Genomic DNA, 56376 nt, shown 5'->3' on the forward strand with positions numbered 1-56376 from the left:
GCTTTCGTGCCATGCGGCAACGCCACATACTGCTGCACCAACGCGGTCTTCTCTTCCGCAGTCCATCTGCGCATACCCACCTCCTGAGTGACTCACACCCAGGCTGACAGTCAGGGCACTTCTGCGATTTTCGTCCCCATCTGCGATTTTCGGTCACCTCGACGAATGTGACCGAGAATCGCAGATGTCAACGAAAATCGCAGATGGGTGCAGGGAGCGGGGGCTCAGAAGAACCAGCCCTCCGGCAGCGGCTCGCCGTCGGGGCGCGCGCCGTGGGCGTGGCCGTCGAGCGACGGGATGCCTGACGCCTCCATCGCCGCGACGTCAACGTAGTGCTCCCGCCCGAACGCGAGCGGGAAGACCTCGTCAGGCATCTCGAGGATGCCGCGCGCGTCCGACTGCGAGGCGTGCGCTGCGAGCGCCGCGCGCTTGCTCTCGAGCCAGGGCGTGACGTCGACGTAGAACGAGATCTCGCGCTCGGGCAGGCCGAGCGGGTTGCCGTCGTCCATGGGCTGATCGGGGTTGAACCCCTCCCCCTCGGGGTAGACGCCCGCCTCGACGGCCTTGCGATACATGACGCGCATGCGATCGCGGTTCATCGTCGATTCGAAAAGCCTCGGCGTCGCGCGCGTCAGCTCGAGCGCCCGGTGCATCACCGGGTGCACCTTGACGTGGTCGGGGTGGCCGTACCCGCCATGCCAGTCGTAACCGACGACGACGTCGGGGGCCTCTTCGTCGAGGATGTCGGCGAGCCGCTGGCCCGCTTCGGTGAGGTCGGCGCCGTGGAACGCCTTCTCGCCAGCGTTCTGCTCCCACCCCATCATGCCGGAGTCGGCGTAGTCGAGCCACGCGACGCGCGCCGTGCCGAGCACCTGCGCCGACCCGGCGGCCTCGGCGCGTCGTCGATCGACGACGCTCTCGCCGGGCGCGAGGTCGTCGGGGGCATCCCCGTGATCACCGTTGGTCGCATACACGACGACGACACGATGTCCCTCGGAAACGGCTCGCGCCATCGCCCCCGAGGTCTGGCTCGCTTCGTCATCAGGGTGAGCGTGGAAGAAGAGAATCGTCGACACGCCCCATAGTTTCCGCCATCGGGCGGCATCAACCGCAATCGTGACCGGCGCGCGAGGACGATCTGTGGCCGCGGCGACCCGCGATCCCGGCCTGCGTGCACTCCACGAGTCGGCGCTGCGACGATCGAGGGCGTGCCTACCGGGCGGCCGTCTGCGTCACGTGACCAGCCACCGCACCCGCCGGGAACACGCCGGAGCCCCCCGGCTCGTGCGCCGGGGGGCTCTCGCGTCGAGGACGAGGCTCGTCAGAGGGAGCGTGCGCGGCGACGCAGCTGCATCGCGCGGATGATCTCGACGATGCCGGTGACGAGCAGGAACACACCCGCGATCCAGACGAGGGTCGCCATGGACGAGATGGGCGAGGCGACGAGCACGATGCCCGCGAGAATGCCGATGACGCTGGAGACGATGACCCACCCGCGGCCCTGGCCCTTCGTCGAAAGGCCGCGGGCGAGCATCGTCATCGAGTTCATGATCCAGCCGATGCCGATCCACAGCCCGAGCAGAGTGACGGAGTGCGTCTCGCTGCGGAAGCAGAGCAGACCGAGCACGACCGACAACGCGGACACGAGCAAGGATGCAGCGCGCACGAACCCCGGCATCGGCACCGCCAACCCGACGAACAGCCCCATGAGGCCGCTCAGCAGCAGAAAGATGCCGAACAGCACACCGATGACGACGGTGGTCGGCCCCGGCCAGATCAGGGCGATCAGACCGACGATGATGCTCACAGCGCCGACGCCAGCGATCGCCTTCCACGCGTGCGAGGCGAGACGATGCAGCGGTGTCTCGACGATGGTGCCTTCGAGGCTCATAGTAACTCCTTCGCGACGGGTGGGTCACGAGAAAGCGCTCGGTGTGTGCCTCCCGCCCCACATCCCGATTGTCCCACAAGCTCATGGGCGAACCCTGGAAGCAGGACATGCCCTACAGACTCACCCGGCCCAGGCCATAGCTCGCGGCCGAGCTGTCACTGCAGGACTTTCTCGATCACCTCACGCAAGTAGGGCGCCGTCGCGCTGTTGTCGTCTGCCGCGACGTCGGCCGGCGACCCCGCGACGACGACGCGGCCGCCGTCCTTGCCCGCGCCCGGCCCCATATCGATGACGTGGTCGGCCTGCGCGACCATGCGCATGTCGAGCTCGGCCATGACGACGGTGTTGCCCGCGTCGGTGAGGCCCTGCAGGTGGCGCATGAGGCGGTCGCTGTCAGCCGGGTGCAGGCCGGCCGTCGGCTCGTCGAGGACGTAGAGCGTGTCTCCGCGCGAGGCGCGCTGCAGTTCGGAGGCTAGCTTGACGCGCTGCGCCTCACCACCGGACAGCTCGGTGGCGGGCTGCCCCAGCCGCAGGTAGCCGAGGCCGACGTCGCGCAGCACCGCGAGGCTGTGATGGATCGAGTCTTCACCGTCGAAGAACGCGTGCGCCTCGTCGACGCTCATCGCGAGCACGTCGGCGACGGAGCGTTCGTGCCACGTCACCTCGAGCGTGCTCGCCTCGTACCGCGTGCCGTGGCAGTCGGGGCACGGCGTGTAGATGCTCGGCAGGAACAGCAGCTCGACCATGACGCTGCCCTCCCCCTCGCACGTCGGGCAACGACCGCCGGGCACGTTGAACGAGAATCGACCCGCCGTGTAGCCGCGGCGCTTCGCCTCGTCGGTCGCCGCGTAGAGCTTGCGGACGTGGTCGAACAGGCCCGTGTAGGTGGCCACGTTCGAGCGCGGCGTGCGTCCGATCGGTTTCTGGTCGATGACGACGACGCGGCGCACGCCCGGGGGCGCCTCGGTGACGCGTCCGCGAATGTCATCGACGTCGTCGCCGAGCAGCAGATCGGTCTCGGGGTCACCCGTCAGCTCGGGTTCGGGAGCGCCGCCGCTGCCGAGGTGCTCGCGCAGCAGCGCAGGCACCGCCTGGCTGACGAGGCTCGACTTGCCCGAGCCGGAGATACCCGTGACAGCGCTCAGGCATCCGACGGGGAAGCTGACGTCGAGGCCCTGCAGGTTGTTGCGCGTCACGTCCGCGAACGCCAGCCAGCCTTGCGGCTCGCGGGGCGAGCGCCGCGAAGAGGCGCCGGGGGCGTCGTCGTCGCGGGGAAACAGGTAGCGGCGGGTCTCGGACTCGGCGACGTCAGCGAGCCCGGACGGCGTGCCGCTGTAGAGCACTCGGCCGCCCTGCTCACCGGCTCCGGGGCCGATGTCGACGAGCCAGTCGGCTTCGTGGATGACGGTGAGCGAGTGCTCGACGACGAACACGCTGTTGCCGCGCTCCTTCAGCCCGTGCAGGATGCCGATGAGCGCGTCGAGGTCGCGCGGGTGCAGCCCGGCAGACGGCTCGTCCAGCACGTAGACGACACCGAACAGCTTCGACGACAGCTGCGTTGCGAGGCGCAGGCGCTGACGTTCGCCGCCGGAGAGCGTCGGCGTCGTGCGATCGAGCGAGAGGTAGCCCAGGCCGAGGTCGATCATCGGTTGCAGGCGCGTGACGAGGTCGGCTGCGAGACGTTGCGCTGCCGCGCGCTTCTCGACCGAAAGATTTGGCGTGCGCCGCACGTCGGGCGCGGCATCGTGCGATGCTCCGCCACCTGCCACGCGAGCCTGCGTCGACGCTTCCCGAGCTTCGGCGTCGTGCACGTGATCGTCCTGGTGCGCGGCCTCGGCCGGGCTCCAGTCGTCAGCGGTGACGGCGCGCGCGATCTCGGCGAGGCGCTCGAGCGGCAGGTGCGAGAAGGCGGCGATGTCGAGCCCCTCGAACGTCACGGACAGCGCTTCGGGCTTGATCTTGGCGCCGTGGCAGGTGCCGCACAGCTCGCTCGTCAGGTAGCGCGAGGCGCGCTTCTTCGTCGTGGCGCTCTTGGCGTTGGCGAAGGTGTCGAGCACGTAGCGTCGCGCTCCGATGAAGGTGCCCTGATAGCTCGGCTCCATGCCCTGCTTCTGCGCACGCCTCGTCTGCTTCGGCGTCAGGCCCGCGTACACGCCGATGCTGGGGCGCTCCTCGGTGAACAGGATCCAGTCGCGATCCTTCTTCGCCAGGTCCTTCCAGGGCGTGTCGACGTCGTAGCCGAGCGCGACGAGGATGTCGCGCTGGTTCTGCCCCGCCCACGCGACGGGCCAGGACGCGACGGCGCGCTCGCGGATCGTCAGCGACGGATCCGGCACCATGCTCTTCTCGGTGACCTCGTAGACACGGCCGATGCCGTGGCACGTCGGGCAGGCCCCTTGGACGGTGTTCGACGAGAAATCCTCGGCGTAGAGCATCGCCTGCCCCGGCGGATACCACCCGGCGCGCGAGTAGAGCATGCGCACAAGGCTCGACAATGTCGTCACCGTCGCGACATCGGAGCGCGCGCCGCCCCCACCGCGCTGTTGCTGCAGTGCGACGGCCGGCGGCAGGCCTTCGACGACGTCGACGTCCGGCACGCCCGCCTGATCGATGAGGCGCCGCGCGTACGGCGCGACGGATTCGAGGTAGCGCCGCTGCGACTCGGCGAACAACGTGCCGAACGCCAGCGACGACTTGCCCGAACCGGACACACCGGTGAACACGACGATCGAATCGCGCGGCAGGTCGAGCGCCACGTCCTTGAGGTTGTTCTGCCGCGCGCCGCGGACGACGACGCCGTCACGCCACGCGCTCGGCTCCGCCTGATCGAGTGTTGATGCCTGCTCCTCATTCACGCCTGCGACGTTACCCGCCGGCGGCGACAACCCCGGAGTTCCGCGGAATCTCGAGACGCCGACACCCGGTTGTCGGAGGTCGGTGCCAGACTGCGAGCTTGACCGACATCACACCCTGCATCTGGCTCGACGACACGGCGGAACCGGCCGCCGAGCTCTAGCTCTCCTTGTTCCCGAACTCGCGGCGCGTCGACACCGTCCGCCATCCCGACGACCCGAAAACCCTGGGCCCAACGCCTCTCGCGCCGGGCGGGTGATGCTCGAGCAGGTCGAGCTCGACGTCCATCCGTTCACCCTGCTCAACGGCGGCCCGGTCTTTCCACAGACGGAGGCCTCAGCTTCCAGGTTTCCTGCGCCGGACAGGACGAGGTTGATCACTACTGGAACGGCCTGGCGGCAAACGGTGGCTCCGAGAGCCCGTGCGGCTGGTGCAAGGATCCGTTCGGCGTCAGTTGGCAGATCATTCCGCGCCGTTTCACCGAGTTGATGCAGACGCCCGACCCCGACGTCGTCGCACGCGTCTCACAGGCGATGTTCTCGATGACGAAAATGGTCCTCGCCGACCTCGAAACGGCGGCCGCCGGCTGAGCGGGGCAGGCACGACGAAGGCCCCCACCGCGGTGAGGGCCTTCGCTCAAGAGGCTTGGATCCCCCGACCGCCTGGTGCTCTGGGGTCATCAGGTTGCCGGGGGCTTCACCCATTGTTACCCAGGACTTAACCTCGCAACAGTCTTGGGGGCGAAATTTCTGCGAAATGTGAGCGGTGAGACACCGGCCAGGGCCGTGGGGAGGGGGAGGTGGCCCTAGCCGGTGTCGTGGGCGAGCGGTAGTCCATCCGCTCGCGATTCGCGCCGACGACGAGGAGATGGACGTCGATCGGTCACGAGGTTCCTGCGATCCGGCGTGGTGGCGCCCCGGTGCGCGCCGAACACCACGAACGTCGCGCGGCGTGTGGGGCGCTCATCTCGGCGTCACGATCTGCGTGACTCACCGGTGCAGGAGGTCTGTGGGGTCGGCGGGGTCGGGCCCCGTCAGGAGGCGACGATCTTGCCGCTGCGGATGACGTAGGCGGCGCGGCGGTCGAGTTCGAGACTCGTCGCGGCGTTCGTCGTCGACGTCACGGTGCTCGCGTGCCGGACGCCCGTCGCGACGCCCGCGGCGGAGGCGTCGGCGACGCTCAGTGTGCCGATGCCCATGACGGCGACGGCGGAGCTGACGGCGATGCCGCGTCCGAGCGACTTGAGGGAGCCGAAGATCGAGGTGGACTGTTGGCTGGTGTGCTTCGTGGTGTTCATGACGTTCACTCAACGCCCGGTGTCTATGGGCTTTCTGTGACGCTCTTGTGGCGTACCTACGGGCGTCGCAGACCGCCCCGCGACTCAGCCATGGCCTACGACGCGCGCACGATTCGACCACGATCATCAGGCAGGAGATAGGCGTCCCCGCGACTCGGAGGGCGAATCAGGCAGAACGGAGAGCGCAGGCCCATGGCGGCAGAGCAGAGGCGCAGCGTCACCGGGCGCACGCGGGCCAACCGCCCGGCCTCGTGAACCGTCCAACGCTCAGCCCTGCTCCGGGGAAGCAGTGCGATCGGCCCCGCCGCCTCAGCGCTCGACCCCACGAAGGCCTCCCGAGACAGCCGGCAGCTCTCTACCGTCATGAACCACGTAGGCTCGCCCTCGTGAAGAGCGAATTTGCCACCATCGCCGCCGGCGTCGTCATGCTCGTGTTCGGGCTCGCTCTCGTCGCGGCGCTGGGCAAGGGCATCGCCGGGGCGATTCGTCGTCGCAGCTGGCCCGTCGTCGACGGTCATGTGCGTCTCGGCACCGGCAAGGACGGGCGCGAGAACTCGCTCGCACGCATCCGCTACACCGCGCCCGACGGCACCCGTCAGCTCCTCGAGACCCCGACGGGTGGCATGAGCACGAACGGCCGCGACGGCCAGACGCTGCCGCTGCTCGTCGACCCGCACGACCCGGCGCACGCCGTGCCGAAGGCGTCGGGCGGCACCCTCGCGACGATGGGGTGCTTCGCCGCGATCAGCCTCTTCTTCGCCGTGTTCGGCGCGTTCGCCATCATCACCGTCCTCACCTGATGACGGGCACGCAGGCGCCCCCTGCCACCTCGCCAACGGACGACCAGCTACGCGCGACGCGCCTGTTCCTGCTCGCCGCAGGCCTGTTCGTGTTCCTCACCGCCGAGATGTACCCCGTCGGCGCGATGCCCGACATGACGCGCGACCTCGGCGAGAGCGACGCCGCCGTCGGACGCCTCGTGACCTGGTACGCGGTCGGTGTCGGCGTCGCCGCCATCCCGCTCGTCATGCTGACGCGACGTATGCCGCGCCGCCGCGTCATCGTCGCGTGCCTGCTCGCCCTGTTCGTCTCGATGGCGATGGCGGCGCTCGCGCCGAGCCTGCTCGTCGTGACGATCGCGCGCTTCATCGGCGCCGCCGCGCATGACGCGATCTTCGCGGTCGTGCCCGTGGCCGCGGCGAGTCTCGCGCGCCGGGGCGCCGAGGCGAAATCAGTCGCGAGCGCCTTTCTCGGCGCGAGTGTCGGCGTCGTCGCGGGGCCGCCGTTCGTCGCCGCCGTCAGCGACCATCTGGGGTGGCGCGTCGCGAGCGGCATCATCGCGGCCCTCGCGCAACAACATCGCCCGGAATCGAGTCGTCCCTGACGCGTTTTCGGGCAAAGAGCTTTGCCATGCACGGCCACGCAGGAGGTCAGGACCAATGGCCCCCTCGGGCGCCCACCGTTCGGAGGCCGAACCCCCTAGGCTTGAGGGTGGCAAGTTTCGCGCGACCGCGCGAAACGACGGGGCGCGCTGCGCCCACACTTCGGGAGATGCGATGCGAGACAACACCGGCCTCGGCCTCGGCTACCGATTCGCCTGGCGCCTCGAGTACATCGGCGTCTCGTGCTTCGGCCCGGCCCAGCACATGCCTGCGACCGACCCGAAGCGACGCCTGCGCCGCGAGCGCGCCGCCCGCGTCATCGCCGCGCACGAGGCGCGCGGCACCGAGGCGCCCGAGTGGGTGCGCCAGATCGTCGAGACCGGCGGGGACGCCCCCGTCAAGCAGCGTCGCGCCGGCAACGCACCGGCGGCCTGAGCTCACCCCGACGAGGTTGTCGGTGCCGGATGCAAGACTGCCGGCATGTTCTCCTTCGAGAGTCTCGAGCTCCCTGTGATCGCCGCGCCGATGGCGGGCGGCCCTTCGACGAGTCGGCTCGTCATCGACTCATCGCGCGCCGGCGGGTGGGGCATGCTCGCCGGCGGCAACAAGAACGTCGACGCGTTGGCCGACGAGGTCCGTGACATTCAGGACGCGGGCGTCGCTGCCGGCGTCAACCTCTTCATCGCGGGGCCGCAGAGCACGGATGCCGCGGCCCTCGCGTCGCTGCGCGCGAAGATGCAGCCCGTGGCCGAGCGTTTCGACGTCGAGCTCGGTGAGCCGACGTGGGACGACGACGACTATGCCGCGAAGGTCGCGTGGCTCGTCGCGCATCCTGTCGACGTCGTGACGTTCACGTTCGGGCTGCCGTCCGACGCCGACGTCACCGCGTTGCATGCGGCGGGTTCCTCGCTGGGGGCCACCGTCACGTGCCTCGACGATGCGCGCACCGCCGTCGCACGGGGGATGGATTTCCTCGTCGTCCAGGGCCCTGACGCTGGCGGTCATCGCAGCACGTTCGACCTGCACGCCGACCCCGACGAGGCACCCCTGCCCGATCTGCTCGAACAGATCCGCGCGGCCGTCGACGTGCCGCTGCTCGCGGCCGGCGGCATCGCGACGCCCGACGACACCGTCGCGGCGCTCGGCATGGGCGCCGTTGCGGTGCAGGCGGGTACGGCGTTCCTGCGCTCGTCGTCGGCAGGTTCGTCGGCGACGCATCGTGCGGCGCTCGCCTCGGACGACTTCACCGATACGGGTCTGACGCGCGCCTTCTCGGGGCGGTTCGCGCGCGGTCTCGTCAACGAGTTCATGTCGATGTTCGACGGCGTCGAGAACGTCGCGCCGTCGGCCTACCCGGAGGTCAACCGGATGCTCGCACCGCTGCGTCGCGCCGCCGCCGAGGCGGGCGACCCGCAGTGGACGCACCTGTGGGCCGGGGCCGGGTGGCGTCGCACGGCGTCCGCGATGCCGGGGCGCATGATCGACGGTGACGCGGGCCGCATCACACGCTGGCTCGCGGGCCGCGAGGGCTGACGCGCCGTCAGATCTCGCGGACGACGCGCGCGGGGTTGCCGACGGCGACGACGTTCGCGGGCAGGTCCTTCGTCACGATCGAGCCGGCACCGACGACGGTGTTCGCGCCGATCGTCACCTCGGCGACGTCGAGGCACACGAAGCCGAAGTTCGCGAACGTGCGCGCCCCGATCGTCGTGCGGTAGCCGTAGTCGACCTGCAGCGGCGGTCGGATCTCGCTGTCGTCCCCGAAGGCTCCGAACAGTTCGCGCAGCAGGGCGCGTCGCTCGTCGTGCGCCGTCGGGTCCATCGTGTTGATGCGATGCGTGAGGAGCTACGCGCGATCCGATTCGGCGGCGAGCTGCGGATCGTCGGCGAGGTACAGGTCGCCGGCCAGCATGCGTTCGCGCATGGAGCGCTCGTCGGGGTGCGAGTTCGTCACGGCCTCGACGCTAGCGGACGGCGGCGCGGAGTAGACCTCGGCTCGGTTGGGGCTCGCGTTCCTCTCGGTAGATCTTCAGGACGGCCGCGGTCGCGGGCCAGGCATTGATCAGGTGCAGATCACCACCGTCATCCCGATAGGCGATGACGGTCAAGACCCGGCCCGCCGACGGGGAGTACCCGATGAACCGGGTAGAACTACTCACGCCACGGGCCCGTCTGAGTGCTGTACTGACGACGGCCGCAGCCGGCGGCCCTCGATGACAGGGGTGACAGGCATCATGACGTTCTTCCGCGCAGGGTTCTTCCGCACAATCGGCGTCAGCGTCGTTCTCGCCGCGGGGCTCACAGCCGTTTCGGCGTGCAATCCGATCGACGAGAAGGTTTGCTCGAGCGGCTCCTACCCCGTCAAGGACAAGGGAGACGGGCCCGGGCAGACGTGCGTCAAAAGCGGCGATCCGATCCCGTCCGGATACACGACCTACGCACCCGGGCAGACGCCGACGACGCCGTGAACTGCGCGGCTCGGCGATCCGTGCCGTGCTGAGACAGCATCCGGGCCGCCCGTGATCGCCACACTCCGTCATCGCGCCTGCGAGCCCCCGTCGCTTGCAGACATGGAACGACCGCACCCGATCAGAGAAGGTGGCAACCTTTGGGTGCGGTCGTTCGGCGTGTGCGGTACGGATCAGCTCGTGGCGGCCACCCCCTCCCCCGTCAGGTCGCGGCGGCCGAGGCCGTCCGACGCCTTCGCCGTGGCGTAGAACGACGCTGCAAGGGTGGCGACGAGCAGCAGACCGGCGCTGAAGAGACGGCCGTCCATGACGGGCCCCTCGATCTCGTGGCCGGCAGCCTGCGCCCGCGCCGAACCGTTGAGGAACGGCACGATCGCGAGGACGCCGATGCCGAGGACGACCTCCGTCAGCACGACGCGCGGAAACGTCACGAGGACGTACGTGAACACGTTGCTGCCGCGCCCCGCCCGCTGCGCGCGGGCGATCTTCGGCATGAGGACGAGCTGGTTGTACGCCCCGGCGGCGACGAGACCGACGACGAGGACGATCTTCGCGAGCAGGAAGCGCCCGAACGGCGTCGTCACGAACTGCTCCCACGCCCCGACCTCGCGGTACGTCAGCCACGCCCCGGAGACGAGCACCATGCCGACGGCAACGAGCGCGAGCACGCCGAACCGCGCCCAGATTCGTGCCCACACGTCACCGGCGCTGACGTCGAGATGGCGTCGCGTGCGAGCCAGCAGCGCGAGCGCGATGAGCCCGCCGACCCAGAGCGAGCCCCCGATGATGTGCGCCTGAATGAGCATCTTGGCGACGACGTCGCCGAACTCGACGGCCTTCGTCGGGATCGACGGCACCAGCGAGGCGGCGACCGTCAGCCCTGCGGCGGCGACGGCGGCGGCGTGCGACCAGCGCGGCATCCGGCCGAACAGCATCGGCAGCAGGACGAGCGCCGCAAGCACGATGCAGACGTTGGCGACGGTCACGAGCGCACCGGTCGAGATCCACTCGCCGGCCTTGGCGGGCTTCGTCAGGTAATCGGCGACGGCCGACGGGCGCAGCGCGTCGGCGTACGCCATCCCCTTGCCGGCCCGCGCGACACGGGCTGCGAGCTGGAACCAGGCGACGACGAGCAGGACGATCGTGCCGACGGCTGCGAGACGCAGCGCACGACGCGTCAGGAGCGCCGCGTCATCGGGGTTCACCGTCGTGTCGCGTCGGACGGCGGGCCGGACGACACTCAGGTACGTCCAGAGGCCGCCGATGGCGCAGGCCAGGCCCATGAAATAGGCGAACTTCGTGAGGATCCGCCACACCGGCGGGATGACATCGGGGAGGGCCGTAGCCGTGACAACCATGCTCATAGTGAGGTGAGCCTAACCTTACTCAGAATGCTGGTGTCGATCTGGCCCACATGAAATGACGAAAATCCGTCCGGCGGTCCGTCATCGCTCCTGCCGCGACATCCCCGAAGCGCACCAGGACGCACGAATGGGGCGCCCGCCAGCGATCACCGCAACCGATGCGCCGCGGACGTCACCTCATCCGTCAGCCGCGCGAGCGCGCGAGTCTCGAGGCGCCAGCACTGCCAGAACAGGGGCACGTCGAGGTCGCCGACGCCCGGCACGCGCATGAGGTGATCGTCCCCGCCCGCGAGCCCCTCCGGCACCATGCCCCACCCGAGGCCGGCCCGCACCGCGGCCGCGAAACCCTCGGCGGACGGGACGACATGCTCGACGCGCGGCTCGAGGCCGACATCGGCGAGGATGCGCCGCTGCAGGTCGTCGCGGTCGTTGAAGCGCAGCGTCGGCAGCTCGGCAAGGCGCCCCGAACAGCGCTCCCACAGGTCGCGACGCACGAGCGGTACGTAGCGCATGACGCCCAGCTCGCTGACCGAACATCCTTGCACCGCAGCAGAACTCGCCGTCACCGCACCCAGGACGGCACCCTCGCGCAGCAGCCGCGCCGAGTGATCCTGATCCTCGACGAAGACCCGCAGCCGCGCGTCACCCCACTCGGCCACCGTGGTGAGCACCTCGACGAACCATGTCGCGAGCGAGTCAGCGTTGACGGCGACCGGCAGGTCGACGACGTCACCCGGCAGCGTCCGGCCCGGCGCCGCCGAACCGAGCGCGCGCTGCAACTCGGCGTCGACGAGAGCCCGCTGCCGCGCTCCGCGCAGCAGGACCTCCCCGACGGCGGTGGCGCGCACGGGCGAGGTGCGCGCGAGGACGACCTGCCCGACTGCCTGTTCGAGCGCCTTGATGCGCTGCGAGATCGCCGACGGCGATACCCGCAGCGCGGCCGACGCCCCGTCGAACGTCCCCTCGTCGACGCAGGCCAGGAGCGCCTCGAGCCACTCGCCACGCAGTTTCATGGGGCCATCCTAGTGAAGCAGCACTGAAGTACCTTCAGTTTCATGAACTGTCCTTCATCCACGCACACCCCTAACGTCACTGCCATGACGCACCTGCTCACCGGTTTCCTCACCGGCCTCGGCCTCATCGTCGCCATCGGATCGCAGAACGCCTTCGTCCTGCGTCAGGGGTTGCTGCGTCACCACGTCGGGCTAGTCGTCGCCATCTGCGCACTCGGCGACATCGTCCTCGAACTCGCCGGCGTGCTCGGCATGGGTGCCGTCGTCTCCGCGCATCCGGACGCGCTGCGCGTCATCAAGTGGCTGGGTGCGGCCTATCTCGTCTGGTTCGGGCTCAACTCGTTCAAGAACGCGCGCCACGCGGGCAGCCTCAGCCCTGCCGACGCGCCCCCGATGAGCCGGCGTGCGGCCGCCGCCACCGTCGCGGGCCTGACGTTCCTCAACCCGCATGTCTATCTCGACACGGTCGTCATGCTCGGTACCGTCGCGAACTCCCATGGCGCGCAAGGGCGCTGGTGGTTCTACGTCGGGTCGATCAGCGCGAGCGTGCTGTGGTTCGTCGCGCTCGGGCTCGGAGCGCGTCTGCTGACGCCCCTCGTCCGCAACGCCCGCACCTGGCAGGTCATCGACACGGTCGTCGGCGTCATGATGTTCGTCTTCGCGGCACTGCTCGTGACGTCGTCCTGACCGCCCCACCGCGCCGCACGAGCGTCCGAAGGCGCCGAAGAATAGCCCTTCGTATCAAGATCCCGGCGCGATGCGAGCACCGGACTAGGTAGAAGCCCGTTCATCTGTCACGCTTGTGCCGTGACTTTCTCTGTGTGGTTCGACGGCGACGAAACCCTGTGGGACAGGCGGGGCTACATGCTCACCGGCCTCCTCGACGAACCCTGCCACGTCGACGACGACACGCGCGCGCCCGAGCTGTTCCCCGACGTCCTGCCCGCCATGGTCGACCTGGCCGAGCGCGGCAGCGTCAACCTCATCGACTACGCACCCATGCCCGCCGGCCATGAGCACGTCCTGCCCCCGTTCGCCGCCCACGTCGACGCGCCCGGAGCACCGTCGGACCTGCCGCCCGAGCTGCACGACACCGAAGCCGACCTCAACTGGCTCGCCACGTTCGAGCGCATCGACGCCGTCATCGCCGAGAGCGGCTCCGCCCCCGACGACGTCGTGCTCATCAGCAACACCGTCGGACCCTTCGCGAAGGCGGCCGAGCGCGGCTGGCTGACGGTGTGGCTCAACCGCGACCGCGTCGCCAACCTCTCGGAGACGATGCCCAGCGCCGAGATCCACTCGCTGCTCGACCTGCCCGAGGCCCTCGACGCCATCGACGAGGCACGCGCCATCATCGCGGGGCTCATGCCGAGCAGCGAGGCGACCCTCGCGACGGCGCTCGACGGCGTCACCCCCGCCTGAGGCGACGGGGCACAAGAACACCACGCGCCAGGGTGTTTCGCTCACAAAAACACCCGTTGACTACAGTTGATGGCCGCATCGATCGGTGCGGCCATTGCCGTCCCCGCGCACTGGTGACCGCCTACCGAAGGACGACCCAGCATGGTCGACTCCCCCGCCAGCCACGGCGCGTCATCCGCGACGCCTGAGCCCGGCGCTGCGAACTCGCCCGACGTCGACGCACCGCGCGTCGCCCTCTCCGGTGGCCGCACCCGGCCGTCGCTCGACGACCGCGGTTTCCTCGGCCACCCCTCCGGCCTGGGCACGCTGTTCAACGCCGAACTATGGGAACGCTTCAGCTACTACGGCATGCGCGCGATCCTCGCGTACTACCTCTACACGGCCGTCAGCGAGGGCGGGCTCGGCATCGACCAGCCGACAGCCCTGTCGATCGTCGCGACGTACGGTGCGTCGGTCTACCTGCTCAGCGTCGTCGGCGCGTGGCTCGCCGACCGCGTCATCGGCGCCTTCCGCGCGACGCTGTACGGCGCCGTCATCATCATGCTCGGCCACGTCTTCCTCGCGCTGCCGGTGGCAGCGATGTCGTGGGTCGGCATCGCCACCGTCGCGCTCGGAACGGGCCTGCAGAAGGCGTCCATCTCGGCGGTCGTCGGGCAGCTGTACGACCGCGAGGACGGCCGTCGCGACGCCGGTTTCTCGATCTTCTACATGTCGGTGAACATCGGCTCGTTTTGCGCGCCGTTCGTCGTGACGTTCCTCAAGGACAGGTGGGGTTTCCACGCCGGATTCTCCGCCGCGGCTGTCGGCATGGCCTTCGGGTTGATCGGCCTGTTCGTGTTCCGCAAGCACCTGCACGGCGCAGGAACGAACCCGACGAGCCCGCTCACCGCGGCCGAACGCGGTACCGTCATGCGACGCGTGGGGCTCGGCGTCGTCGGCGTCGCGACCGTCGCCGCGATCTGCTTCGCCCTGTCGGGGACGACGGCGAACGGCGTCATCAACACCGTCACGGTGATGTCCGTCATCGCCGCGGTCGGCATGTTCGCGATGATGTTCAAGAGCCCCAAGGTGAGCGCCGCCGAACGCCGCCATCTGCAGGCGTACGTGCCGTTGTGGATCGGCGCCGCGCTGTTCTGGATGATCTTCGAGCAGGCCGCGAGCAAGATGGCCGCGTTCGCCGCCGAGCGCACCGACCTCGGCTCGATCTTCGGCATCAAGGTGAACGCCGAGTTCTTCCAGAGCGTCAACCCGCTGTTCGTCGTCGCCCTCGCGCCCGTCTTCGCCGCGATCTGGCTGCGCCGCGCCGGCAAGTTCCCGAGCACCGGCGCGAAGTTCGCGTTCGGCGTGCTCATGGCCGGCCTGTCGTTCGTGCTGCTCGCGTTCTACTCGAACCTGTGGCTGCACGGCCCGACGGCGCCGATGTGGGCGCTCGCGAGCGTCTTCGTCGTCCAGACGATCGGGGAACTGTGCCTGTCGCCCGTCGGCATCTCCGCGACGACGAAGCTCGCACCCGCCGCGTTCACGACCCAGGCGATGGCGCTGTGGTACCTCACGTCCGCCGTCGGCCAGTCGGCCGCCGCGCAGGCCATCCGCCTCATGGAGGGCCTCAGCGACACGACGTTCTTCCTGACGCTCGGCCTCATCACCGCTGGCTTCTCGCTCGTCCTCATGGCCCTCGTGCCGTGGATCGGACGCCACATGCGCGACGTCGAAGCCGTCAAGACGGCGTGAACAATGCGTCGTGACGACGCGCTGAGCTGACGCCTCATTGAGGTGACGCCGCGAGACGCGCAGGAGGGGCAGGTGGATGTCCACCTGCCCCTCCTGCGCGTTACGTCCACATCTGCGAATCTGGCTCTTCAGAGTTGAGTGTGGGCGCGCCGGTTGGGTCGGGTAGCTGGGGAAAGGTGGGAACGCCACGAAACGTCGTCCCGCACCAGCCGGGTCAGCTGCGCCAGGGCGTACACGAACACCAGATCGAAGAACAGCTCTAGGTTGCCCACCTACCCGCTACCGCTATCCCGCGCGTCGGCCCCGCTGCCCGGCTCAGAGTCCTCGCACACCGGCGAAATCATCCCCCTACGAGCCCGGCTATTCCCACCCCCGAACCGACGGTGCTGCTGTGGTGGACCACGTGAGGGCGGGCACAGGTTCAGGAGGAGGTGACAGGCAGGTCCTTGGGAAACTTGCGCTGTTCGGCAGTTCGGCCGTTCGGGTGGCGGCTACCTCTCGGACGTTCCCACATCGACGAGCTGGCTCGGCCTGATCTCCTGCCCCGGCGCACCACTCCGGGGAGTGCTGCTCTTAGCGCTGATCGGAGCGCTGACCGGACTGATCGGGCTGCGCGCCTGGGCAGGATCACAGCATTTCTAGTGGTCGCGGTCCGCTCGGCGGCGGAAACGCTCGATCCAGAGCATCCAGGTCTTCGCGGGTCAGCTCCACGTCCAGAGCTGTGGCGTTGTCGCGCACATGCTGCGGGCTGCTCGCCTTGGGGATCGTACAGAGCGAGTCGCGACGCAGCACCCAGGCGATGGCCGCCGCCGCGGCGCTGACGCCGTAACGGGCCGCGACGTCGTTCAGCGTCGCGTCCTGAAGGATGCGGCCCTGCTCGATCGGCGAGTACGCCATGACCGGCAGCTGGTGGTCGGTGCACCACGGCAGCAGGTCGTACTCCGGTCCTCGCCGCGACAGGTTGTACAGCACCTGATCCGTGGCCAGCCCGCTGCTGCCCGGCACGTCCCGCAGGTCGGTGAGGGCCCGGTGGTCGAAGTTGCTGACGCCCCAGTATCGGATTTTCCCGTCCTCGACCAGCTGTTGGAAGGCCGCGACCGTGTCCTGCAGCGGGTACCCGCCCTGCCAGTGCAGCAGGTAGAGGTCGATCCGATCGGTGCCCAGGCGTTTCAAGCTGCGTTCGCAGGCCGCGATCGTGCCGGAACGGGAGGCGTGGGACGGCATGACCTTGCTGACCAAGAACGCCTCGTCGCGGCGACCCGCCAATGCTTCACCAAGCACCTCCTCCGCGCCACCGTCGGCGTACATCTCGGCGGTGTCGACCAGCGTCATGCCCAGCTCGAGGCCGGCGTGCAGCGCGGCGACCTCGTCGCGGCGGCGGCCGGGGTCCTCACCCCAGCCCCAGGTGCCTTGGCCCAGCACAGGGATGAACTCCCCGCTCGGCAGCGTTATTCGCCGCATCCGCGATCACTTCCCTTCTGGTTGTGCTGAGGTGGGACGTGGGCTGAGATCCTCGAAGGGCCAGCGCATCTCCGGCCAGTGCTTGCGGTACCGAGGTGCCGGGTGTCGAGCCGGTCATTAGCCCCGCCTGCGCCATGTGGCGTACCGGGCTGCTCACGAGCGGTTTCCGGCGCCGGTGGGCTGGTCGGCCTGACTGAACAGTACCGGAATGGCGGAACAGAAGGCCCGGAAGTCATCGGGTGAGCGGCTGGTGGCCAGGTTCCCGTCTCGGGCCACCCCCATGGTCCACCACGTTCGCCCGGTCGAGGCCGCGGTGGCGGTAGTCGTTGCGTTGCACCACTCGTCCGGGGCTGGGCTGGCGGTATTCGGCGCCGACCACCGCGTCAGCGTCCGCGAAGAGGAGGGCGTTGAGCATGGTCTGCAACAGGCTGCGCATCATGTCCGGTGAGGCCTCGGTGAGCAGCTCGCGAAGAATCGCAGATGGGTACGGTGCTCTGACAGCTGCCGACCGTCACGTCACCACCAGGCGTGGAAGTGGTGGACGGGGCCGTGGCCGTCGCCGCGCCCGACGTCGAGGTCGCCACTCGCGGCGAGCGCCTCCGTCACGTAATCCTTGGCCTCCCGCGTCGCCTGCGCCCACGAATCGCGTTGCGGCCGGAGTGCCGTCATCGCCGCCGACAGGGTGCATCCGGTGCCGTGCGTGTTGCGCGTGTCGATGCGCGGCGCGCTCAACCGGGCGGGCTCGTCGCTCTCGGCGGGGACGAGGAGGGCGTCGTCGCTCTTCGCGCCGCCGCCATGGCCGCCCTTGAGCAGCACACCAGACCCGAGGGTGACGAGGGCGCGCGCGACGTCATCGCTCGCCTCGCGTGGCGCTCCGTCGAGATCGAGCAGGACCGCGGCCTCCGCGAGGTTCGGCGTGATGACGTCGACCTCCGGCACGAGACGCTCGCGCAGAGCGGTCACGGCGTCCTCGTCGATGAGCCGGTCACCGCTCGAGGCGACCATGACAGGGTCGAGAACGCGCGGCACCCCGCGCAGCGCCGGGTGGTCGGCGAGCACGTCGGCGACGGTCTCGATGACGGCCGCCGAGCCCAGCATGCCGATCTTAAGCGCGTCGATGCGGACGTCGTCCACCAGGTTCTCGAGCTGCGTGCGTACCTGCTGCGGCGTCATCTGCGTCACCGCCGCGACGCCCCGCGTGTTCTGCGCGACGACGGCCGTCACAACAGCGCACCCATGCGTGCGCAGGGCGCCGAAAGCCTTGAGATCAGCCATGATTCCCGCACCGCCGCTGGGGTCGGTGCCGGCGATCGTCAGGACGTTGGGGATGCTCATCTCAGACTCCCTGTGCTCGAACCGCCGGCGGCGTCGAGTTCACGGCGCAGCGCCTGGGTCGCGGCGAGCGGATCGGGCTGCCCGCAGATCGCCGACACGACGGCGACGCCCTGCGCGCCGGCGGCCACGAGCGCGCGCAGGTCCGGCAGCTTCACCCCGCCGATGACGACGTTGGCGAACCCGCCGGCCCGTGCCGCGTCCGTGATGGCGCCGACGCCGTCAAGCCCGAGCGGTTGCGCTGCGTCCGGCTTCGTCGGCGTCGCACGGAACGGCCCGATGCCCAGCAGGTCGACGGTGCCGCGCGGCAACCTCGTTGCAGCAGCGACCTGTTCGAGGTTCGACACCGACCAGCCGAGGTGGAAGCCCTCACCGACGACACGGTCGGCGAGGCGCCGCGCCACGACAGGATCAAGGTCACTCTGGCCGAGGTGCACGCCGTCAGCCCCGACGGCGAGCGCCACGTCGAGACGGTCGTCGACGACGACGCGGACGCGCCGTGCTGTCGCAACGGCGTCGATGACCCGCGTTGTGAGAGAGCACAATTCGCGGGTTGAAGCGTCGTGGTCGCGGATCTGGATCATGTCGACACCACCGCGCGCAGCAGCCTCGGCCGTCTCGACGACACCGTCGGGCCCGCCACACAGCGCCGTATCGGTGACGAGGTACAGCTCGACGCCGCGCCCGTCAGACATCACGACGCCACTCGCAGATCGAGCGTCGCTGCGACGCTATCGCCCTCGAGGCGCGCCAGGGCGTCGAGGAGTTCGACCGCGAACGAACCCGGGCCGCTCGCCCAGTGCGCGGCGTCCTCGGCGGCGAGCGTCATCGTCGCGGTCGCGGCGGCGGCAGCGAGCTGCGCCGACCCGGCGACCGGTAGGTAGGCCGCGACGAGCGCTCCGAGCGCGCACCCGACGCCCGTCACCTTCGTCATGACGGCGTCGCCGTTGCCGATGCGCACCGTCGGCACGCCCGGCGCGACGACGGCATCGACGACGCCGCTGACGGCGACCGCCCCGCCCGTGCGCTCCGCGAGTCGCGACGCTGCCGCGAGCGCCGCGTCGACGTCGTCACCGGCGTCGACCCCGCGTCCCGCACCCTGTTCGCCGGCCAACCCGAGCACCTCGGAGGCATTGCCGCGGATGACGGTCGGGGCGTGTTCGAGCAGGTCGCGAGCGAGCTGAGTGCGCACCGGCAGGGTGCCGACCGCGACCGGGTCGAGGCACCACGGGCGCCCGGCCTCGGCGCGCGCGGCAGCCGTCGCGCGCATCGCCTCGGCTGTCGCCGCCGTCACGGTGCCGACGTTGACGAGCAACCCGTCCGCGATACCGGCGAAGATCGGGCCCTCCTCGAGCGAGTCGACCATGGCCGGCGACGCTCCGACAGCGAGCAGCACGTTCGCCGTGAAACCGGTGACGACGGCGTTCGTCATGCACTGCGTGAGCGGTGCGGCGTCACGCACGGCGTCGATGACGCGCCCGATCGCTTCGGGGGTGATGGCGAGCGCCTGAGCTGACGCGTCCGCGCCTGCCTCGTGCGCGGCGTCGGGGGACTGTGCGTCGGGGCGGCTCCTGTCGCCGCCTCTCTGGCTGGCGCTGCGTGTCGCGTCGCTCGACGCGCCTGGGGTGTGGTCGGGCTCGTTCGTGGGCGCAGTCATCGTGCGTCTCCTTCCTCCGCCGGCATGATCCGGATCAGGTGTAGGCACCCTCGTGAAGAGGATGCTGGCGGTCGGCTTGCGCCTCTCAGCCGTGATGGCTCCCGCGGGACGACCCCAGCTTCGCAGATGACGTACCCCGCGTGGGCTTCGTGTCCCACGGACGCAGGTGCGGAACGTCGATGGCGTGTGGACGTGTTCGCCCGGCCAGCCCCACCGCCGTACCCGTACCTCCCCCTCGCGCGTCACGACGCCGAGCGAGAAACCCACCGCGCCCATCACAGTCCGTCGCGCAGCACGCGTCAGCACCGACGAGCCCGTCGCGTCATCACCCCAGGAAGTTCGCGTTGGGGCCTGGCGGCAACGGTCACCTGCGCCGCCCCCCACGGGCGGGTCACGTAGCCTGGTGGCAGATCAGCCACCCCGCGCGCGAGGAGTCAGACATGCCCCAGGCCCAGATCGGCATCTTCGTCGATGGTGCGACGTCGAGCGAGTACGTCGAGTTCGAGGTCGAGCCCGGCTCGCTGACGAAGCTGTCGCAGCTGCTGCCGCTGTTCGAGGCCGAGCAGGACGACGTGGGCGTCAACTTCGTCGTCGGCGTGCGGCCGTCGCTGATGCAGCAGATCGCCGCCGATCACGCCCCCGAGAACGTTCATGACTTCGACACCGACGTCGTCGGAACCGACGGGTACGTCATCCCCGGTACGCAGCGCGACCTCGTCTTCTGGGTGTTCGGCGGCGCGCGCGACAAGGTGTTCGACGCGACGCGTCACCTCATCTCGTTGACGCGCCAGGTCGTGCCCGGCACACGCGTCGTCGACGAGACGGAGGGCTGGGTCTACCAGACGAACCGCGACCTCACCGGTTTCATCGACGGCACCGAGAACCCGACGACGATCGAGCAGTACGACGAGGCCATCGTCGCCGACGGCAAGCCGGGCGCCGGCTCGAGCGTGCTGCTGCTGCAGAAGTGGCCGCACAAGCAGGCGAAGTGGGAGGCCCTCTCCACCGAGGAGCAGGAGAAGGTCATCGGCCGCTCCAAGGTCGACTCGATCGAGATGGACCCCAAGCCCGAGACGTCGCACGCCGAACGCACCGACCAGGACGACTTCGGCCACATCGTGCGCCGCAACATGCCGTTCGGTGACGTCGGCGAGCACGGCACGATGTTCGTCGGCTTCGCGTGCGAGCAGAAGCGCCTGCACGACATGCTCGAATCGATGGCCGGCGTCGGTGACCACCCGCGCGACGAACTGACGAAGTACTCGAACGCCGAGACCGGCTCGTACTACGTCATCCCGCCGGTCGACGCGTTCAAGGGCTGACGGCGAGCCCTCATCGTCGCGCCCGAGAGCGGGCGGCTGATCGAAGACGGGCGCAAGATGGCGACTAACTCACGAGTAGGCACACAACTACGCGCCTACTCGTGAGTTACCCTCCACGCTGCAACCTGCAGCAGGCCCTGATCTGCGAACCCGACGTCTGGGGACTCCCGGTACCACGCAGAACCCACCCGAAATCCGCGCGACACGGTACGTCGAACGCACCTACGCTCGGACGATGACGAACCCCGCCGACCTCGAACCGATCCCGGTGCCGCGCCTCGAGCGTGACGGTGTGGTGCTGCGCGCCCACACGATCGACGACGCCGACGAGGTGACGCGACGTGGCGCCGACCCGCTCGTCCAGCGGTGGACGACGACGCCCGCGAACTACACGCGCGACATGGCGCTCGAGTTCGTCACGCGCATGACGGGGCCGAGCCGCGACGCGATCTGGTGGGCCATCGAGGTCGACGGCCGCATGGCAGGTTCGATCGACCTGACGACGTGGGGGCGCGGTTTCTCCTACGGCGCGGCGGGCGTCGGTTTCGCGCTCAGCCCCTGGGCGCGCGGGCGGGGCGTGATGACGCGCGCCGTGGCGGCGGCCGTCGAGTATGGCTTTGACTCGCTGGGCCTCGACACCATCATCTGGGAGGCTTACGCGGGCAACGTCGGCAGCTGGAGAGCCGCCTGGGGCAACGGCTTCCACGAATTCACCTACGTCTCCAGCCTGCTCGTGGGCAAGGACCGCCTCGAGGACGCCTGGCACGCCGTCCTCCGGGCCGACGAACCGCGTGAGCCGCAGGGCGACTGGCACCTGGCGATCGAGAAACCCACCACGCCTCGACGCCGGCGAGGCCTCTGAACGGCCAGCCCCGCCCCCGCCAGGCGCGGCCTGCTCCCCGACACACCTGCGATTTTCGTCCACATTCGGCATTCGCCAGTGCCCGACGACGATCGCAGCGTCGCGCCCGCCGGGCGTCATGGCTATCGGGCGAGCTCACCGGCACGTCACGCGGAGACGAAAGCGCCGATGACGTCGCGCACCTGCCGCCCCGCGACGAACAACCGCGGCGAGCAACCGTGGCGAATGTGGACGAAAATCGCAGATGCGGACGCGTATCGCAGCTGGTCACAACCAGCGGCCGACCTGTTCGTGCTGCGGGCCGGGGAGACGTCGGACGGGGGTCTTCCAGTCGACGCCGTACTGCTTGCCGACCCACCACCACAGCCACGCCGTGATGCCGAAGATCAGCGGCAGCGAGAACAGCAGCGCAGCAGGGTTGACGGCGCCCTGCTCGAGCGAGTTCGGCGTCAGTGGCGCGAGCAAGAACGACATCGTGTTGTTCGCCGCATGCACGAGGATCGCCAGTTCGAGGCCGCCGGAGCGCCACACCAGCGCTCCCATGCACAACGCGAAGCAGGCGATGTCGATCTGGCCGACCCAGTCATACCCGTGGCCGAGCATGAACAGCGGCACGGGCAGGATGATGCCCCACAGCGGCGACTTCAGCCACGTCCCGAGCGCCTGCTGCGGCATGCCGCGAAACAGGTACTCCTCGCCCGCGCACTGCAACGGCGTCAGCACGAGGATGATGACGTACGACGCGACGAGTGACGCCGAGAGAGGCGGCACCGTCAGTTCGTCGCGGCCGAACAGCAGGGGCGGCACGAGGATCACGAGGGCATAGATCGGCACGACGACGCGCGCCGCACGCCCCAGCAGACCCCAGCGGAATCGCCCGAACACCGAGTGGATCGACCCGCGACGCCCGGCGCCCCACCACGACGCGAGCACGACGATGGGGACGAGCGCCGCGAGCGGACCGAGCATCGCCATCAGGTCGGCCGGGTTGCCACCGTCCTCGAGGCTCTCGCTCGCAGCGGGCAGGCCGAGGCCCTCCCATGCGAGCGCGACGACGCCCAGCGCGATCATCATGACGATCGTGACACCGAACGCCACACCCAGCGTCGCGAAAGGACGCCACCACTGCGCGACGCGCCAGTCGATGCGTGCCATGCGGTGATACGGCAACGGCTTCGGTTGCTCGAATGCCCACGCCGGGGGTGGCTTGCGCGGACCGGCTTGCGCTGCAACGGGATACGCAGCGCCGGGCGACGCCGGCGCCAACAACACCCCAGGCGGATACTGAGGCTGCGGAGCTGACGGCTGGGACCAACTAGCCGGCGCAGGCGCACCCGAAGCTGCGGGCCGGGGAGCTGACGGCGGGGGCCACCCGCCAGGGGCAAGCGCTCCAGCCTCGGGGGCCCCTGGCGCCGGGGGAGGCGACCCTATCGATCCTGTGGGCGGCAGTGACCAACCGTGCGGCATGGGTGCGCCTTCGTGCCATGCGTTGGGCTGCTGCTCCGTCGGCGCCGCGGCGTCGCTCGCGGAAGCTGCCGACGTGTGCGCCCGGGAATCCGGCGCGGGCGAACCCGGAACCGACGCCGGGGTCTCGCGCGGTCGCGGGGGAACGTAGCGCCAGGCGTCGTCGTCCGGATGGGTGCGTTCGTCGGTCACGACGCCTACTGTGTCACGCGTCGATGAGGGTGCGCTGAGCACCATGACACGACGCGGTGAGCCGGCGCTCGGCCTTACGACATGAGATATCAGGGGTCGTGCGGTGTCCTCGTATGGCTCGGGTGACCCGTCCCCCACCGTTCACACGCTGCACACCGTCTACTGGGCACAGCCGATCGATGACGGCCTGCGCCACGACGCCGGCGAATGCCGCGCCCATGAACACGAGGAGCGCGACGTCAGGCCGCGCGTCGACAGCGCGACGGAGCCACCCGGGACAATCACGCGACCAGCCGGCAGCGCCCACGAACACGAGAAGCGCGCCGTCCGGCCACGCGTCGTCAACGCGACGGGCCATTCGCGGGAGCCCTGTCGGCCGTGCCCGTCAACAACGCGGACGGCGCGACGGCGGGCCACCCGTCATGCACGCCCGCCGTCGGACGATCTGGTCGTGCGCAGCGAGCGACTGCTTTCTGACGCCGCACCACCCCCCGTCACGAATGTGGACGAAAAACGCAGATGGGTACAGGCCGGCGGCGCCAAGAAGACGAGCGTAGGGGGACACGCCCCGGCGGCCGAGCCGGCCACGCCAGGCCGATTTCACCGCGCGGACGACACCCGGCGGGCGGCGCCGAACGTCAGCCCTGCGAACCGCGCCACAGGCGCATGGCGACGACGAGCGCCCCGACGAGCGCCGCAGCCATGAGGCACACCGCGACGGGGTGGGCGCCGGTGCTCGCCATGCGGATCAGGACGACGGCCATGACGGCCAGCGAGATGCCGACGCCGAGCGTCACGATGAGTCGTTCCGCGAGTGAGATCTTGCGGTGTTCGTGGTTCATCGTGCACCTTTCACCTGCTGACCTCGCGTTCAGCCGAACGCCCCCGAGGCCCTGCGCGCCGACCTCCCCCGAGCTCATCATCCTCACCCTATCTGGACGTCTGACTGAATTTCCGGACATCGCCTCGAGACACGCCGACCCCACCGCCACCCGCCCCGCGAAAGCACCGCCGGCTCCGGTCATGGCGGGGCAGAGTCTCACTGGGAGGCACACCCACCCATGAGGGCAGCGCCGGCTCGCCCCACCGGCAACCTCTAGAATCACGGCGTGAACGAACAGCCCGCAGAGGACGACGACGCCCGTGACGACGCGTCCGTCACCCCCGAGCAGGAACAGCTGTTCGCCGAGACCGCGATCGATGCCGAGGACATGGCGACGACGTTGCGCGTCATCGGGATGCTGCACGAGCTGCCCGCGGGCCACCCCGACATCGAGACGGTGAAGCGCGCCGCGGGCACGATGTACAAGCGGGTGCGCAAGGCGCGTCGCGCGGAGGCGAGGGCAGCTGAGCTCGGCCCGTTGCGCGAGCAGGACGCGAAGGTGCTGGCGTCGACGGCGACGGGTTCGCCGCTGCGCATCGACGACGAGACGAAGGGAATCCCGTTGACGTCCAACGTCATCGGTGAGGTCGCCGGAGAGCTCAACACGCCGCGCGGGTGCTACATCTGCCACGCCAAGTACACGACCGTCGACGCGTTCTATCACTGGTTGTGCCCGAACTGCGCGGCGATGAGTCACGCGAAGCGTCACCAGCGCGTCGATCTGCGCGGCAAGCGCGCCCTGCTGACGGGCGGTCGCGCCAAGATCGGCATGTACATCGCGCTCATGCTGCTGCGCGACGGCGCGCACCTGACGATCACGACGCGTTTTCCCCGCGACGCCGCGCGTCGTTTCGCGGAGCTCGCCGACTCACCGGAGTGGATCGACCGCCTCAAGATCGTCGGCATCGACCTGCGTGACCCGACGCAGGTCATCGCCCTCGCCGACGAGGTCGCGGCCGACGGCCCGCTCGACATCCTCATCAACAACGCGGCGCAGACGGTGCGTCGCTCGCCGGGAGCGTACTCGAATCTCACTGCGGGAGAAGAGCTTCCGCTGCCGCGCGACGTCAAGCTGCCGCAGATCGTCCAGTTCGACCGCATCAGTGACGCTCACCCCGCGAACCTCGCCGGCACCCTCGCGGCCTATCAGCACACCCACGCCACTGACGAAGCCGAGCCCCAGCCCGACGCCGGACGTGACGTCCACACGCCCGGCGTCACGCCCGCGGCCGGCCCGCTCAACCCGTCCGATGCCCACGACCCGGCCCGCAGCGCGGCGGCGATGACGTCGCTCGCTCTGTCGGCGGGGCATGCGAGCCTCGAGGCGCATCAGGCGGGCACGGCGGTCGACGCGGGTGGCCTGTTGCCCGACGTCGTCGACACGAACAGCTGGAAGCAGAAGGTCGAGGAAGTCGATCCGCTGGAACTCCTCGAAGTGCAACTCTGCAATTCAACAGCGCCGTTCCTGCTCGTCAGCCGTCTGCGCCCGGCGATGCGTGCGGCCGTCGCGCAGGGGGCGCGGCGCGCGTACGTCGTCAACGTCTCGGCGATGGAGGGGCAGTTCTCGCGCCGTTACAAGGGCCCCGGCCACCCGCACACGAACATGGCGAAGGCGGCGCTCAACATGATGACGCGCACGTCGGCGGGTGAGATGTTCGCGACCGACAAGATCCTCATGACGGCCGTCGACACCGGCTGGATCACCGACGAACGCCCGCACCACGAGAAGCTGCGCATCGCCGAGGAGGGCTGGCACGCGCCGCTCGACCTCGTCGACGGCGCCGCCCGCGTCTACGACCCGATCGTCATGGGTGAGAACGGAATCGACCAGTACGGCGTCTTTCTCAAGGACTTCGCCGAGCATCCCTGGTGACGGGCGCGCACCCCCGGCGCTCGGGGGGAGCAATCACCGTCACACCAGATCTCGAACGACCTCGTCGACGCCGGTGCCGCGACCACCCCAGGCCTGCAGGTGGTCGAGGTAGCCCTTCGGGGACGTGCTTGATCCGTTTCCTCTCCGCGCGACCGCCGACCTGACGCGCAGTCTGCAGGCCCTGCTTGCGCTCCTTGCGAGTGCCTGCAGCGCTGGCGACGACGTCGTCGAAGGCGACGAAACCCCCCGCGGCCAGGGCTTCGCGCGCGCTCGCGAGGTAGTGCCGCTCCTGCGCCCAGGCGTGCCGGGCGACGAGCAAGAACGCGGTGACGCTGACGGCGATCTCAAGGGGATCGCCGGGCCGTCGCGACCCTCGGGTACCGGCGAGTTCCACAGGAAGTGCAGCCCCCAACCCAGTGCGAAGAGCCCGTGGAACGTGAGCACGCGCCGCGCCAACGACACCCGACGAACGCGCCGACGAGCAGACCGTGCATCGACCGCCGCAACGTCCGCGAGGCCACGAGCATGATGATGACGACGCCGAGCATCTTCGCCCGTTCCTCGCTCGTGGGGCCCGCGATGGCGGCGCCCCGGTCGGCCCCCTTGCCCTCGGGCAGGGGCTTCGCCGACAAGGCGAACAGGTGGTCGTTCGCATGCATCGCGAGCCAGGCGAAGCCGTTGCGCGTGCTGAGTTTGCCCCCGTCGAAGGCGACAGCCACACCCTGCTCGTCGAGGTTTCGCACGATGCGGTCGGCGGTCGTGTCGAAGTCGACGCTACCGTCGACGACAGCCAGCGTCAGGGTCTGCTCGTCCTTCTCGAAGTAGGCCGAGGAGCGCGAGAAGGACGGTGCCGTCACCCCGCCCTCAGGTGCCCGGAACGTCACGGAGTCCCCGGTCAGCCCCCTCGAGCGTCTTCGTCTCACTCGCCGCGACCGTCTCGACGGGAGTCGGGGTCGCTGCCGAGATCGCTGCCAGCACGGCCCAGGTCGCGCCCAGGAGCGCCGTGATGGCCAGAGCGGGCCCCACCTGCGTGATCTTCATCTGCCCTCCGATGGCATCGCTCGGTCGTCAGGTCGATCGTCGCAGGTGGCCTCCTCCCCTCCACTCCCGCCATGCCCGAGCCGACGCCCCGAGCGCGACGAAGGCGCCCCGCAGGCCGCATGGTCTTCCAGGCAGGGGCGAAACGCTTTGCTAGCGTCATGACATGACTGCCACCCCTGCCAGAGAGGGCTCGTCGACGCCTGCGGGCGCGTCGTCGGCCCCGTCAGGGCGCGGCGGCTCCCGCGGCATCGTTCCGCGCGAGGACGCCTCGTCGCTCGTGTTGCTGTTCGCCGGTGCCTGCGCCGTCACGATCGCGGCGACGCGCGCGTACCTCGTCCTGACAGGCTACCCGCGGGTCGGCGGCGAGGTCTCCCACATCGCGCGCGCCCTCTGGGGCGGGCTGCTGCTGACGATCGCGTGAAGCTCGGTTCGCTCGCGGCGTCGATGTACCTCGCGTCAGCGGCCGTCGGTGTCATCGCAGGCATCCTGTCGCTCATCGCGTTCCGCGCCATGAGCCCGAAGCACCAGAACGTCGAGCGTGCGTTCCGTTACGGCTCCATCGCGATGGTCCTCATGCTCGCCGTCGCCAACTCCCTCGGCGCCTACACGAGCCAGTTCGAGATCCTGCTCGAAGCCGCCCTCCAGGCCCTCGCACTGTTGACACTCAACCTCTGGGCCCGCGCCGAACGCGCGAGACAGGAAGCAGCCCGCCTCCCAGAGACCCCCCATCCCGCAACGAACGCAGAGCACGTCGAAGGAGCACCGTCAGCATGAGCACCCCCACCCGTCACCACCCCGCGGTGGCGAACGACCACGGATGGTTGCCCAAGCTGCTGGGGCTGCTCGTCGCCCTGGGCGGCGTGTGGTCGCTCGTGTCGATCCCGCTGCCGCGCAGCGACTTCGCCGACTGGGTCGACGACCTCTTCGCCGTCGTCGGCGTCCCCGCAGGCCCGAGTCTCTTCCTCGCCCTGTGTCTTCTCATCACCGCCGCAGCCCTGAAGCGCGGGCTGCGCGCCGCGTGGGTCGTCGCCCTCGCCGTGCTCACCCTCCAGTTCGTGGCCTGCGCGATCGTCGCCGTCAGCATCTGCACGGACAGCCTCGACGAGGAAGTCGACGACATCACGATCGCCCTCATCGTCGTGACGACGATTGTCACCGGCGCGTGGCTCGTCCTGCTCGTCATCCGGCGCAAGGACTTCCCGGCCCGCATGCGCTCAGGCTCCCTGCGGCGCGCGATCGTCACGCTGCTAGCCGGTCTGCTCGCCTGCATCGCCGTCATCTTCATGCTCTCCTGGGCGGCCCCCGGCGACCTGCACGGCGGTGAGCACCTGTGGTTCTCGATCCGCAGCGTCACCGGCATCTCCATGCCGCACGGCATCTCCGACGGCGCCAACGGGCCCCACTGGCTCGCCGCGTTCGCCGGCATCCTCGCCGCCGGCGTGCTGCTGCTGACGGTGTGGCGCTACACCGAATCGGCCGAACGCTCCGAGGTGCAGTCGGCCGACGACGAACTGCACGTGCGCCGCCTGCTCGCGCTGCACGGCAACCAGGATTCGCTCGGCTATTTCGCGACGCGCCGCGACAAGTCGGTCGTCTTCGCCCCCGACGGCGAGGCCGCCGTCAGCTACCGCGTCATCGGCTCCGTCTGCCTCGCCTCTGGCGACCCGCTCGGTGCCCGTGAGTCATGGCCCGCCGCCATCGGCGCCTGGCAGGCCCTCGCCCGCGAGCACGCGTGGCGCTCCGGCGTCCTGTCCGCCTCGGAGACGGGTGCGCGCGCCTACGTCGAGGCCGGGCTCAAGGCCCGCCCCCTCGGCGACGAAGCCGTGGTCGAACTCGACACGTTCAGCCTCGAAGGGCGCGCGATGCGCCCCGTCAAGCGCGCCGTCGCGCGCGTGCGTGAGGCCGGCTGCACCGTCGACGTCGAACGCCACTCGCGTCTCGACGCCGAGACGCTGCGCCAGATCACCGAACTGTCCGAGAAGTGGCGTGGCGACGAACCCGACCGCGGCTTCTCGATGGCCCTCAACCGCCTCGAGGACGCGACGGACGGCCGCTGCGTCGCCGTCCTCGTCCGTGACGCACAGGGTCAGATCGTCGCACTGCAGTCGTTCGTGCCGTGGGGCATGCGAGGGCTGTCGCTCGACCTGATGCGCCGCTCCCCGAAGGCGCCGAACGGCGTCAACGAGGCGATGGTCGCGGCGCTCGCCGACGCAGCGTCCGACCTCGGCGTGCGCGACGTGTCGCTCAACTTCGCGATGTTCCGCTCCGTGTTCACCGGTGCCGACAAGGTGGGCGCCGGCATCGGCGTGCGTCTCGCCGACCGCATCCTGTCGATCGGCAACCGCTTCTGGCAGCTCGAATCGCTGTACGAGGCGAACGCCAAGTACCTGCCGCGCTGGGACACCCGGTTCGTCTGCTTCGACTCCGTCGGCGGCCTGCCGCTCATCGGCATCGCCTCCGGCCGCGCCGAGGGCTTCCTGCCCGGCCACGCACCGCGCCCCAGCCACGACGCGGACACGATCGTCCACCTGCCCGACGGCACCGAGGCGCCGCTGGCGCAGCTCGTCGCCGCGCAGGACGAGGAGCTGCTCACGCCCGCACGACCCGTGCAGCGCCTCACCGAGCAGCAGCGCGTGCGCCACGCCAAGCTCGACGTCCTGCGCGAAGCCGGCATGGAGCCCTACCCCGTCGACGTGCCGTACACGATGACGGTCGATCTTGCCCGCAAGGCGATTGCCGAAGGCAACGAGGTGGACGCCGGCGTCGTCTCCCTCAGCGGCCGCGTGCGAGCGCTGCGCGACCTCGGCGGCGTCGTGTTCGCCGTCATCGAGGAGCACGACGTGCGCCTGCAGGTCGTGCTCGAGGCGGGCGCTGTCGATCCGCAGTTCATGCGGTTGTGGCGACGCACCGTCGACGTCGGCGACCACGTCTCCGTGACGGGCACGCTCGGCCACAGCCGTAGCGGCGAACCGTCGCTGCTCGCGTCGTCGTGGTGCATGGCGTCGAAGTCGCTGCGCTCCATCCCCAGCGACCACACGGGCTTCACCAACCCCGAGGCACGCGTGCGTCAGCGCTACCTCGACCTCATCGTCAACAAGGATTCGGCAAATCTGCTGCGCGCGCGCTCGCGGGGCGTCAGCGCTCTGCGTCGCGCGTTCGAGAAGCGCGGCTACATGGAGGTCGAGACGCCGATGCTGCAGGCCGTGCACGGTGGCGCGAGCGCGCGACCGTTCCGCACGCACATCAACGCGTACAACGCCGACCTGTACCTGCGCATCGCGCCGGAGCTGTTCCTCAAGGAACTCGCCGTCGGCGGCATGGACCGCATCTTCGAGCTCAACCGCAACTTCCGTAACGAAGGCGCCGACGCGACGCACAACCCGGAGTTCACCTCCGTCGAGGCGTACGCCGCGCACGGCGACTACAACACGATGCGCGTGCTGACGCGCGAGCTCGTCCTCGAGGTCGCCACGGCCATCCACGGCGAGCCCGTCGCCGTCCGCCCCGACGGACACGGCGGCGTCGAGCGCCTACGTCTCGACCACGAGTGGCCCGTCGTGCCCGTGCACAAGGCGGTCTCGCAGGCGACCGGCACGACGCTGACGTCGAACACGCCGCTCGAGGAGGTGCGCGCCGTCGCCGACGCGCACGACGTGCACTGGGCGGAGACGATGACGGCCGGTGAGGTCGTGCTCGAGCTGTACGACGAGCTCGTCGAGGGCCAGACGACGATGCCGGTGTTCTACACCGACTTCCCACTCGAGACGTCACCGCTGACGCGCACGCACCGCACCGACCCGAAGCTGTCGGAGCGCTGGGATCTCGTCGCGTTCGGCGCCGAGATCGGCACCGCGTACTCGGAGCTCGTCGACCCCGTCGACCAGCGCAACCGCCTCACCGAGCAGTCGTTCAAGGCCGCCGCTGGCGACCCCGAGGCGATGGAGGTCGACGAGAACTTCCTCGCCGCCCTCGAGTACGCCATGCCCCCGACGGGTGGGCTCGGCATCGGCGTCGACCGCCTCATCATGATGCTGACGGGCAACAACATCCGCGCGACGCTCGCGTTCCCGTTCACGCGACCCAACGAGGGGCAGTGATGGCGTAACCGTCGCCCTGCCGCCTTGTTCACAGCGTGGCGCGCATCGGTCGGCCAGGAGCACTCTCCTCCTCGACGGGTGCGCGCCACGCTTCGTTCGGGGTGTGGGATGTGGACGGGTCGGGTTGCGGCGCGGGTACGTCGAGCCGCGGCGGGGTTGGGGCTTTGGTGCGGGGGCGTCGGGTCTGGCGAAGAGCCAGCCTGAAGGGCCGATGCGGATAACGGTGCGGTGAACGCCGCGCGTCATTGCGCCGAAGTGCAGGTGAATGGGTGACGATGGGGGCATGCGTGACATCTCGGCGACCGACGGGGACGCCGACCGACGACCCCCTGCGCCGCGTGACCCTGTTTCACGGGAAACCACGTCGGGCTCCGCCGCACCGGATGAGGCGGCATCGGCCGACGCGCCATCCGATACGGGCGGGTCGTCGCTGCCCGGATATTCGCTGACGGACGTGCTGTTGCACGGCCCGGTGCTCATCGCGCAGGGGCGTCAGGTGCAGCGCGACGTGCCGCGCCTACCCGGTGCGGCCGGGCGCGAGGGCGTCACGAGCACGATCTGCGAGCACCACGCCGAGCGGGACGGTCACGAGCCGCATCTCGTCGTGCTCGGAGACAGCGTGGCCGACGGTGCCGGCGTCGAACACCATCGCGACTCGATCGCGGGGCGCCTCGCGAGCCGCATGTCGGATCGGCTCGAACGGCCGGTCAGCTGGCACGTGCTCGCCCGCTCGGGCGCCGACGCCCGCGACGTCGCCCACCTCACCCAGCCCGCGAGCGCCCAGGCGCAACTCGCGCGCGCTGACGTCGTCGTCATCAGCGTCGGTGTCAACGACGTGAAGAACCTGCGCACCGAGGAGGCGTGGCGCGTCAGCCTGACGAAGCTGCTGACCCGCGTGACGGCGCTCGCCGGCGACTCCCCCGTCGTCCTGCTCGGATTGCCGCCGATCGAAGCACTGCCCGCGATGCCGCAGCAGCTCGGTAATGCCCTCGGCGGGCGTGCACGTCGGTTCGAGGCGATCGCTGCGGCGATCGTCGCGGACTACCCCACCGTCCGCCACGTACCGCTGACGAATCCGAAATGGGCGCGCGACAAGGCCTTCGCCGACGACGGATTCCATCCCTCGCCGTGGCTGCACAAGAAGCTCGCGAAGGAGATCGACGCGCTGCTCGCGTGATCGGCGTTCGTGCGCGCACGGCGCTATCGGACGCGGGCCGAAGCGACCACGCCCGGCCAGGTGAGTCACTTCGTGCTCGTCGAGTCAGTCCCGACTGGCGCAGCGAGCACCATGTGACGCAGCCGGCCGGGCCCCTTCGGGATGCGGCCCGGGAATGAGCGAGGCCGGGGCCCGCGTTGACGAGTGCGTGAGTGATTTCGACGCCGCCCAGAACACCGACCTGCGATCCCCTGACGAGACCTCCCACTCGGCCGGCTCCTTCGCGAAGAAGGCAGCCGACATTCCGCTGTCGATCCTCGACCTCGCGCAGGTCGGCAGCCATGAGAGCGTCGGCGACGCGATCCGCAGCAGCGTTGAGCTCGCGCAGCGGGCTGAGGCGACGGGTCGCTTCGAGCGCATCTGGTTCGCGGAGCACCACAACATGAAGCACATCGCGTCGGCGGCGACGTCGGTGCTGCTCGCGCATGTCGCGTCGCAGACGCAGACGATCCGCGTCGGCTCCGGCGGCGTCATGCTGCCGAACCACTCGCCGCTGACGATCGCCGAGCAGTTCGGCACGCTCGCCGAGCTGCACCCCGGCCGTATCGACCTTGGTCTCGGACGCGCGCCCGGCACGGATCAGCGCACCTGGCAGGCGCTGCGACGTGACCCGCACGCGAGCGACCGCTTCCCGCAGGACGTCGTCGAGCTGCAGGGACTGCTCTCCGACACGAGCCCGCTCGCGGGCATCGAGGCGATCCCCGGCAAGGGCACGAACGTGCCGCTCTACATCCTCGGCTCGAGCATGTTCGGCGCGAAGCTCGCTGCGGCACTGGGCCTTCCGTACGCGTTCGCGAGCCACTTCGCACCCGATCAGCTGCAGGCCGCCGTCTACGCCTACCGCTCGGAGTTCAAGCCGAGCGCCCAGCTCGACGCGCCGTACGTCATCGCCGCGCTCAACGTCGTCGCGGCCGACACCGACGACGAAGCGTCCGCGATGTACGAAAAGGTGCTGCGTTCGCGCGTCGAGATGATAGCGACACGCTTCGGCATGGCCGATCGCGACTTCACCGACGCCGAGCTCGAAATGCTGCTCGACTCGCCCGCCGGCCACCAGGCCAAGCACATGCTCACCTACACCGCGATCGGCGGCCCGGAGCGCATCGCCGCGTACCTCGAACAGTTCGCCGAGCACGCCATGGCCGACGAACTCATGATGACGAACTCCGCCCGCGGCCTCGACGCCCAGAAGCGCGCACTCGAGATCGTCGGCGGCATTCGCTGACGAACCCGCCCGGCGAGATCGGTGGCGGACAACGGCTCGGGCCCGACCTTCACGAGATGGCGGGTGACTCACAGGTAGGCGGGCAACTGGCCGCTTACCTGTGAGTTACCCGCCATCCTGAATGGCGACGCCGCGACGTCACCCGTTCAGGTCTGCGAACGCGCCTCGCTCCTGGGCCGCGAGGAGGTCGGCGTGGTCGCGCTCGACCTGGTCCGCACAGTCCTGCGCGTACGCGGCGAGGGCCTCGTCGAAATCCTTGGCACCCTTGAGGTAACCCCGAAGCGCTGACGGGTGGAGCGTGCGCGTGTGCCCGCGCGCGAGGATGACGGCGCAGACCTGGCCGAAGTCGTCGGGCATCTGCCCCGCGAGGTCGAGCGGATCGATCGAACCCTTCGCGTTGCGGAACTACCGCAACGGTGACGCGGTCAGGCGCCCCTCCTGCGTCGAAAGGACGTAGTCGACGGCATCACGCTGCTGTGGCTGCGACAGCGCTGAACGAGCGATATCGGTCGGGGCAACACGTTCGGCGTCGAACTGCGCCTGCGGTGTGAGTTCGGCTGCGTCGGCCGAGGGGTCGAGAGCGATGACCATGCCGTCATCTTCGCGCTGCCGCGCCACGGCCATCGGGCCTGACTCGGAACGCTTGACCTGACGACTCGATGCCCGCAGGGTCGCCGCGAATGGCCGCTATCGGTGGCAGATGCCAGGATGGCGAGCATGACTTCCGTCGTCTTCGTCTGCTGGGGAAACATCTGCCGCTCACCGATGGCCGAGCGCGTCGCCGCGAAGTATTTCGCCGAGCACGGGCTCGGTGACGTCGAGCTGACGAGCGCCGCCACGTCGCGCGAGGAGATCGGCAACCCCATCGACCCGCGCGCCGTCCGTGAACTCGAGAAGGCCGGGTACGACGCGTCGAACCACGCGGCGCACCAGATCACGCGCGACGAGATCGACGCCTGTGACCTCGTCGTCGCGATGGAGGACATCCACCTCGAGCGCATGCGCGACATCTACGGTGGCGAGCTGCCCGACCACGTCGTCCTACTCACCGACTACGACCCGCAGGCGAACCCCGGCGACGGCGTGCCCGACCCCTGGTACGGCGGCCAGGACGGCTTCGTCACGACCCTCGCGACGATGGAACGCGCCATGCCCGGCCTCGCCGACGCGGTTCGCACGATCAAGCAGAGCTGACGGCGCTCAGCGCACGAGGTCGGTCTGCACGAGCGGCCCGGTGGGGGTGCTGCCCGGCGTGCCCGACGACGTGCCGTCCAACGTCGCGATGACGCGGCGGGCGTACGTCGGGTCACTCATCGCCTCGACGAGCAGCTCCTGCCACCCGAAGTCGGTCGAGCTCGCCGTCGCCTCGTCAAGACCACCGATGAGCAGCGCGCCGGTGGCGCGACGCTTCGTGCCGACGACACGCTGCTCCATCCCGACGGTAAGCCCGCCCGGCGGCTGCCGGCCTCGAAACCTGTCGCGACGTCACCGCTCGCGGGCTGCCATTGGAGGTGACGACGCATGACGTCGGCGTCGGCGTCGGCGATCGAGCCGGCGGCGCCGCGATCGTAGAGACGGACGAGGTCGTGGGCGCTCGCGCGTGTGCCGTTGCCCTGGGCCCGCACGCGCAGCCGCTTGAGCGCCGGCGCGTGGGCGCCGTCAGCCGGGTAGTACCAGCGCTCCCAGTCGCGCAGGGTGACGCGCGCGTCAGGATCGAGTCGGCCGCGGCTCACGGCCTCCGCATGCGTGGCGAGGTGGAGCGCCTTGATCGCCGACGCCGACTGCTGCGGCGAGCGCGCCGACGGTGCACTCGTCAGGGCTGCGGTCATGGCGTCGCGGCGCGGGAGACCACGCGATGGTCATGTCACGCGAGCTGTTGCGCCGGGGACCTTTCGAGGCGCACGCTGGGTCGTACGAGTCAAGAGATCCATCGACGCAGGGAGACCACGATGTCATTCATGGACAAGATCAGGGCCAAGGCCACCGAACTCGGCCTCGACGAGAAGGCCGCGCTCGCCAAGGAGAAGGCCGCCGCGGCAGCCGACGCCAACCGTGACAAGATCGCCGGCGCCGTCGACAAGGCCGGCGCCACCGTCGATTCGAAGACGGGCGGCAAGTACAGCGACAAGATCAGCAAGGCTCAGGGCGCTGCGCTCAAGGGCGTCGACAAGGTTGCTGAGCAGGGCGCCGGGGCAGGCGCGGCAGCAGGTGCGGGCGCCGGCACGACGACGGGTTCGTTCGGCGAGACGGCCGTCGGCTCCGAGCGCGCCTACGACGCCGACCTCGCGGCCGGCGCACAGGACAGCGGTGAGACGGCGACGCAGCGCGCCGTCGGCCAGGACGGCATGTCGGCGGCTGATGACCAGTCGCGCGGTGAGAACCCGGTCGAGCGCGCCATCGGCGCCGACGCACCGTCGTCGTCGCTCGACCCGAACACGTCGTACCAGGGCGAGGGTCTCGAGTCGGCCGGCTCCGAGGGCGACTTCGGTGGCGAGCGCCGCGCCAACACGAACGGCGACGGCGAGACGCCGATGCGTCGCGGCGGAGACGCTCCGCAGAGCTGACGCGAGCGCGCGACGCCCGCGGTGGGCGGCACTGAGCGACATTCCCCAAGGTGGTGGTGCCGGGTCTCATGGCAACCTGGCCCCACCGCCCCACTCGGATCTGCCCGCGCCGTGGCAACGTCCGTCTGCCGAACGAATGCCCCTTTGGGGGGCACCGCCAACGGATGAAACCATGGCGGGCATGGACCCCCGGATCAGCCTCGCGCCGCACATGTGGGACGGCCAGCACGAGCTGCGGTGGTCGATCGAGCGCATTGCCGACGAAGCCCTCGACCGCGCGGGCGTCGAACTCGACCCGCGCGGCTACCTCATCGGCATCCCTGACGGCGACGATGCGCTGCCCGTCCTCGTCGAACCACAGCGCGACGCGTTCGACGTCACCCGCCTCGAGAATTTGCACCCGCACTTCACGTCGCTGTTCGAGGAGCGTCGCGCGCGCATGTGCCCGTCGCGCACCGACGATGAGTCGACGGCGACCTGGCACCCCGACCACTACCTCGCCGCTCTGCGCGAGGGGTGCCGCCGAGACGTGATGCGCGAGGCCCTGACGCGTGCGGCGACGTTCGCCGACCGCGTCGTCCACGTCGGCATCAGCATCGTCGTCGGCGATTACCGCGTCTTCCCGGTGCTGGCGGTGCTGCGCGACCCTGCGAGTGAAGTGCCGCGCCTACGCACGACGCTCGCTGACGGCCTCGGCGTGCCCGGCAACTTTCCCGAGGCCGTCATCGACGACGTGCTGCGCGCCGCGAGCCACGAACTCGACCGCGTCCACCCCGGTTCGCTCATCGGCCTCGACGCCGGCGCGGTGCTGCGTTCGGCAGCCGACACGTTCATCAACGGGTGCGCCTCACGCGCCGGGCAGAAGTTTCCGCACGGCCTGCGCGACGCGTGCGACGCCGTCAGCGCGCAGACGTACGAGGGCCGCGCGAGCCTCGGCTCCGTCGTCCTCGCCCCCCAGGGGCACCCCGACGTCGCGTGCGAGGTGACGTTCGAGCACGACGTGCCCGTCGGCGTGCCACGCTCGTTCCGCAAGGCCCTCGAGATGACGGGCCCCGGCTTCGAGCTGCTGTGCGACGGGCGCACCGTCTACGGCATCGGGCGCATGCTCGAGGGGTACGCCCCGGCGACGGAGGAGGTCTTCGAGATCAAGGTCGTCGGCAACGGCGCGTGGGAGCTGTGGCACGCCGACACGCCGTTCCTGCGCGTCGACAACGGCGAGCCGAGCCTGCCGCGCGACGTCATCGACGTCGAGACGTTCGCGCACGCCGTCAACCGCGTCTTCCCCGACGCGCTCAGCGAGCACGTCGACGCGCTGTGGGGCATGACGCAGGCCTGCGTCCGGCAGCAGCACGGCACGATGCTCGTCGTCCACCCCGACGCGCGCCGCGAGGGGGAACGCCTGCTGCCGCAGGCCTACACGATCGAGCCCACGCACCTGGGCGCGCACGCGTTCGATGCGCTGACGAAGATCGACGGCGCTGTCCTCGTCAGCCCTGACGGCAAGTGTCACGCCGTCGGCGTCATTCTCGACGGCGCAGCCACCGGCACCGGCGACATCTCACGCGGTGCTCGCTACAACTCCGCCATCCGGTACCTCGCCGGGCGAGGCAAGGGCTCGATGGTCATCATCGTCAGCGAGGACGGGCGCGTCGACATCCTGCCGCACGTGGCGCGGCGCGTGCGGCGCGCGTCGGTCGAACGCGCCGTCGCACAGCTCGTGCGAGCCGCCGACGGCACGACCGACTACGAGAAGTTCTCGCGCCTCGACTCGCGTGCCGCAGCGCTCGAGTTCTACTTCGACGCCGAGCAGTGCGAGGCCGTCAACGAGGCCCGCGAGAGCGTCGAACAGCAGCGCTGGGCCGAGGAGCGTGTGCGCATGCAGGTCGTGCCCATCACGCCGCATCCGGCCATGGACGACTCGTACTTCATCTCACCGGGAGCCGAAGGGCCCCCGGCCCCGCCGAACTGAGCGTGCCGGCCCGCAGCGGCGTCCCCGTTAGGCTCGGGGACATGAACCTCGAGAAAGTCGTCTTCGGCTTCTTCGTGCTGCTGTCGGCCACGATGAACTTCGGTTTCTTCATCGGCGACATGGCCGAGCCGAAACTGCACAACATCAACGAGCTGTACGTCGCGATCTTCGTCAACCTCATCGCACTCGTGCTGAAGTTCGGCGACCGCACGCAGATCGGCGCCGTGCACCTCGCGACGTCGCTCGTCGCCGTCCTGCAGCTCGTCGCGGCGGCCGCGTACTACGTCCTGTCCGGCGGCTATCACAACAGCCCCGGGACGACGGCGAGCATCGTCAGCCTCTCCGGTGGCGCGCTGCTCGCGAACATCGTCTCGGTCGTCCTGCTCGTCTCGGAGACGATCTCCTACCGTCGCCGCTGAGCCATGAACAACCTGCTCGCCTTCCTCGTCCGACGCCCGACGCGGCACACTACTCGCGCGCGGCGCGCCGTGGAGATCCCCGACGAGGCGCCGTCGACGGACGCGATCTTCATCGTCATCCGACGCATGCGCGCGCCGCTGATCTTCATCATCACGGTGTTCGCGATCTCCGTGCTCGGCCTGACGCTCGTGCCCGGCCGTGATGAGGGCGGCCACACGACGCACCTGAGCGCGTTCGAGGCGTTCTACTTCATCTCCTACACCGCCTCGACGATCGGGTTCGGCGAGATCTACCCGTTCACGACGCCGCAACGCATGTGGGTGACGGTGTGCATCTTCATGACGGTCGTCGGATGGGCGTACGCGATCGGAACGCTGCTGTCATTGCTGCAGTCGGCCAGTTTTCAGCACGCGCTCGCGATGCAGCGCTTCCGCACGAAGGTCCAGCGCATCCGTGAGCCGTTTCTCATCGTCTGCGGGTACGGCCAGGCGGGGCGTCAGGTCTGTCGCGAACTCGACTTCCAGGGGCGCCGGTTCGTCGTCATCGACCGGCACGAAGGGCGCCTCGACCGCATCCTGACCGACGAGCTGCAGAGCGAGGTGCCCGCGCTCGAGGCGAACGCGAGCCTGCCCGCGGTGCTCGGCATGGCGGGCCTCGCCAACCAGCACTGCGACGGCGTGCTCGCCCTCACCGATGACGACACCGACAACCTCGCGATCGTCATGAACGCCACGGTGCTGCGCCCCGGCATGAGCGTCATCGCGCGCTGCACCGACGCGCGTGTCGAGGAAAGCATGCGCGACTTCGCCCCGAACGCCGTCATCAACCCGAGCGACCGCTACGGCGCCTACCTCGTGCTCGCGCTGCAACGGCCCGAGACGTACCGGCTCGTCACGTGGCTGATGGACCCGCGCGACCTGCCGCTGCCGCCGCGGTACGAACCAAAATCGGGCGGGACGTGGGTCGTCACCTCCGATGACGACTTCGGCGCCGAGGTGTCGAACGACCTGCATCGCGCCGGCATGCACGTCGTCATGGCCGACCCGGAAGAAGGCCACCCCGACGTCAGTGGCGCGAGCGGTTTCATCGCCGGCACGCGCAACGACACGACGAACCTCGCCCTCGCCGAGCACGCGAAGCTCGAGCGCAAGGACCTGTTCGTCGGCGTGCGCCAGCAGTCTGACGCGCGCGCGTCGATCATCACGGCGCTCGGCATCGACTCGGTGTTCACGCCCACCGAACTCGTCGCGCAGGAGAGCCTCGCGCGCGTCATCACGCCGCTGTTCTGGAGCTTCGTCGAATACGCGGTGACGCAGCCGGAAGAGTTCGCCGAGCGCCTCCTGACGAACCTGACGAACCGCTGCGGCGACGTCGCGAAGGACCGCGCGATCATCGATCTCTCCGCGGCCGGCTCGCCCGCGCTGCATCGCTGGCTGCTGCACGCCGAACTGACGATCGGACAGCTGCTCGCCAACCCCGACGACCGCGACTCGAAGCTCCCGCTCGTGGCGCTCATGCTCATCCGCAACGGTGAGCACATCTACGCACCCGACGACACGATGACGGTGACACCCGACGACCAGGTGCTCGTCGTCGGCCACCACTGGGGCCTCGAAGCACTCGTGCAGACACAGTTCAGCGACGCCTCCGCCGAATACATCGCCACCGGCGTGCAGGTGCCCGAGACGTGGGTGTGGCGGCGTCTGAACCGGTCGAAGCGGCGCAGTCGCTCGCGTCAGCCGGTGGGGTGACGGGGTTCGGGCTGGCCGTTCGGGGCTGACAGGCTCGGGGTCGCGTCGATCTACGCCCGAAGACGCGTCGGATGTGACGCGTTTCCGGGCAATCAGGCCGAGTGGTCGGGGGCCTCCCATTCGCGACGCAGCAGCGAGTAGAGGCAGGCGTCGACGAACGCGCCGTCGATGACGCCGTCATCGACGAAGTAGCCCTCTCGCCGGAAACGCAGCTTCTCGAGCACGCGGCCTGATGCGACGTTGCCGGCGAAGACGTCGGCCTGCACGCGGTGGACGTCAGGGAGGCTGAACGCGTGGTCGACGAGTGCACGCACCACCTCCGTGCCGATCCCCTGGCCGGCGACGGCATCGTCGAGTGCGTAGTGGATGCGCGCGACGAGATGCGGTGTCGGAGCTTCGTCCTTCGTCCAGGCGCGGGTGATCGCGAATCCGCAGTCACCGATCACGTGCCCCTCCCGTTCGACGACGAACTGGACCTCGGATCGTTCGTCGCTCGGCTTCGTCATGCGTTCGATGCGCCGCTGGAACTTCTCCCGAAGCTGCGCTGCGGCGAGGCCGCCGTGGCTGAGCCAGCGGTAGACGTTCGGGCGGGTGCGGTAGGTGACGACCGCGTCCATGTCGTCATCCGTCATGACGCGCAGGACGGTGCGCCCGGTGACGAGCGGGTGCCTCGGCGCTGCCGACGGAAGGGTGGTGCGGCGCTGTTCGCGGGGTTCGGTCACCGTCCTGTTGTACCGCGAGACGCCCGCCCGCTCTGCCGGGCCCCAGCCCGTGGGATCGGCTCTGGCGTGCCGCCCGTCGGCGGTGGCTGGCGAACGTCGACGAAAATCGCAGATGTGTACGGGGTGGGCGCCCTCGTGTGGTGGGGCAGGCGCGAAGACGCATGATGCGCGGGCCGTCGACGAGGGCTGACGCTAGGCTGACGGGCGAAACGAACCGCCACAGAAAGGCATCATCATGTCGCTTTCCGAGAAGCTGCTGCAGCCGTCCGTGCGTCCCGCCGTCGCGAAGGATCTCGCTGCCACGATCGACTCCGAGGTCTCCGGCAAGAAGGGCCTGAGCGGCGCCGCGATCAAGACGGCGTACGCGGGCGCGAAGAAGAAGGTCGACGTTGTGTCGGCGCTCAACGACAACCTCGACCAGATCGTCGCGATCTTCGACCCGTACTGGGACGCCTTCGGTGGCCAGGGCGACTTCGGCGCATACCTCAAGGGTCGCGGCGACGAGGTGAGCGCCGACATCCTCAAGATCGCCGATGCGCGCGCCAACTCGACGTCGCGCGACCAGATAGCGAAGGTCTACGGCACGTTCCGCGGCAAGGCCGCCGACATGATCAAGGACGCACTGCCCGCCATCGGCGCGACGCTGCAGAAGCACGCCGCCTGACCGGCCCGCTCGACGCTCCCGTATCTGACGGTGCGGGGGCGTTCGCGTCTCGGGCTTCGAGCGTGCCCCGTTCGAAATCACTGCGGTGTGGGCGGGCCTGGCACCGACGGCAGGCGGGCTCGAGACCGTAGAGCAGCAACTGTCTGACGGCGGGGATGCCCTCCCACCAACCGCCGGCGTCAACAGGCGCCACCGCTGCCACGTGCGCGTCATCGACGTCGGCGGCCTCACCGCTCAAGCGCGCGAGCACATCCGGACGCGCCTCGACCCGCCGCGCAGACCCGCACCGCTGACGATGCAGCGCGCGGCGAGAGCGTCGAGGGCCTCGTCGATGGTCGGGGCGACGACGGCGTCGTCGATGACGCTCTGCCGGATGAACCCGGCGTCCGCCAGACCCTGCACCGCGTCGAGCAGCGGGCGCCAGAACCCTTTTACGTCAAGGAAACCCACCGGCTTGTCGTGGTAACCGATGGTGCGCCACGTCCAGACCTCGAAGATCTCCTCGAGCGTGCCGAGGCCGCCGGGCAGCGTGAGAAAGGCGTCGGCGCGCGTGGCCATGCCGGCCTTGCGCGTGTGCATCGTGTCGACCTCGTGGAACTCCGTGAGGTCGTGCCGCCCCCATTCGCGCTCGACCATGAGCGACGGAATGAACCCGACGACCTCGCCCCCGGCGTCGAGCGCGCCCTGGCTCACCGCACCCATGAGGCCGCCGCCGCCCGCGCCGTACACGAGCGTGAGACCCCGTTCGGCGATGACTCGCCCCGCGTCGTACGCCGCGTCCATGAGCGCCGGGTCAGCGCCCGGCGTCGACCCACAGAACACGGCGACGCTGTGCATCGTTCCGGCGTTCGCGCCCGCTGAAGTCGACGACGCCGCGGTCGGCATCGCCGCGATGCGGCCCGATGTGGCGGCGCTCATCCCGTCGCCATGCACGGCGTCCGCGCCCCTCGCGTCGCCAGGGGCCGTCGAACCGCGGACGGGTTCGTTCGCGCGCTCGCCGTGGCCCTCTCTCGCGCCGGTTTCACTCATGCACTCACCCTAGAGCCGAGCGGTGACAGCGCACCCTGCCTGCTGGGCGAGCGTCCGAGTGGACTCCGCGCCCCGCGTCCTGACACCGTGACGGCGTGCCTTCCTCCCGCCCCATCGACGACCTGTTCACGTTCACCCTGCGCGCCGGAAGCATGTTGCTGCGCAACGGATCTCCGTCGGCCAACGTCACCCAGGCCATGCTGACGATCACCCGCGTCAACGGTTTCGCGACCACGACGGCGAACGTCACGATGGGTCAGATCACGCTCAGCTACACGCCCGCGGACGACGCGACACCCGTCACGCGCGTCCAGACCGTCGGCGCGGCCGGCCTCGACGTGCACGTGCTGACGGTGCTCGAACACATCGTCGAGGATGTCGTCACCTCACGCATCGACATCCGTGAAGCGCTGCGACGTCTCGAGGAGCTGGAGGCCGAACCGCCGCAGACGCGCACTCTCAAGACGCTCGGCACAGCGGCGATGGGCTTCGGGTTCGCGTGGCTGCTCGGCGGGTCGCTGGGCGTCTGCCTCATCGCGACGGTGTGCGCCGTCATCATCGACGTCGTCAGCGCCTGGCTCGCACGCGTGCAGCTGCCGTCGTACTACGGACGCGCGATCGCCGCCGGGCTCGCCGTCGCGACAGGTGCGGTGCTCGTCGCAGTGTTCCCGATCGGCTCGCCGGGCGTCATCATCACCGCCGCGCTCGTGACGCAGCTGGCCGGCAGCGCCTCCGTCAGCGCCATCCAGGACCTGTTGACGGGCTGGTACCTGACGGCCTGCGGGCGCCTCATCGAATCGACGATCCTGACGCTCGGGCTCGTCGTCGGCGCCATCGGCGCGGTGTACGGCGTGGCGTACGTCGGCGTACATCTCGACATCGAGAAGACCGGCAACGGCAACCCCGTCGCGTGGCAGACGACGCTCGCCGCCGCGCTCATCGCCATCGGATTCGCGCTGCTCAGCCACGCACGCTGGCGCCACCTGCCGCTGTTCGGGCTGCTCGGCGCCGCGGCGCGCGCCATCTACCTGCTGCTCAGCGCCGCCGGGATCTCCAACTTCACCGCGACGAGCGTCGCCGCGATGGGGCTCGGCATCGTCAGCGTCGTCATGGCACGCCCGACGCACCTGCCGACGTCCGGCGCCCTCGACGTCGCCATCTCGCCGCTCGTGCCGGGCATGGTGCTCTACAAGGGGTTCGCCGCGCTCGCCACGCACTCGGGTAGCGCCGGCGCGTACCTGTTCGAAGCGATGGCCGTCGCCCTCGCCATCGGCACCGGCGCCGTCCTCGGGCAGTTCATCGCGAGCCGCTCCCTGTGGAGCGCCCGCAGCGTCCAGTACAAGCACGCGTCGCAGCACGGCGACGCCGACCTCGACGACACCGAGTTCGCCGCCAAGGGCCTGTCGACACCCGACTTCCGCCGTCCGTTCATCGACCACGGCGGTGAAGCGCCTCGGGGGTGACGGGCTGGCCGCTGTTGCCTGCGAGTGACGAGTTGGGCGCCGCGGCCTGGGTGTGACGGTGGGGCGCCATGGCAGGGGGACGACGGGCTGGGCGTCGTCGGCTGCGCGGGCGGGTTGGTGAGGCGGCTGGAGGCGACCGGCCCGCACGATGGCGGATGACTCACAGGTAGGCGAGCAGCAATTCCCCTACCTGTGAGTTACCCGCCATCCGGGCGTTGCCCGCTGGTGCTGGTGCGTCAGGCGAGCATCTTCTCGAGGGTGTTGAGGTTGCGCGTGGTGGTCGTCGACTTCCAGCGCGGGCGGGCGAGCACCTTTGCGACGGGCGACGTGGTCGTGGCGCCCTTGAGGGTTCGCCAGTAGAGGTCGTCGCCGGCGGCCAGGACGTGTTCGTCGCAGGGGTTGGCGTCGATGGCGGCCTGAGCGTCGTCGTAGGCGGGCGCGCCCCCGAGCACGACGTAGCGGTGGTGGGCGTCGTCGGGCGTGAACGGCCAGGCGTCGACGATGTTCGCGAGCTCGTCCGCGTCACGCACGAGAACGTAGGCTTCGTAGCCGAACTCGTCGCTCAGGACACGCTCGGCGAGTGTCTTGAGGTCGTCGGCGGGGCCGTCGAACGCGAGACGGACGTTGCCCGTCGCGAGCCACGTCGTCACCTCGCGGGCACCCGCCTCCGTCAGCACTTCGCGCAAACGCGGCATGGGCACGCGCACGCCCCCGACGTTGATGCCGCGCAGGAACATGACGTAGGTGCTCACAGCTCGATCCTGCCACCCGACGTCGCGTTCGCCGCCGAAGCCGAGGGCTCGGGGTGAAGGCGGGCGAAAATCGCACATGTGGACAGGAATCGCCGTTGTGGACGCAGATCGCACATGTGGACGCCATTCGCCGATGGGGACAGGACTCGCAAGGATGGACGGAAGTGCTCAGGCGTCGTTGCGGTGAGCCTCGGTCGAGGTAACCGTCGTGTCGTCGGCATCGTCGGGGTCATCGGGGTCGTCGTGTTCGGCGAGCCCCTGCTCGGCGGCCTCGACGATCTCTTCGTCCGAGCCACCCGTGAAGCCGTGACGGGCGAACGCCGCGACGAGCACGATCGCTGCCACCGCGAGCGAGAACCACAGGTTCTGCGACTGGCCGTCGTCGAACGCCATCATGACGAGGATGAGCAGGATGAACGCGATCGTCGCGTACGTCAGCCACGGGAACAGCCACATGCGCACCCGCACCGTCGTGCCTGCCTCGTCCATCGCGCGGCGCGAGCGCAGCTGCGTGAACGAGATGCACAGATACACGAACAGTGCTGCGCATCCGGCCGTCGACAGCAGGTAGGCGAAGATCTTGTCGGGCAGCACGTAGTTGAGGGCGACGCAGAAGAAGCCGACGACGACGCTGGCGAGGATCGCCGCGACGGGCACGCCGCGCTTGTTCGTCCGCCCGAACGACTTCGGCGCGTCACCACGCTGGCCCAGGCTGAACGCCATGCGGCTCGCGGTGTAGAGCGCCGAGTTGAGGCAGCTCGCGACGGCCGTCAGGATCGCGAGGTCGAGGACGGTCGTCAGTCGGCCGAGCCCGATCGTCTCGAGCGTGTACTGGTACGAACCCTTGGACGCGAGGTCGGGGCTCGTCCAGTTGACGAGGCACACGACGACCATGATCGAACCCAGGTAGAAGATCGAGATGCGCCAGATGACGCTGTTGACGGCCTTGCGGATGCCGCCGACGGGGTTGTTGGACTCGGCCGCGGCGATCGTCACGATCTCGGTGCCGAGGTACGTCGTCGTGGTCGTAAGCATCGCGGCGAAGATGCCGCCGACGCCGCCACCGAAGAACCCGTGGTCGGTGAGGCCGTGCACGCCGGAGACGTCGCTCGTCGGCAGGATGCCGAGGATCGCCAGTACGCCGAGCGCGATGAACCCGATGATGATGACGACCTTGATGAGCGCGAACCAGAACTCGAACTCGCCGTAGTTGCCGACGCTGACGAGGTTCGTCGCCGTCAGGGTCGCCGTGATGAGGAACGCGAACACCCATTGCGGCCAGTCGATCCAGTTGTGCAGGATCGTCGCGCCGGCGGTCGCCTCGACGGGGATGATGAGCGCCCACGCCCACCAGTACAGCCAGCCGATCGAGAACCCGGCCCACTTGCCGAGCGCGCGGTCGGCGTAGACGCTGAACGAACCCGTATCCGGGTTGACGGTCGCCATCTCGCCGAGCATGCGCATGACGAGGACGACGACGAGACCGGCCGCCGCATAGCTGATGATGGCGCTCGGGCCGGCCAGCTGGATCGCGTTCGCCGAGCCGACGAACAGGCCGGCGCCGATGACGCCGGCGATCGAGATCATCGTGACGTGACGCGGTTTCAGCCCCGATTCGAGGGCGCCCAGTGGGGCGTCGTCGGTGGGCGGCTGGGCGGACGATTTCGACGGTTCGGGCGAGACGGGCGAGGCCTGTCTGTCGCCACCGGCTTGAGTCGACATGTCAACACCGTCCCCTGTTCGACGGGGGATTGCCACTCGGACGGTCGGCGAGTCCGGGATGTGACGCACGTCCGACCCGGGACGAGTGGGGTGAGAACGAGCGAATTGGTCGAACACGAGCGCTGTGCCGCTCGCATTCGAACATTTCGCTCGATGTCGCGGGCTGGCCCGCCAGGCGGATCGGCGAGCCGACCCGCTCGACGGCGTCAGTTCAGGCGATCGAGCCAGGTGCCGTCGCGCAGGTCGGTGATGGCGTCGACGACGTCGGTGGCGCCCGCGTCATGCATCTCGGCGGCGGAGAAACCTCCGGTGCGCAGCCCCATCGTCGACATGCCGGCCTTCTTCGCGGCCTCGACGTCCCACGTCGCGTCGCCGATGAGGACGCCCTTCGAGCCGCCGGCCTCCTTCAGCGCGACCTCGAGGATGTCGGGTTCGGGCTTGCTGTTGTCGGCGTCGTCGGAGGAGGTGACGGCGTCGAAGTCGTCGCGCGTCAGCCCGATCTTCTCGAGCGCGGCGTCGGTGAACTCTTCCTTGCCGCTGCTCGCGAGCGCCACCTTGTAGCCCTTGCTGCGCGCGGCGCGCACGGCGTCGGCGGCGCCGTCGAACCCGCGCACCTCGGGCAGGAGCTTCTCGTACTCCTCCTCCCACGCGTCGCGCAGGTCGTCGCCGTGCTTGCTCTCGACGTCGTCGCCGACGAGGCTCGGGACGAGCTGGTCGCCGCCCATGCCGATCGAGCGGTGCACGCGCCACAGCGGCGGATACAGGTCGAAGCGCGCGAACGCGCGCGCCCACGCGATGGCATGGTGGTACGTCGAGTCGATGAGGGTGCCGTCGACGTCGAACAGGACGGTGTCGACGGCCCCGGAAGCCTGCTGCGAATCGTCAGTCATCTCACCATCCTTGCCCGTTCGCGGCACCCGACGCAATGAACGCGGCGCCACCGCGACCGGCACCGCTCACCGCGTCTGACGGCCAGGTAGCGGCGCATCATTGCCCGAGAACGCGTCCAGTACGACGCGATTTCGGGCAATGATGCTGCGACGAGGGTGCGACGCCCGCGCACGCCGTCCGCAGGCGTCATCAGCGGGCGCGCCTACGATGGGGACATGATCGACCCGAGCCGTCACGCCGTGCTGTGGCTGCTCATCTCCTTCGTCCTCGCGACGGCCGCGACGCGCACCGCGACGCGCTACATCCGTCACCGCGCCGACCAGGCCGAGGCGTACCTCAAGGAAAACACCGAGCCGGGCATGTTCCGCAACATCGCCATCGCGGGCATCCACATCCACCATCAGGTGTGGGGCATCCTCATGCTGCTGTTCAGCGGCCTCATGCTCATCACGTACCTGCCCGAGCGCGGCCTGTGGCTCGACGTGCTCGCGGCAATCTTCGGCACGGGAGCCGCCCTCACCCTCGACGAGTTCGCGATGTGGCTGCACCTCGAAGACGTCTACTGGCAGGAGGAGGGACGCCAGTCGATCAGCGCCCTGCTCGTCGCCGTCGCCATCACCGCAGCCCTCGTCCTGGGCGCGAACCCGCTCGACATCGTCCCCGGCAGCGACGGAGTGCCCGGCGTCGTCGTCGCGGTGGGCATCGTCATCAACTTCGGGTTCGTCGTCCTGACGATCCTCAAGGGCAAGCTGCTGACGGGGTTGATCGGCGTGTTCGTGCCCGGTCTCGCCGTCGTGGGGGCCGTGCGCGTCGCGAAACCCGGATCGTGGTGGGCGGCCAAGCGATACAAGACGGGCGGGTGGCTCGATCGGCGCTCCCACGCGCGTTTCAACGACGCCTACGACGAACGCTGGAACGCCGTGCGCGACTTCATCGGCGGCCGCCCCTACCCGCGCGAACAGATGCGCGCGACGATGCGCTCACAGATGCAAGCCGCGCGCCAGCGCCGCCAGGAACTGCCGCTCGAGCGCGCGCAGGCCCGCGTCGCGCGTGAGATGCGCCGGCATGAGCGGCTGACGGCCGCGCAGGTGCGGCGATCGTCGACGCGGGCGCGCTCGAGACGTCGACGCTGACGCGGCAGGGCGACGCTCGACGCCCCACACGGTGCGGAGCTGCACCACGTGGGACGTTCGCGCCGACTAATTGCCCCCACTCGGCGCCGAGTGGGACGTCACGAGGTTCAGAACAGTTCCGCCCCGGGCCAGGTGCCTTGTTCGTTTCACTCGCGTACCGTCGAGCCCATGGACGAGACGGTGTTCACCTACGGCAGCCCCCAACTGAAGTTCGGCCCCGGAGCCATCGACGAGATCGCTTGGGACGCATCCAATCTCGGCGCGCGCCGCGTCGCAGTCGTGAGTGATCCGGGCGTCGCGGACGCAGGCATCACGCAACGCGTCGCCGACGTCCTGACGGGCGGTGACATCAGCGTCGACACCTTCACCGGCGCCCGCGTCGAGCCGAGCGACGCCTCGTTGCAGGAAGCCACCGACTGGGCCCGCAAGAACGGGCCGTGGGACGCGATCGTCGCCGTCGGGGGTGGCTCGAGCATCGACACAGCCAAGGCCATCGCCCTCATGACGACGAACGACGGCGACCTCGTCGACTACATCAACGCGCCCGTCGGTGGCGGCAAGAACCCGACGAAGCCGCTCGTGCCCGTCATCGCCGTGCCGACGACGACCGGCACGGGCAGCGAGTCGACGACGATCTGCGTCCTCGACGTGCTCGAAGCGAACGTCAAGACGGGCATCAGCCATGCGTCGCTGCGCCCGCGGCTCGCCGTCATCGACCCGCAATTGACGATGACGCAGCCCGCCGGCGTCACCGCGGCCGCGGGCATGGACATCCTCTGCCACGCCCTCGAGAGCTACACGGCCAAGCCGTACACCGAATTCGCCGCCAAGCGTGCCGAGCAGCGCGTGCCGTACTGCGGCGCCAACCCGATCAGCGACATGTGGTCGCGCGAAGCCGTGCGTCTGCTCGCGACGTCGTTCCGCACCGCCGTCGCGGACGGTGACGACGTGGACGCGCGCGGCGCGATGGCGCTCGCGGCGACGTTCGCGGGCATGGGGTTCGGCAACGCCGGCGTCCACGTGCCGCACGCCTGCGCCTACCCGATCGCCGGCATGGTGCGCGACTTCCGCCCCGACGGCTATGACGCCGACCACCCGATGGTGCCGCACGGCATGGCCGTCGCGATGACGGCGCCCGCCGCGTTCGCGCTGCTCTACCCCGCCGACCCGGGGCGTCACCACGAGATGGCCGCGTTGCTGGAACCGGACACCGCCGGCAGCGACCTCGGCCGCGATGCGCTGCCCGACGCCCTGCGTCGCCTCATGCGCGACATCGGCCTGCCCAACGGCCTTGTTGCACTGGGTTATTCGCACGGCGACCTGCCGCAGCTCGTCGACGGCGCGATGAAGCAGCAGCGCCTGCTCGCGACGGCGCCCGTCGACATCACCGAGACCGACGTCGAACGCGTGCTGCGAGACTCGATGACGCTCTGGTGACGACGCCCCTGCCGTGAGGTGGGCGCTATGGTGGGGCACGGCATCGCGGGACGTCGGCCGCTGCGGGGTGTTCACAGGTGGCCGGGCCTATAAGGCGCCCGCCCGTCCCCCTCTGCGATTCGCGCATCGATTCCGTCGTCACGCCGGGCCCCTGGCATGACGCCGCCCTCGTCCGGCTCGCCGGTTCTGACGACGAGCGTCCGATGGGCTTTCCGGCTCAGTACGCCGAGCGCATCGCGAAGATCGGCGACAAGCCCCTGCGCAGACGGGTGAGGCCCGGTCGCCCGCGTGACGACGGCAGGACGCCGCAGCCCGTCAGCGTCCGGCGACCGTCACAGGTGATGCGCCCAGACGATCGGTCCCGACCGCGAGCGCACTGGCGCCTGACCCGCGACCGACGACGCCGGCAGCGACGCCGGCGTCAGCGTCAACGTCCGAGCTGCAGCGCGATCATCGGCGCGAGGGTGCGGACGACGTCGCGCGGCGGCATGGAGGCGATCGGCTCGATGCCGATGAGGTAGCGCGCGAACACGAGCCCGGAGATGACGGTTCCGACGCCCGCAGCACGGCGGGAGGCGTCGGCGCCTCCGATGTGATCGCGCACGTGCGTCAGCAGCTCGGCGGTGATGAACTCGCTGAACAACCCGCGGATGGCGGGATCGCCGAGCACACCTTCGACCGTCTCCTGCAGCACCGGGCGCGAGCCCGCGCTCTCCCACACGGTGATGATGGCCATCAGGAATTCCTCGGCCACGCGCTGCGGGGGCTTGCCCCGGGCACGGCTGAACACGGACTCGACGGCGAACGTCGGGCTGAACTGCAGCGCCATCGCCTCGGCGAACAGCAGCGGCTTCGTCCCGAAGTGATAATTCACCAACGAGTGGTCCACACCGGCCTCCCGGGCGATCGACCGGGCTGACGTGCCGCGGTATCCGGAGGCCAAGAACTGTGCTCTGGCCGCCTCCAACAGGCGTTCTCGGGCATCACTACCACCCTTGGGACGCCCCCGCGAAGAATTCACCACGGTGGCATCATCGCATCAGGGCGGGCCATGCTGGGGTCAATCGCACGACATCGCAGAGCGGCCACGAGCCACGCGCCCAGGCACCGCTCCCCGGCATCAGGAGCCGTCATGACCGAACCCACGCCGCCCATGCGCGACAAGCACCACACGCACGCGGACCTCGACGCGGCCCGCGCCGAGGAGGCACACGGGCGCACCGAGGCGCCCGCGACGACCGGCACGACGCAGAACGGCGTCGAGGCCGACGGCGCCGAACGCGTCGAGGAACCCGAGAAGAAGCAGCCGCCGCTGCTCGTCTTCGTCCTCGCGCTGCCCGTCGTCCTCGGCCTCATGCTGCTCGCGTTCGCGACGCCGGCCGTGCACTCCGGCGCGAAGGATCTACCCCTCGCCGTCAGCGGCCCGCAGCAGGTGACGTCGAAGATCACCTCGACGCTCGAGAAGGAGAAGCCGGGCGCGTTCGACGTCAAGACCTACTCGGCGCCCGAGCAGGGCGCCGACGCCGTCAAGAACCGCGACGCCATCGGCGGCATCGCCGTGACGCCGCAGGGCGCCGCCATCCAGACGGCCGCCGGCGCGGGCTCGCCGTACTCCGCGCTCCTCAAGGGCGTCGGGGCGGGCCTCGAGAAGCAGGGCCAGAAGGTGACCTACCAGGAGCTCGCTCCGCTCCCGGCGAAGGACCCGATGGGCACCGCCATGACGAGCGCCGGACTGCCGCTGATCTTCGGTGGCATGGCGACGTCCGCCGCACTGTTCTTCACCTTCCGCGGCTCGTTCGGTCGACGTGCGCTCGGCGTCGTCGGCGTCGCGACACTCGGCGGCCTGCTCGCCGCGTGGATGCTCACGTCCTGGCTCGACGCCGTCGACTGCTCGTTCTGGAAGCTCGCGCTCGCCTTCGGCCTCGGCATCGCGGCCATCGGTTTCACCGTTCTCGGACTCGCGAAGAACCTCGGCCCGGCCGGCTTCGGGCTCGGTGCCGTCGCGATGCTGTTCATCTCCAACCCGATCTCGGGCCTCGCGACCGGCCCGCAGTGGCTGCCGCACCCCTGGGGCACGATCGGGCAGTTCCTGCCCGTCGGTGCGGCCGGCACCGCGCTGCGATCAGTCGCCTACTTCGACGGGCGGGGGGCGTCTCAGGCCTGGATCGTCCTGCTCTGCTGGGCCTTCGGCGGGTTCGTCCTGCTGTCGCTCGGCAAGTGGCGCAAGACAGCGCACTGACGGCCAGCCCGGGCGCGACGAGCGACGCGGCATCATCCGGGCGCCGATCCATCATGGCTGGCTCGGCGCCCGCGCCATGTCGTGGCGGGCCTGTCGCGCACCGGGCGAATCGGGCACAGGCGAGTCGGGCGCGGGCATTGCGCAGAACACGGCGGTGCAGGAGTACGTGAGTCGGGCACGGGGCGCTCGGGCGGGGCGAATCGGGCGCAGCCTTGTCATGCACCCGCTTCCGGCCGTCGGCGGGACGGATCGTCGCAGCCAGCACATGTCGGAATAGTTGAACATTCAACGGTATTGACACCCGTATGAAGATCGACATCTGGAGCGACATCGTCTGCCCGTTCTGCGTCATCGGCAAGCGTCACCTCGAGCTGGCGCTCGAGAACTTCGAGCACGCGGACGACGTCGAGATCGTCTGGCACAGCTACGAACTCGACCCGAGCATAGAGCGTGAGCCCGGCCGCACGCTCGTCGACACGATTGCGACGAAGTACGGCATCAGCGCCGAGCAGTCGGCGGTGAGCCAGCGGGACGTCGCAGCGCGCGCGGCCGCCGTCGGCCTGACGTTCAACTGGCAGGACGCGAAGTACGGCAACACGTTCGACGCGCACCGCCTCATCCATCTCGCAGCGCATCACGGACTCGCGACCGCGGCGGAGACGCGCCTCATGCACGCGTACTTCACAGAGGGCGTCTCGATCGGCGACGTCGACGAACTGCAGCGTCTCGGCGAGGAGATCGGGTTGCCCGCCGACGACGTCCGCCGCGTCCTGGCCGGTGACGAGTTCACTCAGGACGTGCGCGCCGACGAAGCGGCGGCGCGTCAGATCGGCATCACCGGTGTGCCGTTCTTCGTCCTCGACGAGCACCTCGCCGTCTCCGGTGCGCAGCCCGTCGAGACGTTCGAGCGCGCCCTGACGCAGGCCTGGCAGGGTCGTACGGCCACCTCGGACGCCGGCAGGGCCTCAGGCACTCATGGCCAAGCCGGCACCTGCGACGCTGACCACTGCGCCATCTGACCGAGGGCCCGTACCCATCTGCGATTTTCGTACCCGTTTTCCGGGAGCAAATGTGGACGAACATCGCAGACGGGTACAGCGCCGTCGTCCCCGAAGACCGCGACAGAGACGCACCCCCACGCGATGAATTGCGATCCGAAGACGGCGTCACCCGCGCGTCCTGCGGCGTTCACCCCCTGCGGCTTCGTACAATCGCGCCATGACTGTCGACGCCCCCGAGCGCCATATGAGTGAGATGAACATCGCGGCCATCGTGCCCTGCTACAACGAGGAAGTCGCGATCCCGACCGTGATCCGCGACCTCAAGGCCGCCGTTCCGGGCATCACGGTGTACGTCTACGACAACAACTCGAGCGACCGCACGTCGCAGGTCGCCGCCGAGGCCGGCGCCATCGTCCGCTTCGAGCAGCGCAAGGGCAAGGGCAACGTCGTGCGCCGCGCCTTCGCCGACATCGACGCCGACATCTACCTCCTCATCGACGGTGACGACACCTACGACGCCGCCGCGGCGCCTCACATGATCGAGACGCTCCTGTCGGGCCCGTACGACCACGTGCTCGGCGTGCGCACCGAGGACTCGGACGAGTCGGCCTACCGCCCCGGCCACGCCGCCGGCAACAAGGCGTTCAACAACCTCGTCGGCCGCCTGTTCGGTGAGCCGGTCACGGACATGCTCTCCGGCTACCGCATCTTCAGCCGACGCTTCGTCAAGTCCTTCCCTGCCCTCTCGCGCGAGTTCGAGATCGAGACCGAGCTGACGGTCCACGCCGTCAACCTGCGCGTGCCGCAGGTCGAGGTCCCCGTCGGGTTCAAGGACCGCCCCGAGGGCAGTGAGTCGAAGCTGCGCACGTACCACGACGGCTTCCGCATCCTGCGCGTCATCGCCACGCTGCTGCAGTACGAACGCCCTGTCGCCTTCTTCGGCGGCATCGGAGCGTTGTTCCTGCTGCTGTCGACCGTGATGAGCATCCCGCTGTTCCTCACCTACGCCGACACGCACACCGTGCCGCGGCTCCCCACCGCCATCTTCGTCACGGGGCTCGCGATCGTGGGGGCATTGGCAATCGTCGTCGGCATCATCCTCAACGGCAACCTGCGCCAGCGGCAGGAGAACGCCCGCCTGGCCTACCTGCGGCTCCCCCCGGTCGCGTGAGCACCGTCGCCAGCCGCCACGAAACCGCCTCTGCGCCGCGCAGGGGCGGTTTCTGGCGCAACCCGGCGCTGCTGTCGTCGCTCTTCGTCCTGCTGACGATCGCACTCGCGAACGCGATCTTCCTCACGGGTCTGCGCAGCAGCACCCCGATGACCTACTACTCGGGGCTGGCCTCCCCGTCGCGGGGTTCTCTCCTCGGCGGGTGGACGATCGACCCCAATGTCGGTTGGACGGTGGAATCGCTCGGTCGAGCAGCTGCCCACCAGTGGGCGGACGGCCATGTGCCGCTGTGGAACTCGTACGAGGGCCTCGGGCAGCCCCTTGCAGGTGAGATGCAGTCGGCTGCGCTGTTCCAGCCCTTCATCATGCTGCAGCTGCTGCCGCACGGCGTCTTCGTCATGCATGTCGTCCTCGAGATCGTCGCCGGCCTCGCGACCCTCGCCTTCCTGCGCCGCTTCGGGCTCGGCTGGGTCACCTCGACGGTCGGGGGGTGCCTGTTCGCGGTCAACGGTGCGTTCGCCGTCATGACGAACGCGCCGTTCAACCCGATCGCCTTCCTGCCGCTGGGGCTGCTGGGCGTCGAGATGATCCGGGCGTCCTTGCAGCGCTCGCCCGACGCGCACGCGCCTCGACGCGGGAGCCGGCGCCCGTGGGCCGGCGTCGCCGTCCTCGCTCTTGCGATCGCGTGGATGCTGTTCGCCGGGTTCCCCGAGACGGCTTTCCTCGAGGCCCTGTTCATCGGCTGCTGGGCGCTCGTGCGGCTCGGGCAGGCGCGCGGACACCGCCTCGCCTTCGCGGGGCGGACCGCGGCAGGCATGGCGCTCGGACTCGCCCTCGCGGCGCCCGTCCTCGTCGCCTTCCTCGACTTCATGTCGTGGGGCTCGACGTCGTACCACGAAGCCGTCGCCAACGACATCTCCTACCCGCGACGCCAGATCATGTCGCTCGCGCTGCCGTTCGCCGTCGGCGCGCTCAACAACGCGGTGCTGCGACTGCAGGCCGGATACCTCACCCTGCCCGCTCTGTTCATGGCGCTCGTGGGCCTGACGGGCACACGCCGCCGCGGCATCCGCCTCCTGCTCGCCGGGACGATGATCGTGCTCATCGGCAACATGTTCCGATTCGAGCCGATCAAGCTGCTGCTCAACCACACCCCCGGCATCAAGGCGATCCTCGTCTACAAGTACGGCATCAGCATCCTCGAGTTCGCCGTCGTCATCGCCGTCGCTCTGGCCGTCGACGACCTCGCCCGACGCCGCGTCGGCCGTCGCCGCACCCTCGTCTGCGCGTCCTTGACCCTCGCGTACGCCGCCGTCACCCTCGCCGTGCTCGTCTCGCGCGGATACGTGGTGAGCCCGCGCTGGACCACCGCCGTGATGCTCGCGCTGGCCGCCGTCTGCGC

51 protein-coding genes and 4 pseudogenes (1 of these 55 only partly in view) are annotated in these 56376 nt (G+C 69.6%); 30 read left to right on the plus strand and 25 right to left on the minus strand.

The window, feature by feature from the left end; translation table 11 throughout:
• Positions 1-224: 224 nt before the first annotated feature.
• The 3 genes from J4Z35_RS06265 to J4Z35_RS06275 form a co-directional block, all read right to left on the minus strand.
• The gene (locus tag J4Z35_RS06265) at positions 225-1076 is read right to left on the minus strand and encodes a PIG-L family deacetylase (protein WP_038569789.1); all 852 of its coding nucleotides are present in this window, start codon (positions 1074-1076) and stop codon (positions 225-227) included.
• A 245-nt stretch (positions 1077-1321) separates the two neighbouring features.
• On the minus strand, positions 1322-1891 hold the full coding sequence (locus J4Z35_RS06270; RefSeq protein WP_006945042.1) for a DUF308 domain-containing protein: 570 nt from the start codon (positions 1889-1891) through the stop codon (positions 1322-1324).
• Positions 1892-2046: 155 nt separating this feature from the next.
• Positions 2047-4746 carry an excinuclease ABC subunit UvrA gene (locus J4Z35_RS06275; protein ID WP_074046074.1) on the minus strand — a complete coding sequence of 900 codons (2700 nt, stop codon included), beginning with the start codon at positions 4744-4746 and terminating at the stop codon, positions 2047-2049.
• Between the two features lie 204 nt (positions 4747-4950).
• Between J4Z35_RS06275 and J4Z35_RS14810 the strand changes: the two are divergent.
• Positions 4951-5151 (plus strand): annotated as a pseudogene (locus J4Z35_RS14810) (hypothetical protein); the annotation flags it as partial.
• 626 nt (positions 5152-5777) lie between these two features.
• Here J4Z35_RS14810 and J4Z35_RS06285 read toward each other — a convergent pair.
• The gene (locus J4Z35_RS06285; protein ID WP_143181535.1) at positions 5778-6041 is read right to left on the minus strand and encodes a hypothetical protein; all 264 of its coding nucleotides are present in this window, start codon (positions 6039-6041) and stop codon (positions 5778-5780) included.
• 386 nt (positions 6042-6427) lie between these two features.
• Between J4Z35_RS06285 and J4Z35_RS06290 the strand changes: the two genes are divergently transcribed.
• From J4Z35_RS06290 to J4Z35_RS06305, 4 genes are all read left to right on the plus strand, one after another.
• On the plus strand, positions 6428-6841 hold the full coding sequence (locus J4Z35_RS06290; RefSeq protein WP_074040472.1) for a DUF3592 domain-containing protein: 414 nt from the start codon (positions 6428-6430) through the stop codon (positions 6839-6841).
• The gene (locus J4Z35_RS06295) at positions 6841-7425 is read left to right on the plus strand and encodes an MFS transporter (protein ID WP_074040473.1); all 585 of its coding nucleotides are present in this window, start codon (positions 6841-6843) and stop codon (positions 7423-7425) included. The genes J4Z35_RS06290 and J4Z35_RS06295 overlap by 1 nt, the downstream gene beginning before the upstream one ends.
• Positions 7426-7597: 172 nt before the next feature.
• Entirely contained in the window at positions 7598-7858 is a 261-nt protein-coding gene (locus tag J4Z35_RS06300) for a hypothetical protein (RefSeq protein ID WP_038569802.1), read from the plus strand.
• 45 nt (positions 7859-7903) lie between these two features.
• Positions 7904-8956 (plus strand): nitronate monooxygenase, encoded by a 1053-nt coding sequence (locus tag J4Z35_RS06305; RefSeq protein WP_074040474.1) that lies wholly within the window; start codon positions 7904-7906, stop codon positions 8954-8956.
• 7 nt (positions 8957-8963) lie between these two features.
• Here J4Z35_RS06305 and J4Z35_RS14700 read toward each other — a convergent pair.
• A pseudogene (locus tag J4Z35_RS14700) lies at positions 8964-9347 on the minus strand (maltose acetyltransferase domain-containing protein).
• Between the two features lie 310 nt (positions 9348-9657).
• Between J4Z35_RS14700 and J4Z35_RS06315 the strand changes: the two are divergent.
• Entirely contained in the window at positions 9658-9891 is a 234-nt protein-coding gene (locus tag J4Z35_RS06315) for a hypothetical protein (RefSeq protein WP_143181244.1), read from the plus strand.
• Positions 9892-10064: 173 nt separating this feature from the next.
• On the opposite strand, the gene J4Z35_RS06320 is transcribed toward J4Z35_RS06315, so the two are convergent.
• Positions 10065-11255 (minus strand): CopD family protein, encoded by a 1191-nt coding sequence (locus J4Z35_RS06320; protein ID WP_062256061.1) that lies wholly within the window; start codon positions 11253-11255, stop codon positions 10065-10067.
• A gap of 146 nt (positions 11256-11401) precedes the next feature.
• Positions 11402-12268 carry an ArgP/LysG family DNA-binding transcriptional regulator gene (locus tag J4Z35_RS06325; RefSeq protein WP_062256063.1) on the minus strand — a complete coding sequence of 289 codons (867 nt, stop codon included), beginning with the start codon at positions 12266-12268 and terminating at the stop codon, positions 11402-11404.
• Positions 12269-12352: 84 nt separating this feature from the next.
• Here J4Z35_RS06325 and J4Z35_RS06330 point away from each other — a divergent pair, with 84 nt between their 5' ends.
• From J4Z35_RS06330 to J4Z35_RS06340, 3 genes are all read left to right on the plus strand, one after another.
• Entirely contained in the window at positions 12353-12955 is a 603-nt protein-coding gene (locus J4Z35_RS06330) for a LysE/ArgO family amino acid transporter (RefSeq protein ID WP_062256065.1), read from the plus strand.
• Between the two features lie 120 nt (positions 12956-13075).
• Complete coding sequence (locus J4Z35_RS06335; protein WP_131941842.1) at positions 13076-13690, plus strand: hypothetical protein; 615 nt, start codon at positions 13076-13078, stop codon at positions 13688-13690.
• Positions 13691-13831: 141 nt separating this feature from the next.
• Entirely contained in the window at positions 13832-15421 is a 1590-nt protein-coding gene (locus J4Z35_RS06340; protein ID WP_074040476.1) for an oligopeptide:H+ symporter, read from the plus strand.
• A 627-nt stretch (positions 15422-16048) separates the two neighbouring features.
• On the opposite strand, the gene J4Z35_RS06350 is transcribed toward J4Z35_RS06340, so the two are convergent.
• From J4Z35_RS06350 to thiM, 5 genes and pseudogenes are all read right to left on the minus strand, one after another.
• Positions 16049-16843: an aldo/keto reductase gene (locus tag J4Z35_RS06350; RefSeq protein WP_347813536.1), complete on the minus strand. Its 795-nt coding sequence runs from the start codon at positions 16841-16843 to the stop codon at positions 16049-16051.
• A 340-nt stretch (positions 16844-17183) separates the two neighbouring features.
• A pseudogene (locus J4Z35_RS06355) lies at positions 17184-17357 on the minus strand (transposase); the annotation flags it as partial.
• Positions 17358-17398: 41 nt separating this feature from the next.
• On the minus strand, positions 17399-18217 hold the full coding sequence (gene thiD, locus J4Z35_RS06360) for a bifunctional hydroxymethylpyrimidine kinase/phosphomethylpyrimidine kinase (RefSeq protein ID WP_074040479.1): 819 nt from the start codon (positions 18215-18217) through the stop codon (positions 17399-17401).
• On the minus strand, positions 18214-18909 hold the full coding sequence (gene thiE, locus J4Z35_RS06365; RefSeq protein WP_006945094.1) for a thiamine phosphate synthase: 696 nt from the start codon (positions 18907-18909) through the stop codon (positions 18214-18216). Before thiE ends, thiD begins: the two co-directional genes overlap by 4 nt.
• Positions 18909-19871 carry a hydroxyethylthiazole kinase gene (gene thiM / locus J4Z35_RS06370; RefSeq protein WP_083603904.1) on the minus strand — a complete coding sequence of 321 codons (963 nt, stop codon included), beginning with the start codon at positions 19869-19871 and terminating at the stop codon, positions 18909-18911. Before thiM ends, thiE begins: the two co-directional genes overlap by 1 nt.
• Before the next feature lie 440 nt (positions 19872-20311).
• On the opposite strand from thiM, the gene J4Z35_RS06375 reads away from it, so the two are divergent.
• A complete protein-coding gene (locus J4Z35_RS06375) occupies positions 20312-21193 on the plus strand; it encodes a Dyp-type peroxidase (RefSeq protein WP_006945140.1) in 882 nt (293 codons plus the stop codon).
• Positions 21194-21428: 235 nt separating this feature from the next.
• The gene (locus tag J4Z35_RS06380; RefSeq protein ID WP_074040480.1) at positions 21429-22055 is read left to right on the plus strand and encodes a GNAT family N-acetyltransferase; all 627 of its coding nucleotides are present in this window, start codon (positions 21429-21431) and stop codon (positions 22053-22055) included.
• A gap of 267 nt (positions 22056-22322) precedes the next feature.
• Here J4Z35_RS06380 and J4Z35_RS06385 read toward each other — a convergent pair whose 3' ends face one another.
• Complete coding sequence (locus J4Z35_RS06385) at positions 22323-23210, minus strand: type II CAAX endopeptidase family protein (RefSeq protein ID WP_050786507.1); 888 nt, start codon at positions 23208-23210, stop codon at positions 22323-22325.
• 1139 nt (positions 23211-24349) lie between these two features.
• Positions 24350-24553 carry a hypothetical protein gene (locus tag J4Z35_RS06390; RefSeq protein WP_038569825.1) on the minus strand — a complete coding sequence of 68 codons (204 nt, stop codon included), beginning with the start codon at positions 24551-24553 and terminating at the stop codon, positions 24350-24352.
• A 369-nt stretch (positions 24554-24922) separates the two neighbouring features.
• Between J4Z35_RS06390 and J4Z35_RS06395 the strand changes: the two genes are divergently transcribed.
• Positions 24923-26467, plus strand: a complete 1545-nt coding sequence (locus J4Z35_RS06395; protein WP_243754908.1) for an SDR family NAD(P)-dependent oxidoreductase — start codon at positions 24923-24925, stop codon at positions 26465-26467.
• A gap of 344 nt (positions 26468-26811) precedes the next feature.
• Here the strand turns inward: J4Z35_RS06395 and J4Z35_RS14815 are convergent, their stop codons facing one another.
• Positions 26812-27351, minus strand: a complete 540-nt coding sequence (locus J4Z35_RS14815) for a PrsW family glutamic-type intramembrane protease (RefSeq protein WP_171969858.1) — start codon at positions 27349-27351, stop codon at positions 26812-26814.
• Entirely contained in the window at positions 27332-27508 is a 177-nt protein-coding gene (locus J4Z35_RS06405) for a hypothetical protein (protein ID WP_160126265.1), read from the minus strand. The genes J4Z35_RS14815 and J4Z35_RS06405 overlap by 20 nt, the downstream gene beginning before the upstream one ends.
• Before the next feature lie 163 nt (positions 27509-27671).
• Between J4Z35_RS06405 and J4Z35_RS06410 the strand changes: the two genes are divergently transcribed.
• The 5 genes from J4Z35_RS06410 to J4Z35_RS06430 all read left to right on the plus strand — a co-directional run bounded on the left by J4Z35_RS06410 (position 27672) and on the right by J4Z35_RS06430 (position 34046).
• A complete protein-coding gene (locus J4Z35_RS06410) occupies positions 27672-27929 on the plus strand; it encodes a hypothetical protein (protein ID WP_074040484.1) in 258 nt (85 codons plus the stop codon).
• Positions 27926-28282 (plus strand): hypothetical protein, encoded by a 357-nt coding sequence (locus tag J4Z35_RS06415; protein WP_006945125.1) that lies wholly within the window; start codon positions 27926-27928, stop codon positions 28280-28282. The genes J4Z35_RS06410 and J4Z35_RS06415 overlap by 4 nt, the downstream gene beginning before the upstream one ends.
• The gene (gene lysX, locus J4Z35_RS06420; protein WP_074040485.1) at positions 28279-31605 is read left to right on the plus strand and encodes a bifunctional lysylphosphatidylglycerol synthetase/lysine--tRNA ligase LysX; all 3327 of its coding nucleotides are present in this window, start codon (positions 28279-28281) and stop codon (positions 31603-31605) included. The genes J4Z35_RS06415 and lysX overlap by 4 nt, the downstream gene beginning before the upstream one ends.
• A 283-nt stretch (positions 31606-31888) precedes the next feature.
• Positions 31889-32782, plus strand: coding sequence for an SGNH/GDSL hydrolase family protein (locus tag J4Z35_RS06425; RefSeq protein WP_171969859.1), 894 nt, complete (start codon positions 31889-31891; stop codon positions 32780-32782).
• Positions 32783-32936: 154 nt separating this feature from the next.
• On the plus strand, positions 32937-34046 hold the full coding sequence (locus tag J4Z35_RS06430) for an LLM class flavin-dependent oxidoreductase (RefSeq protein ID WP_243754904.1): 1110 nt from the start codon (positions 32937-32939) through the stop codon (positions 34044-34046).
• Between the two features lie 138 nt (positions 34047-34184).
• On the opposite strand, the pseudogene J4Z35_RS06435 reads toward J4Z35_RS06430, so the two are convergent.
• Both J4Z35_RS06435 and J4Z35_RS06440 read right to left on the minus strand, forming a co-directional pair.
• Positions 34185-34439, minus strand: a pseudogene (locus J4Z35_RS06435) (DUF2252 family protein); the annotation flags it as partial.
• 12 nt (positions 34440-34451) lie between these two features.
• Positions 34452-34637 carry a hypothetical protein gene (locus J4Z35_RS06440; protein ID WP_143181245.1) on the minus strand — a complete coding sequence of 62 codons (186 nt, stop codon included), beginning with the start codon at positions 34635-34637 and terminating at the stop codon, positions 34452-34454.
• Between the two features lie 126 nt (positions 34638-34763).
• On the opposite strand from J4Z35_RS06440, the gene J4Z35_RS06445 reads away from it, so the two are divergent.
• Positions 34764-35240, plus strand: coding sequence for a low molecular weight protein-tyrosine-phosphatase (locus J4Z35_RS06445; protein WP_006945043.1), 477 nt, complete (start codon positions 34764-34766; stop codon positions 35238-35240).
• A 6-nt stretch (positions 35241-35246) separates the two neighbouring features.
• On the opposite strand, the gene J4Z35_RS06450 is transcribed toward J4Z35_RS06445, so the two are convergent.
• Entirely contained in the window at positions 35247-35480 is a 234-nt protein-coding gene (locus J4Z35_RS06450; RefSeq protein ID WP_074040488.1) for a hypothetical protein, read from the minus strand.
• Positions 35481-36004: 524 nt separating this feature from the next.
• On the opposite strand from J4Z35_RS06450, the gene J4Z35_RS14445 reads away from it, so the two are divergent.
• From J4Z35_RS14445 to J4Z35_RS06470, 4 genes are all read left to right on the plus strand, one after another.
• On the plus strand, positions 36005-36610 hold the full coding sequence (locus J4Z35_RS14445) for an antitoxin (RefSeq protein WP_074040489.1): 606 nt from the start codon (positions 36005-36007) through the stop codon (positions 36608-36610).
• 181 nt (positions 36611-36791) lie between these two features.
• Positions 36792-38579 (plus strand): DNA integrity scanning protein DisA nucleotide-binding domain protein, encoded by a 1788-nt coding sequence (locus tag J4Z35_RS06460; protein WP_074040490.1) that lies wholly within the window; start codon positions 36792-36794, stop codon positions 38577-38579.
• A 41-nt stretch (positions 38580-38620) separates the two neighbouring features.
• Positions 38621-38998, plus strand: a complete 378-nt coding sequence (locus J4Z35_RS06465) for a DUF6394 family protein (protein ID WP_038569849.1) — start codon at positions 38621-38623, stop codon at positions 38996-38998.
• A gap of 3 nt (positions 38999-39001) precedes the next feature.
• Positions 39002-40750, plus strand: coding sequence for an NAD-binding protein (locus J4Z35_RS06470; protein WP_074040491.1), 1749 nt, complete (start codon positions 39002-39004; stop codon positions 40748-40750).
• Between the two features lie 92 nt (positions 40751-40842).
• Here J4Z35_RS06470 and J4Z35_RS06475 read toward each other — a convergent pair whose 3' ends face one another.
• On the minus strand, positions 40843-41472 hold the full coding sequence (locus tag J4Z35_RS06475; protein WP_074040492.1) for a GNAT family protein: 630 nt from the start codon (positions 41470-41472) through the stop codon (positions 40843-40845).
• A gap of 235 nt (positions 41473-41707) precedes the next feature.
• Between J4Z35_RS06475 and J4Z35_RS06480 the strand changes: the two genes are divergently transcribed.
• A complete protein-coding gene (locus tag J4Z35_RS06480; protein WP_038569853.1) occupies positions 41708-42136 on the plus strand; it encodes a hypothetical protein in 429 nt (142 codons plus the stop codon).
• Between the two features lie 234 nt (positions 42137-42370).
• Here the strand turns inward: J4Z35_RS06480 and J4Z35_RS06485 are convergent, their stop codons facing one another.
• Positions 42371-43165, minus strand: a complete 795-nt coding sequence (locus J4Z35_RS06485) for a TIGR00730 family Rossman fold protein (protein ID WP_243754905.1) — start codon at positions 43163-43165, stop codon at positions 42371-42373.
• 95 nt (positions 43166-43260) lie between these two features.
• Between J4Z35_RS06485 and J4Z35_RS06490 the strand changes: the two genes are divergently transcribed.
• Positions 43261-44628, plus strand: a complete 1368-nt coding sequence (locus J4Z35_RS06490; RefSeq protein ID WP_074040493.1) for a threonine/serine exporter family protein — start codon at positions 43261-43263, stop codon at positions 44626-44628.
• Between the two features lie 236 nt (positions 44629-44864).
• On the opposite strand, the gene J4Z35_RS06495 is transcribed toward J4Z35_RS06490, so the two are convergent.
• The 3 genes from J4Z35_RS06495 to J4Z35_RS06505 all read right to left on the minus strand — a co-directional run bounded on the left by J4Z35_RS06495 (position 44865) and on the right by J4Z35_RS06505 (position 47992).
• The gene (locus J4Z35_RS06495; protein ID WP_040014596.1) at positions 44865-45380 is read right to left on the minus strand and encodes a DUF1697 domain-containing protein; all 516 of its coding nucleotides are present in this window, start codon (positions 45378-45380) and stop codon (positions 44865-44867) included.
• A gap of 168 nt (positions 45381-45548) precedes the next feature.
• Complete coding sequence (locus J4Z35_RS06500; RefSeq protein ID WP_074040494.1) at positions 45549-47102, minus strand: amino acid permease; 1554 nt, start codon at positions 47100-47102, stop codon at positions 45549-45551.
• Between the two features lie 206 nt (positions 47103-47308).
• On the minus strand, positions 47309-47992 hold the full coding sequence (locus J4Z35_RS06505; RefSeq protein WP_074040495.1) for an HAD family hydrolase: 684 nt from the start codon (positions 47990-47992) through the stop codon (positions 47309-47311).
• Between the two features lie 216 nt (positions 47993-48208).
• Here J4Z35_RS06505 and J4Z35_RS06510 point away from each other — a divergent pair, with 216 nt between their 5' ends.
• On the plus strand, positions 48209-49126 hold the full coding sequence (locus tag J4Z35_RS06510) for a hypothetical protein (RefSeq protein ID WP_143181246.1): 918 nt from the start codon (positions 48209-48211) through the stop codon (positions 49124-49126).
• 168 nt (positions 49127-49294) lie between these two features.
• The gene (locus J4Z35_RS06515) at positions 49295-50563 is read left to right on the plus strand and encodes a hydroxyacid-oxoacid transhydrogenase (protein WP_074040497.1); all 1269 of its coding nucleotides are present in this window, start codon (positions 49295-49297) and stop codon (positions 50561-50563) included.
• A gap of 427 nt (positions 50564-50990) precedes the next feature.
• On the opposite strand, the gene J4Z35_RS14710 is transcribed toward J4Z35_RS06515, so the two are convergent.
• Positions 50991-51587 carry a TetR family transcriptional regulator gene (locus tag J4Z35_RS14710; protein ID WP_074040498.1) on the minus strand — a complete coding sequence of 199 codons (597 nt, stop codon included), beginning with the start codon at positions 51585-51587 and terminating at the stop codon, positions 50991-50993.
• Positions 51588-51695: 108 nt separating this feature from the next.
• Between J4Z35_RS14710 and J4Z35_RS06525 the strand changes: the two genes are divergently transcribed.
• The 4 genes from J4Z35_RS06525 to J4Z35_RS06540 all read left to right on the plus strand — a co-directional run.
• Entirely contained in the window at positions 51696-52802 is a 1107-nt protein-coding gene (locus J4Z35_RS06525) for an ABC transporter permease (protein ID WP_208065450.1), read from the plus strand.
• Between the two features lie 305 nt (positions 52803-53107).
• Positions 53108-53821 carry a DsbA family oxidoreductase gene (locus J4Z35_RS06530; RefSeq protein WP_208065451.1) on the plus strand — a complete coding sequence of 238 codons (714 nt, stop codon included), beginning with the start codon at positions 53108-53110 and terminating at the stop codon, positions 53819-53821.
• A gap of 199 nt (positions 53822-54020) precedes the next feature.
• Entirely contained in the window at positions 54021-54974 is a 954-nt protein-coding gene (locus J4Z35_RS06535) for a glycosyltransferase (protein WP_074040500.1), read from the plus strand.
• A protein-coding gene (locus J4Z35_RS06540; protein WP_074040501.1) for a hypothetical protein crosses the window boundary here: on the plus strand, positions 54971-56376 show its 5' portion. Its footprint extends 1111 nt past the window's final position; 1406 of the gene's 2517 nt are visible here — the first part of the coding sequence; the start codon lies at positions 54971-54973; its stop codon lies off the right edge, out of view. The genes J4Z35_RS06535 and J4Z35_RS06540 overlap by 4 nt, the downstream gene beginning before the upstream one ends.

This window comes from Dermacoccus sp. NHGro5 (assembly GCF_017565385.1).
Taxonomy (GTDB): domain Bacteria; phylum Actinomycetota; class Actinomycetes; order Actinomycetales; family Dermatophilaceae; genus Dermacoccus; species Dermacoccus nishinomiyaensis.

What these genes read in the sequence shown, in the direction of transcription:
- J4Z35_RS06270 (WP_006945042.1), bottom strand. Translation starts at nt 1,891, where the DNA reads ATGAGCCTCGAAGGCACCATCGTCGAGACACCGCTGCATCGTCTCGCC.
- J4Z35_RS06285 (WP_143181535.1), bottom strand. Translation starts at nt 6,041, where the DNA reads ATGAACACCACGAAGCACACCAGCCAACAGTCCACCTCGATCTTCGGC.
- J4Z35_RS06295 (WP_074040473.1), top strand. Translation starts at nt 6,841, where the DNA reads ATGACGGGCACGCAGGCGCCCCCTGCCACCTCGCCAACGGACGACCAG.
- J4Z35_RS06300 (WP_038569802.1), top strand. Translation starts at nt 7,598, where the DNA reads ATGCGAGACAACACCGGCCTCGGCCTCGGCTACCGATTCGCCTGGCGC.
- J4Z35_RS06305 (WP_074040474.1), top strand. Translation starts at nt 7,904, where the DNA reads ATGTTCTCCTTCGAGAGTCTCGAGCTCCCTGTGATCGCCGCGCCGATG.
- J4Z35_RS06315 (WP_143181244.1), top strand. Translation starts at nt 9,658, where the DNA reads ATGACGTTCTTCCGCGCAGGGTTCTTCCGCACAATCGGCGTCAGCGTC.
- J4Z35_RS06320 (WP_062256061.1), bottom strand. Translation starts at nt 11,255, where the DNA reads ATGAGCATGGTTGTCACGGCTACGGCCCTCCCCGATGTCATCCCGCCG.
- J4Z35_RS06325 (WP_062256063.1), bottom strand. Translation starts at nt 12,268, where the DNA reads ATGAAACTGCGTGGCGAGTGGCTCGAGGCGCTCCTGGCCTGCGTCGAC.
- J4Z35_RS06330 (WP_062256065.1), top strand. Translation starts at nt 12,353, where the DNA reads ATGACGCACCTGCTCACCGGTTTCCTCACCGGCCTCGGCCTCATCGTC.
- J4Z35_RS06340 (WP_074040476.1), top strand. Translation starts at nt 13,832, where the DNA reads ATGGTCGACTCCCCCGCCAGCCACGGCGCGTCATCCGCGACGCCTGAG.
- thiD (WP_074040479.1), bottom strand. Translation starts at nt 18,217, where the DNA reads ATGAGCATCCCCAACGTCCTGACGATCGCCGGCACCGACCCCAGCGGC.
- thiE (WP_006945094.1), bottom strand. Translation starts at nt 18,909, where the DNA reads ATGTCTGACGGGCGCGGCGTCGAGCTGTACCTCGTCACCGATACGGCG.
- thiM (WP_083603904.1), bottom strand. Translation starts at nt 19,871, where the DNA reads ATGACTGCGCCCACGAACGAGCCCGACCACACCCCAGGCGCGTCGAGC.
- J4Z35_RS06375 (WP_006945140.1), top strand. Translation starts at nt 20,312, where the DNA reads ATGCCCCAGGCCCAGATCGGCATCTTCGTCGATGGTGCGACGTCGAGC.
- J4Z35_RS06380 (WP_074040480.1), top strand. Translation starts at nt 21,429, where the DNA reads ATGACGAACCCCGCCGACCTCGAACCGATCCCGGTGCCGCGCCTCGAG.
- J4Z35_RS06385 (WP_050786507.1), bottom strand. Translation starts at nt 23,210, where the DNA reads ATGGCACGCATCGACTGGCGCGTCGCGCAGTGGTGGCGTCCTTTCGCG.
- J4Z35_RS06390 (WP_038569825.1), bottom strand. Translation starts at nt 24,553, where the DNA reads ATGAACCACGAACACCGCAAGATCTCACTCGCGGAACGACTCATCGTG.
- J4Z35_RS06395 (WP_243754908.1), top strand. Translation starts at nt 24,923, where the DNA reads ATGGCGACGACGTTGCGCGTCATCGGGATGCTGCACGAGCTGCCCGCG.
- J4Z35_RS06405 (WP_160126265.1), bottom strand. Translation starts at nt 27,508, where the DNA reads ATGAAGATCACGCAGGTGGGGCCCGCTCTGGCCATCACGGCGCTCCTG.
- J4Z35_RS06410 (WP_074040484.1), top strand. Translation starts at nt 27,672, where the DNA reads ATGACTGCCACCCCTGCCAGAGAGGGCTCGTCGACGCCTGCGGGCGCG.
- lysX (WP_074040485.1), top strand. Translation starts at nt 28,279, where the DNA reads ATGAGCACCCCCACCCGTCACCACCCCGCGGTGGCGAACGACCACGGA.
- J4Z35_RS06425 (WP_171969859.1), top strand. Translation starts at nt 31,889, where the DNA reads ATGCGTGACATCTCGGCGACCGACGGGGACGCCGACCGACGACCCCCT.
- J4Z35_RS06430 (WP_243754904.1), top strand. Translation starts at nt 32,937, where the DNA reads ATGAGCGAGGCCGGGGCCCGCGTTGACGAGTGCGTGAGTGATTTCGAC.
- J4Z35_RS06440 (WP_143181245.1), bottom strand. Translation starts at nt 34,637, where the DNA reads ATGGTCATCGCTCTCGACCCCTCGGCCGACGCAGCCGAACTCACACCG.
- J4Z35_RS06445 (WP_006945043.1), top strand. Translation starts at nt 34,764, where the DNA reads ATGACTTCCGTCGTCTTCGTCTGCTGGGGAAACATCTGCCGCTCACCG.
- J4Z35_RS06450 (WP_074040488.1), bottom strand. Translation starts at nt 35,480, where the DNA reads ATGGAGCAGCGTGTCGTCGGCACGAAGCGTCGCGCCACCGGCGCGCTG.
- J4Z35_RS14445 (WP_074040489.1), top strand. Translation starts at nt 36,005, where the DNA reads ATGGACAAGATCAGGGCCAAGGCCACCGAACTCGGCCTCGACGAGAAG.
- J4Z35_RS06460 (WP_074040490.1), top strand. Translation starts at nt 36,792, where the DNA reads ATGGACCCCCGGATCAGCCTCGCGCCGCACATGTGGGACGGCCAGCAC.
- J4Z35_RS06465 (WP_038569849.1), top strand. Translation starts at nt 38,621, where the DNA reads ATGAACCTCGAGAAAGTCGTCTTCGGCTTCTTCGTGCTGCTGTCGGCC.
- J4Z35_RS06470 (WP_074040491.1), top strand. Translation starts at nt 39,002, where the DNA reads ATGAACAACCTGCTCGCCTTCCTCGTCCGACGCCCGACGCGGCACACT.
- J4Z35_RS06480 (WP_038569853.1), top strand. Translation starts at nt 41,708, where the DNA reads ATGTCGCTTTCCGAGAAGCTGCTGCAGCCGTCCGTGCGTCCCGCCGTC.
- J4Z35_RS06485 (WP_243754905.1), bottom strand. Translation starts at nt 43,165, where the DNA reads ATGAGTGAAACCGGCGCGAGAGAGGGCCACGGCGAGCGCGCGAACGAA.
- J4Z35_RS06500 (WP_074040494.1), bottom strand. Translation starts at nt 47,102, where the DNA reads ATGTCGACTCAAGCCGGTGGCGACAGACAGGCCTCGCCCGTCTCGCCC.
- J4Z35_RS06505 (WP_074040495.1), bottom strand. Translation starts at nt 47,992, where the DNA reads ATGACTGACGATTCGCAGCAGGCTTCCGGGGCCGTCGACACCGTCCTG.
- J4Z35_RS06510 (WP_143181246.1), top strand. Translation starts at nt 48,209, where the DNA reads ATGATCGACCCGAGCCGTCACGCCGTGCTGTGGCTGCTCATCTCCTTC.
- J4Z35_RS06515 (WP_074040497.1), top strand. Translation starts at nt 49,295, where the DNA reads ATGGACGAGACGGTGTTCACCTACGGCAGCCCCCAACTGAAGTTCGGC.
- J4Z35_RS06525 (WP_208065450.1), top strand. Translation starts at nt 51,696, where the DNA reads ATGACCGAACCCACGCCGCCCATGCGCGACAAGCACCACACGCACGCG.
- J4Z35_RS06530 (WP_208065451.1), top strand. Translation starts at nt 53,108, where the DNA reads ATGAAGATCGACATCTGGAGCGACATCGTCTGCCCGTTCTGCGTCATC.
- J4Z35_RS06535 (WP_074040500.1), top strand. Translation starts at nt 54,021, where the DNA reads ATGACTGTCGACGCCCCCGAGCGCCATATGAGTGAGATGAACATCGCG.